The 57,671-nt window shown below is 41.6% G+C and carries 52 protein-coding genes, 6 tRNA genes, 1 other RNA gene and 2 pseudogenes (2 of these 61 only partly in view); 29 read left to right on the forward strand and 32 right to left on the reverse strand.

Annotated elements, in window-relative coordinates; translation table 11 throughout:
* On the forward strand, positions 1 to 652 hold the 3' end of the coding sequence (cysG, locus tag AC0T5Z_RS03645) for a siroheme synthase CysG (protein ID WP_291333813.1). It extends 722 nt beyond the left edge of the window; the window shows 652 of its 1,374 coding nt (coding positions 723-1,374); its start codon lies off the left edge, out of view; it ends in the stop codon at positions 650 to 652.
* 37 nt (positions 653 to 689) lie between these two features.
* On the forward strand, positions 690 to 1,169 hold the full coding sequence (locus AC0T5Z_RS03650) for a tRNA (cytidine(34)-2'-O)-methyltransferase (protein ID WP_291333811.1): 480 nt from the start codon (positions 690 to 692) through the stop codon (positions 1,167 to 1,169).
* A 192-nt stretch (positions 1,170 to 1,361) separates the two neighbouring features.
* Here AC0T5Z_RS03650 and AC0T5Z_RS03655 read toward each other — a convergent pair whose 3' ends face one another.
* The 6 genes from AC0T5Z_RS03655 to rpoD all read right to left on the reverse strand — a co-directional run bounded on the left by AC0T5Z_RS03655 (position 1,362) and on the right by rpoD (position 7,922).
* Complete coding sequence (locus AC0T5Z_RS03655) at positions 1,362 to 2,756, reverse strand: APC family permease (RefSeq protein WP_435337369.1); 1,395 nt, start codon at positions 2,754 to 2,756, stop codon at positions 1,362 to 1,364.
* A gap of 268 nt (positions 2,757 to 3,024) precedes the next feature.
* Positions 3,025 to 4,209, reverse strand: a complete 1,185-nt coding sequence (locus AC0T5Z_RS03660; RefSeq protein ID WP_435337370.1) for an iron-containing alcohol dehydrogenase — start codon at positions 4,207 to 4,209, stop codon at positions 3,025 to 3,027.
* A gap of 1 nt (position 4,210) precedes the next feature.
* On the reverse strand, positions 4,211 to 4,744 hold the full coding sequence (locus tag AC0T5Z_RS03665; protein WP_291333805.1) for a hypothetical protein: 534 nt from the start codon (positions 4,742 to 4,744) through the stop codon (positions 4,211 to 4,213).
* A 75-nt stretch (positions 4,745 to 4,819) separates the two neighbouring features.
* A complete protein-coding gene (gene lipB / locus AC0T5Z_RS03670; RefSeq protein ID WP_291333803.1) occupies positions 4,820 to 5,476 on the reverse strand; it encodes a lipoyl(octanoyl) transferase LipB in 657 nt (218 codons plus the stop codon).
* 152 nt (positions 5,477 to 5,628) lie between these two features.
* Positions 5,629 to 5,922, reverse strand: a complete 294-nt coding sequence (locus tag AC0T5Z_RS03675) for a YbeD family protein (RefSeq protein ID WP_291333801.1) — start codon at positions 5,920 to 5,922, stop codon at positions 5,629 to 5,631.
* 113 nt (positions 5,923 to 6,035) lie between these two features.
* Complete coding sequence (rpoD, locus tag AC0T5Z_RS03680) at positions 6,036 to 7,922, reverse strand: RNA polymerase sigma factor RpoD (RefSeq protein WP_291333799.1); 1,887 nt, start codon at positions 7,920 to 7,922, stop codon at positions 6,036 to 6,038.
* 373 nt (positions 7,923 to 8,295) lie between these two features.
* Between rpoD and AC0T5Z_RS03685 the strand changes: the two genes are divergently transcribed.
* Both AC0T5Z_RS03685 and AC0T5Z_RS03690 read left to right on the forward strand, forming a co-directional pair.
* A complete protein-coding gene (locus AC0T5Z_RS03685; RefSeq protein ID WP_004972246.1) occupies positions 8,296 to 8,505 on the forward strand; it encodes a PA3496 family putative envelope integrity protein in 210 nt (69 codons plus the stop codon).
* A gap of 68 nt (positions 8,506 to 8,573) precedes the next feature.
* The gene (locus AC0T5Z_RS03690) at positions 8,574 to 9,098 is read left to right on the forward strand and encodes a YecA/YgfB family protein (protein WP_291333796.1); all 525 of its coding nucleotides are present in this window, start codon (positions 8,574 to 8,576) and stop codon (positions 9,096 to 9,098) included.
* 144 nt (positions 9,099 to 9,242) lie between these two features.
* Here the strand turns inward: AC0T5Z_RS03690 and AC0T5Z_RS03695 are convergent, their stop codons facing one another.
* From AC0T5Z_RS03695 to trhO, 5 genes are all read right to left on the reverse strand, one after another.
* A complete protein-coding gene (locus tag AC0T5Z_RS03695) occupies positions 9,243 to 9,785 on the reverse strand; it encodes a hypothetical protein (protein ID WP_291333794.1) in 543 nt (180 codons plus the stop codon).
* Positions 9,786 to 10,007: 222 nt separating this feature from the next.
* The gene (locus tag AC0T5Z_RS03700; protein WP_291333792.1) at positions 10,008 to 10,424 is read right to left on the reverse strand and encodes an ABZJ_00895 family protein; all 417 of its coding nucleotides are present in this window, start codon (positions 10,422 to 10,424) and stop codon (positions 10,008 to 10,010) included.
* Between the two features lie 47 nt (positions 10,425 to 10,471).
* The gene (locus AC0T5Z_RS03705) at positions 10,472 to 11,086 is read right to left on the reverse strand and encodes a DedA family protein (protein ID WP_291333790.1); all 615 of its coding nucleotides are present in this window, start codon (positions 11,084 to 11,086) and stop codon (positions 10,472 to 10,474) included.
* 75 nt (positions 11,087 to 11,161) lie between these two features.
* On the reverse strand, positions 11,162 to 11,449 hold the full coding sequence (locus tag AC0T5Z_RS03710; protein ID WP_291333788.1) for a hypothetical protein: 288 nt from the start codon (positions 11,447 to 11,449) through the stop codon (positions 11,162 to 11,164).
* A gap of 336 nt (positions 11,450 to 11,785) precedes the next feature.
* Positions 11,786 to 12,718 (reverse strand): oxygen-dependent tRNA uridine(34) hydroxylase TrhO, encoded by a 933-nt coding sequence (gene trhO, locus AC0T5Z_RS03715; RefSeq protein ID WP_291333786.1) that lies wholly within the window; start codon positions 12,716 to 12,718, stop codon positions 11,786 to 11,788.
* Positions 12,719 to 12,937: 219 nt separating this feature from the next.
* Here trhO and AC0T5Z_RS03720 point away from each other — a divergent pair, with 219 nt between their 5' ends.
* Positions 12,938 to 13,423, forward strand: coding sequence for a DUF1289 domain-containing protein (locus AC0T5Z_RS03720; RefSeq protein ID WP_291333784.1), 486 nt, complete (start codon positions 12,938 to 12,940; stop codon positions 13,421 to 13,423).
* Between the two features lie 101 nt (positions 13,424 to 13,524).
* Here AC0T5Z_RS03720 and panD read toward each other — a convergent pair whose 3' ends face one another.
* The 11 genes from panD to AC0T5Z_RS03775 all read right to left on the reverse strand — a co-directional run bounded on the left by panD (position 13,525) and on the right by AC0T5Z_RS03775 (position 19,625).
* On the reverse strand, positions 13,525 to 13,905 hold the full coding sequence (panD, locus tag AC0T5Z_RS03725) for an aspartate 1-decarboxylase (RefSeq protein WP_291333782.1): 381 nt from the start codon (positions 13,903 to 13,905) through the stop codon (positions 13,525 to 13,527).
* Between the two features lie 146 nt (positions 13,906 to 14,051).
* Positions 14,052 to 14,633: an aminoacyl-tRNA hydrolase gene (gene pth / locus AC0T5Z_RS03730; protein WP_004972230.1), complete on the reverse strand. Its 582-nt coding sequence runs from the start codon at positions 14,631 to 14,633 to the stop codon at positions 14,052 to 14,054.
* 18 nt (positions 14,634 to 14,651) lie between these two features.
* The gene (rplY, locus tag AC0T5Z_RS03735; RefSeq protein ID WP_004972228.1) at positions 14,652 to 14,948 is read right to left on the reverse strand and encodes a 50S ribosomal protein L25; all 297 of its coding nucleotides are present in this window, start codon (positions 14,946 to 14,948) and stop codon (positions 14,652 to 14,654) included.
* A gap of 101 nt (positions 14,949 to 15,049) precedes the next feature.
* Complete coding sequence (locus tag AC0T5Z_RS03740) at positions 15,050 to 16,003, reverse strand: ribose-phosphate pyrophosphokinase (RefSeq protein WP_004972226.1); 954 nt, start codon at positions 16,001 to 16,003, stop codon at positions 15,050 to 15,052.
* Positions 16,004 to 16,039: 36 nt separating this feature from the next.
* A tRNA-Gln gene (locus AC0T5Z_RS03745) sits at positions 16,040 to 16,114 on the reverse strand.
* 93 nt (positions 16,115 to 16,207) lie between these two features.
* Positions 16,208 to 16,282: transfer RNA gene (locus tag AC0T5Z_RS03750), tRNA-Gln, on the reverse strand.
* A gap of 19 nt (positions 16,283 to 16,301) precedes the next feature.
* A tRNA-Gln gene (locus AC0T5Z_RS03755) sits at positions 16,302 to 16,376 on the reverse strand.
* Between the two features lie 27 nt (positions 16,377 to 16,403).
* Positions 16,404 to 16,478 (reverse strand) — tRNA-Gln (locus tag AC0T5Z_RS03760).
* On the reverse strand, positions 16,477 to 17,307 hold the full coding sequence (ispE, locus tag AC0T5Z_RS03765; protein WP_291334795.1) for a 4-(cytidine 5'-diphospho)-2-C-methyl-D-erythritol kinase: 831 nt from the start codon (positions 17,305 to 17,307) through the stop codon (positions 16,477 to 16,479). The genes AC0T5Z_RS03760 and ispE overlap by 2 nt, the downstream gene beginning before the upstream one ends.
* A 19-nt stretch (positions 17,308 to 17,326) precedes the next feature.
* Positions 17,327 to 17,905 carry a lipoprotein insertase outer membrane protein LolB gene (gene lolB / locus AC0T5Z_RS03770; protein ID WP_291334797.1) on the reverse strand — a complete coding sequence of 193 codons (579 nt, stop codon included), beginning with the start codon at positions 17,903 to 17,905 and terminating at the stop codon, positions 17,327 to 17,329.
* A gap of 7 nt (positions 17,906 to 17,912) precedes the next feature.
* The gene (locus AC0T5Z_RS03775) at positions 17,913 to 19,625 is read right to left on the reverse strand and encodes a tetratricopeptide repeat protein (protein ID WP_291334799.1); all 1,713 of its coding nucleotides are present in this window, start codon (positions 19,623 to 19,625) and stop codon (positions 17,913 to 17,915) included.
* 78 nt (positions 19,626 to 19,703) lie between these two features.
* On the opposite strand from AC0T5Z_RS03775, the gene hemA reads away from it, so the two are divergent.
* Positions 19,704 to 20,978, forward strand: a complete 1,275-nt coding sequence (hemA, locus tag AC0T5Z_RS03780; protein ID WP_291334801.1) for a glutamyl-tRNA reductase — start codon at positions 19,704 to 19,706, stop codon at positions 20,976 to 20,978.
* A 73-nt stretch (positions 20,979 to 21,051) separates the two neighbouring features.
* Here the strand turns inward: hemA and AC0T5Z_RS03785 are convergent, their stop codons facing one another.
* Complete coding sequence (locus AC0T5Z_RS03785; protein ID WP_435337648.1) at positions 21,052 to 23,022, reverse strand: DNA primase; 1,971 nt, start codon at positions 23,020 to 23,022, stop codon at positions 21,052 to 21,054.
* Positions 23,023 to 23,193: 171 nt separating this feature from the next.
* Entirely contained in the window at positions 23,194 to 24,174 is a 981-nt protein-coding gene (locus tag AC0T5Z_RS03790; protein WP_435337649.1) for an outer membrane protein assembly factor BamD, read from the reverse strand.
* A 71-nt stretch (positions 24,175 to 24,245) separates the two neighbouring features.
* Between AC0T5Z_RS03790 and rluD the strand changes: the two genes are divergently transcribed.
* The 3 genes from rluD to AC0T5Z_RS03805 all read left to right on the forward strand — a co-directional run bounded on the left by rluD (position 24,246) and on the right by AC0T5Z_RS03805 (position 26,722).
* A complete protein-coding gene (gene rluD / locus AC0T5Z_RS03795) occupies positions 24,246 to 25,298 on the forward strand; it encodes a 23S rRNA pseudouridine(1911/1915/1917) synthase RluD (RefSeq protein ID WP_435337650.1) in 1,053 nt (350 codons plus the stop codon).
* 71 nt (positions 25,299 to 25,369) lie between these two features.
* Positions 25,370 to 26,113 carry a peptidoglycan editing factor PgeF gene (pgeF, locus tag AC0T5Z_RS03800; protein ID WP_291334810.1) on the forward strand — a complete coding sequence of 248 codons (744 nt, stop codon included), beginning with the start codon at positions 25,370 to 25,372 and terminating at the stop codon, positions 26,111 to 26,113.
* Between the two features lie 39 nt (positions 26,114 to 26,152).
* Positions 26,153 to 26,722 carry a flavodoxin family protein gene (locus AC0T5Z_RS03805; RefSeq protein WP_435337651.1) on the forward strand — a complete coding sequence of 190 codons (570 nt, stop codon included), beginning with the start codon at positions 26,153 to 26,155 and terminating at the stop codon, positions 26,720 to 26,722.
* A gap of 79 nt (positions 26,723 to 26,801) precedes the next feature.
* Here the strand turns inward: AC0T5Z_RS03805 and smpB are convergent, their stop codons facing one another.
* A complete protein-coding gene (gene smpB / locus AC0T5Z_RS03810; protein WP_004972209.1) occupies positions 26,802 to 27,278 on the reverse strand; it encodes an SsrA-binding protein SmpB in 477 nt (158 codons plus the stop codon).
* 177 nt (positions 27,279 to 27,455) lie between these two features.
* On the opposite strand from smpB, the gene coaD reads away from it, so the two are divergent.
* The 4 genes from coaD to AC0T5Z_RS03830 all read left to right on the forward strand — a co-directional run bounded on the left by coaD (position 27,456) and on the right by AC0T5Z_RS03830 (position 28,767).
* Positions 27,456 to 27,947 (forward strand): pantetheine-phosphate adenylyltransferase, encoded by a 492-nt coding sequence (coaD, locus tag AC0T5Z_RS03815; RefSeq protein WP_435337652.1) that lies wholly within the window; start codon positions 27,456 to 27,458, stop codon positions 27,945 to 27,947.
* A gap of 1 nt (position 27,948) precedes the next feature.
* On the forward strand, positions 27,949 to 28,212 hold the full coding sequence (locus AC0T5Z_RS03820; RefSeq protein WP_435337653.1) for a YfhL family 4Fe-4S dicluster ferredoxin: 264 nt from the start codon (positions 27,949 to 27,951) through the stop codon (positions 28,210 to 28,212).
* A 27-nt stretch (positions 28,213 to 28,239) separates the two neighbouring features.
* An RNA gene (gene rnpB / locus AC0T5Z_RS03825) (RNase P RNA component class A) lies at positions 28,240 to 28,617 on the forward strand.
* Positions 28,618 to 28,690: 73 nt separating this feature from the next.
* Positions 28,691 to 28,767: transfer RNA gene (locus AC0T5Z_RS03830), tRNA-Met, on the forward strand.
* A gap of 37 nt (positions 28,768 to 28,804) precedes the next feature.
* Here the strand turns inward: AC0T5Z_RS03830 and AC0T5Z_RS03835 are convergent.
* The gene (locus tag AC0T5Z_RS03835) at positions 28,805 to 29,218 is read right to left on the reverse strand and encodes a hypothetical protein (RefSeq protein WP_435337654.1); all 414 of its coding nucleotides are present in this window, start codon (positions 29,216 to 29,218) and stop codon (positions 28,805 to 28,807) included.
* Positions 29,219 to 29,410: 192 nt separating this feature from the next.
* Between AC0T5Z_RS03835 and AC0T5Z_RS03840 the strand changes: the two genes are divergently transcribed.
* A tRNA-Met gene (locus tag AC0T5Z_RS03840) sits at positions 29,411 to 29,487 on the forward strand.
* 145 nt (positions 29,488 to 29,632) lie between these two features.
* On the opposite strand, the gene AC0T5Z_RS03845 is transcribed toward AC0T5Z_RS03840, so the two are convergent.
* The 3 genes from AC0T5Z_RS03845 to gltA form a co-directional block, all read right to left on the reverse strand.
* Positions 29,633 to 31,258, reverse strand: coding sequence for an NAD+ synthase (locus tag AC0T5Z_RS03845; protein WP_435337655.1), 1,626 nt, complete (start codon positions 31,256 to 31,258; stop codon positions 29,633 to 29,635).
* Positions 31,259 to 31,612: 354 nt separating this feature from the next.
* On the reverse strand, positions 31,613 to 32,128 hold the full coding sequence (locus AC0T5Z_RS03850) for a hypothetical protein (protein ID WP_435337656.1): 516 nt from the start codon (positions 32,126 to 32,128) through the stop codon (positions 31,613 to 31,615).
* A 190-nt stretch (positions 32,129 to 32,318) separates the two neighbouring features.
* The gene (gltA, locus tag AC0T5Z_RS03855) at positions 32,319 to 33,593 is read right to left on the reverse strand and encodes a citrate synthase (protein ID WP_096901013.1); all 1,275 of its coding nucleotides are present in this window, start codon (positions 33,591 to 33,593) and stop codon (positions 32,319 to 32,321) included.
* 1,184 nt (positions 33,594 to 34,777) lie between these two features.
* Between gltA and sdhC the strand changes: the two genes are divergently transcribed.
* The 13 genes from sdhC to pgaD all read left to right on the forward strand — a co-directional run bounded on the left by sdhC (position 34,778) and on the right by pgaD (position 53,194).
* On the forward strand, positions 34,778 to 35,176 hold the full coding sequence (sdhC, locus tag AC0T5Z_RS03860) for a succinate dehydrogenase, cytochrome b556 subunit (protein ID WP_435337605.1): 399 nt from the start codon (positions 34,778 to 34,780) through the stop codon (positions 35,174 to 35,176).
* Complete coding sequence (gene sdhD / locus AC0T5Z_RS03865) at positions 35,176 to 35,541, forward strand: succinate dehydrogenase, hydrophobic membrane anchor protein (protein ID WP_435337597.1); 366 nt, start codon at positions 35,176 to 35,178, stop codon at positions 35,539 to 35,541. Before sdhC ends, sdhD begins: the two co-directional genes overlap by 1 nt.
* Positions 35,542 to 35,553: 12 nt before the next feature.
* On the forward strand, positions 35,554 to 37,452 hold the full coding sequence (locus AC0T5Z_RS03870) for an FAD-binding protein (RefSeq protein ID WP_435337598.1): 1,899 nt from the start codon (positions 35,554 to 35,556) through the stop codon (positions 37,450 to 37,452).
* Between the two features lie 14 nt (positions 37,453 to 37,466).
* The gene (locus AC0T5Z_RS03875) at positions 37,467 to 38,177 is read left to right on the forward strand and encodes a succinate dehydrogenase iron-sulfur subunit (RefSeq protein WP_026438061.1); all 711 of its coding nucleotides are present in this window, start codon (positions 37,467 to 37,469) and stop codon (positions 38,175 to 38,177) included.
* An 884-nt stretch (positions 38,178 to 39,061) separates the two neighbouring features.
* Positions 39,062 to 41,884, forward strand: a complete 2,823-nt coding sequence (locus AC0T5Z_RS03880) for a 2-oxoglutarate dehydrogenase E1 component (protein WP_291334094.1) — start codon at positions 39,062 to 39,064, stop codon at positions 41,882 to 41,884.
* Positions 41,885 to 41,900: 16 nt separating this feature from the next.
* Positions 41,901 to 43,115: a 2-oxoglutarate dehydrogenase complex dihydrolipoyllysine-residue succinyltransferase gene (gene odhB, locus AC0T5Z_RS03885; RefSeq protein WP_435337599.1), complete on the forward strand. Its 1,215-nt coding sequence runs from the start codon at positions 41,901 to 41,903 to the stop codon at positions 43,113 to 43,115.
* Positions 43,116 to 43,175: 60 nt separating this feature from the next.
* Positions 43,176 to 44,609 carry a dihydrolipoyl dehydrogenase gene (gene lpdA, locus AC0T5Z_RS03890; protein WP_279739325.1) on the forward strand — a complete coding sequence of 478 codons (1,434 nt, stop codon included), beginning with the start codon at positions 43,176 to 43,178 and terminating at the stop codon, positions 44,607 to 44,609.
* A 174-nt stretch (positions 44,610 to 44,783) separates the two neighbouring features.
* Positions 44,784 to 45,950: an ADP-forming succinate--CoA ligase subunit beta gene (sucC, locus tag AC0T5Z_RS03895; protein ID WP_291334068.1), complete on the forward strand. Its 1,167-nt coding sequence runs from the start codon at positions 44,784 to 44,786 to the stop codon at positions 45,948 to 45,950.
* Positions 45,951 to 45,961: 11 nt separating this feature from the next.
* Positions 45,962 to 46,855: a succinate--CoA ligase subunit alpha gene (gene sucD / locus AC0T5Z_RS03900; RefSeq protein WP_291334070.1), complete on the forward strand. Its 894-nt coding sequence runs from the start codon at positions 45,962 to 45,964 to the stop codon at positions 46,853 to 46,855.
* A gap of 278 nt (positions 46,856 to 47,133) precedes the next feature.
* Positions 47,134 to 49,533 (forward strand): poly-beta-1,6 N-acetyl-D-glucosamine export porin PgaA, encoded by a 2,400-nt coding sequence (pgaA, locus tag AC0T5Z_RS03905; RefSeq protein ID WP_435337600.1) that lies wholly within the window; start codon positions 47,134 to 47,136, stop codon positions 49,531 to 49,533.
* Positions 49,533 to 51,395: a poly-beta-1,6-N-acetyl-D-glucosamine N-deacetylase PgaB gene (gene pgaB, locus AC0T5Z_RS03910; RefSeq protein ID WP_435337601.1), complete on the forward strand. Its 1,863-nt coding sequence runs from the start codon at positions 49,533 to 49,535 to the stop codon at positions 51,393 to 51,395. Before pgaA ends, pgaB (AC0T5Z_RS03910) begins: the two co-directional genes overlap by 1 nt.
* Positions 51,396 to 51,399: 4 nt before the next feature.
* The gene (pgaC, locus tag AC0T5Z_RS03915) at positions 51,400 to 52,668 is read left to right on the forward strand and encodes a poly-beta-1,6-N-acetyl-D-glucosamine synthase (RefSeq protein ID WP_435337602.1); all 1,269 of its coding nucleotides are present in this window, start codon (positions 51,400 to 51,402) and stop codon (positions 52,666 to 52,668) included.
* On the forward strand, positions 52,661 to 53,194 hold the full coding sequence (pgaD, locus tag AC0T5Z_RS03920; RefSeq protein ID WP_180043619.1) for a poly-beta-1,6-N-acetyl-D-glucosamine biosynthesis protein PgaD: 534 nt from the start codon (positions 52,661 to 52,663) through the stop codon (positions 53,192 to 53,194). Before pgaC ends, pgaD begins: the two co-directional genes overlap by 8 nt.
* Here pgaD and pgaB (AC0T5Z_RS03925) read toward each other — a convergent pair.
* Positions 53,154 to 54,410: a poly-beta-1,6-N-acetyl-D-glucosamine N-deacetylase PgaB gene (gene pgaB, locus AC0T5Z_RS03925; protein ID WP_435337603.1), complete on the reverse strand. Its 1,257-nt coding sequence runs from the start codon at positions 54,408 to 54,410 to the stop codon at positions 53,154 to 53,156. The genes pgaD and pgaB (AC0T5Z_RS03925) overlap by 41 nt on opposite strands.
* Positions 54,411 to 54,826: 416 nt before the next feature.
* Complete coding sequence (trpS, locus tag AC0T5Z_RS03930; RefSeq protein ID WP_435337604.1) at positions 54,827 to 55,840, reverse strand: tryptophan--tRNA ligase; 1,014 nt, start codon at positions 55,838 to 55,840, stop codon at positions 54,827 to 54,829.
* A gap of 209 nt (positions 55,841 to 56,049) precedes the next feature.
* Here trpS and AC0T5Z_RS03935 point away from each other — a divergent pair.
* A pseudogene (locus AC0T5Z_RS03935) lies at positions 56,050 to 56,286 on the forward strand (DUF808 family protein); the annotation flags it as partial.
* Positions 56,287 to 56,302: 16 nt separating this feature from the next.
* Here AC0T5Z_RS03935 and AC0T5Z_RS03940 read toward each other — a convergent pair.
* On the reverse strand, positions 56,303 to 57,331 hold the full coding sequence (locus AC0T5Z_RS03940) for an IS701 family transposase (protein WP_473786263.1): 1,029 nt from the start codon (positions 57,329 to 57,331) through the stop codon (positions 56,303 to 56,305).
* A gap of 55 nt (positions 57,332 to 57,386) precedes the next feature.
* On the opposite strand from AC0T5Z_RS03940, the pseudogene AC0T5Z_RS03945 reads away from it, so the two are divergent.
* Positions 57,387 to 57,671: pseudogene (locus AC0T5Z_RS03945) on the forward strand (DUF808 domain-containing protein) (its annotated part continues 405 nt past the right edge of the window); the annotation flags it as partial.

Genomic DNA, 57,671 nt, shown 5'->3' on the forward strand with positions numbered 1-57,671 from the left:
AGCCGATGTGGTGATTTATGACCGTTTGGTGTCTGCACCCATTTTGGAATTGTGCCGCCGTGATGCTGAAAAAGTTTATGTTGGAAAGGCGCGCTCTAACCATGCTGTGCCGCAAGAAGGTATTAATGCGTTATTGGTTAAATATGCACAAGCAGGTAAGCGAGTTTGCCGTTTAAAAGGTGGTGATCCTTTTATTTTTGGGCGTGGCGGTGAAGAAATTCAAGAGTTGTATGAAGCAGGTGTGTCATTTCAGGTCGTACCAGGCATTACTGCAGCGTCGGGCTGTGCGGCTTATGCGGGTATTCCACTGACCCACCGAGATTATGCGCAAAGTGTGCGTTTCTTGACTGGACATTTAAAAGAAGGTTCCCCTGAATTGCCGTGGTCAGAATTGGTGTATGAAAATCAGACTTTGGTGCTGTATATGGGCTTGGTTGGCTTGGAAAGCATTTGTGAAAAACTGATTGCGCATGGACAACGGGCGGATATGCCTGTCGCCTTAATTTCTAAAGGCACGACACCTGAACAAAAAGTGGTGGTGGGGACGTTGGCGAATATTGCCAGCAAAGTCGAACAGCACCAAATTCAGGCGCCTACCTTGACCATTATTGGTGAAGTGGTGAGTCTGCGTGAACAGTTACAATGGTTGTAGGGTGTATGATTGCGCCCTGACAAAGTGAGAGAAACAAGTGATTCATGTTGTTTTATATGAGCCTGAAATTCCAGCCAACACAGGCAATATCATTCGTTTATGTGCCAATACAGGTGCGCAATTACATTTGATTCAGCCATTAGGTTTTGAGTTGGATGATAAAAAGCTAAAACGTGCAGGTTTGGATTATCACGAATGGGCACGTATGCAAATTTGGGATAATCTTGAGCAATGTTTGGCTGATTTAGACAGCAAAGGCGTGGGTTTGGATGCGATTTATCCATTAACCACCAAAGGCACAGAAACACCGCATACTTCAGATTTAAACCGACCGGTTGCCTTGTTGATGGGGCCTGAAACACGCGGTTTGCCAGAAGCTGTACGCATGTTGTTTCCGCAACAGCACTGGATTCGTTTACCAATGGCAGAAAACTCACGCAGTTTAAACTTGTCCAATGCAACGGCTGTAATTGTGTATGAAGCATGGCGTCAGCAAGGTTTTAAAGTATTGCTCTAATTTGACATTCATTTATTAAATTGGGGCGATCTTCAGCATCAATAATCTTCCTTGATGGATAAAAAGCTGAGGCTAAATTGTACTCAGCTTTTTTGTTTTGGTTATTTTGCTGATTTAATGCTGCAACTCATTTCGGGCACAAGAAAAGGCGCATAAAGCGCCTGTTCTTAAAATTGAGATGCTATTTGTCTTTTAGCGATCATCAAACTCATTGTGCTGCGGAGCAGGGTGTTTAAAGCCTTTGGTTTTATAACCGAGGTATAAAACTCCAAACATCGCCCACCATAAGCCATACTTCAATGAAGTTTCATCGACTTCGAGCCATAAAGCAAAGACTGCAATAAAGCCGCATAATGGTACGATCACAAAATTGAGAATGTCTTTTAAGCCTTTGGTACGACCATCACGCAGTGCATAACGTGAAATTACAGATAAGTTCACGAAGCTGAATGCGGTGAGTGCACCAAAGCTGATCAATGAAATCACAAAATCTAGATCCATAAAACCAGCAGTTAAGGCTACAGCACCCACAATTAGAATGTTATATGAAGGCGTGTAGTTACGTGGGCTGATATGACCAAAGAGTTTTTTGTTGATCACGCCATCACGACCCATCACATACATTAAGCGTGATACACCTGCATGCGCTGAAATACCGGATGCCATCACCGTTACAATTGCAAAGGTCAGTACATAAGATTGGAACAGCGAGCCACCCACCAACAGTAAAATTTCTGGCTGAGTTTCTGCGATATTTTTAAAGTAGCTACCTGGTTCATTCGGGAAATAAATCTGCATGAAATAGGTGCTAACAATGAAAATTACGCCTGCAATTAGTGCAGTTAAGAAAATCGCTTTTGGTAAGGTTTTTTCAGTGTCTTTGGTTTCTTCTGCAAGTGAGCTGAGTGAGTCAAAGCCTGTAAATGAGAAGCAGAGTAGGGTTGCACCCGTAATTAATGCGCCTACCGAAGTTAACTCATTCCAAAATGGTTGCAAGCTCCATAACTGATAGCGTTGTTCGGCAGTGATTGGGCCATCGGCATTAAAACCAGCTTGTAATTTGGTGAACATCATCCAAGTAAAGACGCCAATCACCACCAGCTGGATTAACACAATCAAGCTGTTGAAGTTCGCCACAAAGCGCGCACCACGCAAGTTAACACCTGTCATAAATGCGGTGAGTACCACCACCCAAATCCAGTGATTCACTTCAGGGAATAAGGCTTCCAAATAAATCACTGCCAAGATGATGTTGACCATGGGTGAAAGTAAATAATCTAGCCAAGATGACCAACCCACCATAAAGCCGACATTGGGGTGAATGGATTTTTGAGCATAGGTATACGCCGACCCTGAAGATGGGTAACGACGAATCATGTGACCATAACTCAAAGACGTGAGCAAAATGGCAACCAGTGCAAAAATATAAGATGTGGGTACGTGAAAATGACTTTCTTCCGATACTAAACCGAAAGTGTCGAATAACGTCATCGGTTGAATGTAGGCTAAACCAATAATAATAATGTGCCAGAGTCCTAGCGTTTTTTGCAGTTTAGCTGCCGATTGAGTCCCAGAGATATTTGTCAACGGCGTTATCCTCTTAATCGTTGATCAAGGATCAGTCATGTTTGTTCAGGATTGTTTGAGACGAACAATCCCCCCTACATAAAAAAGTAAAAACGCGCCAATCTACTCTATAATGACGCGCTTTGTCAGTATCTTTGCTTTCTTTTTTAGCAGAAAAAAGGCCATATTGATGAAAAAACATCAGACGCAGCAGTCTACCAATGAAAAGCCCGATGTTTAGAAAAACATCAGGCTAGATTTTCGGTTATATTGGCCTATTTTGTAGGAATTACCAAGCCTTTTTTAAGATAGCTTTGAGTTCTTCTAAATTGGCCTCTTTCGGGTTGTAAATAATCGAACCATCGTTCAGGGCTTTTTCAGCCACTTCATCTAATTGCGCTTCGCTGACTTTACCCGTTTCTTGTAAAGTTCGTGGCAATTTGGTCAGTGCGTATAAACGGTCTCGAATGGCTAAGAGTGTCGAAATGGTTTTATCGGCACGTAAATGTGCAGGGGTTTGTGCGTAAATATCTGCGCCAGCCAACGGTAATAACAGCTCGGCAATTTTATCAGCATTGACGTCTTTGTTGTATTCCAACACGTATGGCAAGAATAAATTCATGCAGAGTCCATGTGGTAAATGTGCCACAGCACCCAACGCATGACCTAAGGAATGCACCAAACCCACCATAGAGTTTGAAAATGCAATGCCCGCCATGGTTGATGCTTGTGCTAATTCTAAACGACCTTGTTCATCACTTGGATTATCTAATACATTGAATAGGTTACTGCTGATTTTCTTAATTGCTGCTGTGGCATAAGCATCAGAAATTGGGTTTGCTGCCATGCAACTATAAGCTTCAATGGCGTGCGTCATGGCATCCATTGCTGTCATTGCTGTTAAATGTGGTGGCAAGGTTTGCGTCATACGTGGGTCTAAAATGGCTGCATGTGGCATTAAGTAATATGATGCAAACGGCATTTTGACATTCTTTTCGGTGTCAGATACCACCGCAACCATTGTGACTTCTGAACCTGTGCCTGATGTAGTTGGAATCACAAAAAATGGTTTTAGCGGACGTGGTAAGTTATGTGCACCTGAATATTGCAACAAGTCTTCACCGCCTTCACTGACTAAAATATTGGTGGCTTTAGAGGTGTCAATGACTGAGCCGCCACCCACAGCGATAATGGAATCACAGTTGTTTTCACGGTACAGCTCAGCAGCACGACGTACTGTTGCCACACTTGAATCTTGCGGAACATCGTCAAAAATATAGCCAATTACGGCATCGGTAGATTCAAAAGCAGCTTCAATCGGTGCAAGCAAATTGTTGGAACGCACGCCTTTGTCAGTAATGATCATTGGGCGCTGAGAGCCTAAGGTTGCCAATTCAAACGGGATGTGTTCAAGTGCTGCATGACCTGCAATGACTTTGACTGGGCAAAAAAATTCGTAATAAGGCTTCGTCATGTTATGCACTCCGTTTGAAATAAGATTGGGCAACTTTTAAATAAATATTGGCTGCACTTGATAGTTTTTCTTTTAAGCTGAGTTCAGTCGGGTATTGTTTTACCGCCAATTCTGCTACTAGCTTAGGCAAGATGAGCGCTTCCATTTTATTCAGACAACGTACCAAGCGAATTGCATAAGACACATCGCCATCGGCAATCATGCGGTCATGCGCAAAGGCCTGTGCGGTACTTTCCTGAAAGGAAAAAACCAAATAAGCATGGTTTAAATGTTTGAAGGTAATGGTTAAATCTGGTTTTTGTGCTGTATTCTGCAGCAATTCCAGTTGATGATCTGCAGTGACTTTGGCAACAAAGGCTGGACCATTCGGAAAGACTTTCATAGACAACACAAAGTTGCTGGGAAATTTGGCAACTTCTTGTTTAATTTCTTCATCGACCTGACTTGCCATGACTAAACCTCTGCCAATCACATCCATCATGAGTTTGACATAGGCCAGTTGCAAAGCGGGTTTCACAGATTTAGTTGAAATCACGCGCTGAATCCCTGTGTTATAAATCATTATTTAGAGTAAATACTCTATTTTATTTCTTATTGAAAAGAAAGCCATTTATACGTGAATGACTTGAACGTCATTAAAGTAACCGCTGTTTTGTAAAGTTTCAATGATATCTGCGCAGAAGTTTTCAAAATGTGGATAGTCATTGACTAAATCCATCACACGTACCATCTCTAAACCTGCATAGCCGCAAGGGTTAATACTTTGAAAACCTGTTAAATCACAATCAATATTAAGAGCAAAACCGTGATAACTGCGACCTTTACGAATTTTAAAACCGAGCGAGCCAATTTTTCGTTCATTGACATATACACCAGGTGCATCTGCTTTGGCATAGGCTTTAATACCGTATTTTTTAAGCAGCTCAATCATCAAGTTTTCGGCATATGATACCAAAGTACGGACATTCCAGCCCAAACGGTTCAGGTCAAACATGAAATAGGCGACCAATTGACCCGGGCCATGCCATGTCACTTGACCACCGCGATCAGTCTGTACTACAGGAATATCTGTCGCCATTAAAATATGTTCGGCTTTGCCTGCTTGCCCTTGGGTGAGTACATTCGGATGTTGCAAAATCCAGAGTTGGTCAGGGCTGTCACCATCACGTTGTTCAGTCCAGTGTTTCATTTCTTGAAAACGTGCTTCATAGTCAGTCAGGTCATGATATTGACGAATAATTAGGTTTGGCCGTTGTGTATTATCCACAGTGATGCAGTCCTATCCATAAAAGCAAGAAATTGATTTTATTATACGAAAATGTAGCAGCTGTAGGGGATTTGTGGATTGAATAAGATTTTGGCAGCATAAAAACAAATAACACGCCCGAAAGCGTGTTAATTGAAAATCAATCTACAAAATTACAATGCAGTTTTAATTAGTGGGCAAGCCGCCAAATCTGCATAAATCGCATGCACTTGTTCCAATTCTTCAAAACGTAATTGCGCTGTGATTGAATGATACTTGCCTGTGCGTGATGGGGTAATGCTGATGCTTTGTGCATCAAACTCAGGAAAGTGTTTCACTAAAATTTCAACCACAGCAATACGTAGTTCATCACCTGCCTCACCAATGAGTTTAATTGGGTAATCCATTGGAAACACCCAAAGATGTTCTTGCAGTTCACGAGATGGGGTGCGGTTGAATAACGTCATAAGCGTATGTCTCTATCTCTATATCAAACGCCTGCATAGGGCAGGCGTTTTAGGTCTTGTTGAATAAATGAGGCTGTATTGTAAAATTTCAATAGCTCATTTATGCAACAATCTTAGTCATTTTCCAAGAACGAACGTAAGTGTTCAGAACGAGAAGGGTGACGAAGTTTACGTAAAGCTTTGGCTTCAATCTGACGGATACGTTCACGGGTCACATCAAACTGCTTACCCACTTCTTCCAAAGTATGATCGGTTGGCATATCAATACCAAAACGCATTTTCAGAACTTTGGCTTCACGTTCAGTCAAGTTTTCAAGCACCTCACGGGTCGCTTCTTTTAAGCCTTCAGAGGTTGCCGCATCGACTGGTGAAGTGATGTTGCTGTCCTCAATGAAGTCACCCAAATGTGAATCTTCATCATCACCAATTGGCGTTTCCATAGAAATCGGCTCTTTGGCAATTTTCAGCACTTTACGAACTTTAACTTCGTCCATTTCCAAGCGTTCACCTAATTCTTCAGGAGTCGGTTCACGACCCATTTCCTGAAGCAATTGACGCGATACACGGTTGATCTTGTTAATGGTTTCGATCATGTGCACTGGAATACGAATAGTACGCGCTTGGTCGGCAATAGAACGGGTAATTGCCTGACGAATCCACCATGTCGCATAAGTTGAGAACTTATAACCACGACGGTATTCGAACTTGTCTACCGCTTTCATCAAGCCGATGTTACCTTCTTGAATCAAGTCTAGGAATTGCAAACCACGGTTGGTGTATTTTTTCGCAATCGAAATCACCAGACGCAAGTTGGCTTCAACCATTTCTTTTTTCGCACGGCGGGCTTTGGCTTCGCCTACTGCCATACGCTTAGAAATGTCTTTGATGCCTTTAACATCTAAGCCTAGCTCCTTTTCAATATCGGCAATTTTTTGTTGGAACGCCAAAATATCTGGACGTACTTTTTCCAAATAGCCTTTTTGGTCGGCAGGTGCTTTGGCAATGTGCTCATCTAACCAAGCAAAGTTAGATTCCTGACCTGGGAATGAGGTACGGAATACAGTACGATCCATACGACCACGACGCACCGCATAACGCATCACTTCACGTTCAGCAGTACGAATTTGTTCATGTGTACCACGAATCATTTCCGAAATAATATCGAATAAACGTGGCGTAAATTTAAACATCATGAATACAGTCGCTAAAGCTTCTAAAGCTTCTTGAGCTTCAGCACTTTCACGACCATGTTTTTCAATGGCTGCAATTTTTGCAAGATAAGCCTGTTCCAACTCACCAAAACGCATTTTTGCAATTTCTGGGTCTGGACCTGAATCTGCTTCAGATTCTTCTTCGGCTTCAGCTTCCTCTTCCTCATCGTCATCATCAAGTTTGACGTCTTTGGTCGGTTTTTTGCTGGTATCTTCTTCTTTGTCTAAATCGGCTTCGTCTTCTAAAACTTCTGGAATTTCTTCATCGGTTTCAGGGTCTAAATAACCCGATAAAATATCGGCAAGGCGGCGTTCACCCGCTTCATAATCTTTATATTCTTGCAGTACCACTTGCACTGCGTTTGGCCAGTAGGCAATCGAGTGAAGTACATCGCGAATCCCTTCTTCAATACGTTTCGCAATGCTAATTTCACCTTCACGCGTTAACAGCTCAACCGTGCCCATTTCACGCATATACATACGCACAGGGTCTGTGGTGCGACCAGGCTCATTTTCTACAGAGGCAAGTACCGCTGCAGCTTCTTCTTCAGCAACTTCGTCGGCAGCTTCCGCATTTTCCTCGAACATTGCATCATCAGATTCAGGCGCACGTTCATGCACAGGAATACCGACGTCTTGAAGCATTTGAATAATGTCTTCAATCTGTTCGCTTTCCGTGATTGAGTCCGGGAGATGATCGTTAACCTCAGCGTAAGTTAGGTAACCTTGCTCTTTGCCTCGGCTAATCAGAGCCGCTACTTGCGAAGTAGGGGAATTCATATCGCTCATCTTTGCTTACTCTTCGTTGAATCTGTGGCAGTGAAAAACCGTGCATGATAGCACAATTCGCTTTAAATAGGGTTGGAATTGATCAATCAAGCATGATTTTAAAATGATGTTTGAATGAAGAATGTGATTGGAATATGGGGCTTCATTACTGTTTTTCAAGTCAATTTCCTTTTTGCCCGCAAAATATTTTTATGATTGGGGCCAATCCTGAATAATGATACTAACTTGCTAATATATACACAAATTTTAAAGTATGTTGCAATGTGCGTATGTTGCAGTTTTTTGAAAAAAATAAATAAAACTTGACAATATTTATAAAGGCAGATAAATAGCGGCTAGACCCTTCACATTTTTTCATTCTGAGGTAGTTTTAGTGTCTTCTACAGATTTTGAACTAGATGATAACTACGGTGATGATGATGTTAATTTCGATGAGGCATCAAACAAAATAAGCGCGAAAGAATCTTTAGAAAAGCGCCGTTTGATTGATGATTTACTCGCACAACGTCGTTTGGAACGTGAGCTCAAAGATTTTGATTATGATTTTGACGATGACGACGATTTTGACGACGAAGACGACTAAAATCAGGTTCTGCATCACCCGCTGAAAATGCTATGCTACATCCCTAAATTGACACCTATGGATTTGAAATGACTGCTTTAGATTTAGACCTGTTAAGTGAATATCTAGATGGTGACCAAAACGAATATGGTCTAGACTTCGCTGCAACACATGGTTTCTTGTGTGCCATTGCAGTTGGACCTCAATTTGACCCATGGTTAAATGAATTATTTGAAGGCAATCAAAACAAAGTACCTGCCGAAATTATCGCGCAAATTAAGGCATGGCTAGAAAGTATTCGCCAAAGTTTAGCCAATGAAGAAGGCATTGAATTTCCATTTGAAATTGAAGAAGCGGAAGTTGATTCTAGCTTAGGTGACTGGAGTGTTGGTTTTGTAGATGCGATGTTCTTGAACGAAGAAGCGTGGTTCACCCCTGAATTTGAAGAACAATTGGTTGATTTAACTTTGCCAATGATGGTGTTTAGTGGCATTGATGAAGAAGACCCGCAAATGGAGTCTTTCCGTCGCAATGGTCAGTTAATGGACGAGATTGCAGAAGAAATTCCAGAAAATCTGAATGAATTGTATTTGATGTATCACACACCTAAATAAGCTGCCGAATCTATTGGTTAGATTCATGTTTGTGTATATTTGAAAGCGTGAATAGCTAAAAAAGCACTGCTAAATGCAGTGCTTTTTTGTGGCTAGGATGAATACATCAATGATGTATGTTTCAACTTAGTTGAACTACGCCAATTAGCGTGTAGCACGATCCCAGGCATCTTTTACCGCAAATTTTGCTTGTTCCCAAGTTAAACGAGAACTGCCTTTAATTTGTTCCCATTTGCTTTTTAAATCGGGTTCGACATCTTCAAAGCGGGTATGTGCATCATAATGTGGGCGGTTTTCATAACCAACACGGTAGGCATTTTGGTAGTCACGGTCATATTCTAAATCTGGGTAATGACTGCGTGTTTCTGCATAATAGACAGTATTGAGACTATTGGCACGCCAGTACGCTTCTTCTTCGGTAGGGTTTACTACTTCTGCAGCGCCTTTACCAGCCAATCCACCAACAACGGCACCTACAGCACCGCCAACAACAGCACCTACAGGGCCGCCTAATGCACCAACAGTTGCTCCTGTTGCAGCTCCACCAACTGCGCCTAGACCTGTACCAACAGGGTGGGCACCCGGCTCACCTGTAATCGGGTCGGCATTTAAACGATCACGTTCTTCTTTGGATAAATTTTTAACCACATCACGGTCAATCTGTTCATTGCGTTTAAAATCTGACATGCGAATCACCTTTTCTAGTTGTATGAGTTATTGCTGTGTTTTCATAATCGCTATGAATGAACTAAGCTTAGGCGATGAAAATGTAGCCTTATACCCCATTCACAAGGTGTTTCAGTTACAGCGCATGTCTGAAGTAAGTTTATGTATGATGCTGCGCGTAGTTGTAGTTTTTAGGTGTGTGCTGTTGGTTTTGGGTGTCTAATACAACAATTCAGTAAAATTTTATAAGAATTTCTTATGGTAGTAACGGTTTGCGTACCAGTTGTAAGCAATATGAAATACAGCACCATGAATGGCAATCAGGCACAGCATGATCACGGCAGCCAAAGCCAATCCTGCTTTATCTGCTGCTTTTAAAATTTCTTCTGCATTTGGGTTCATGAGTACCAAGAAAAACACAAAGAAACTACCAATAATAATCGCGACAGCACTTGAGCCCCAGACCAGTTGAATTTTTTCATCACTGCTCGGTAAGCGTTGTTCTTTTTTGACAAAATGGCCTGCACTAATGAATGCTGCGGCAATTAATGCAGGGAGCAGGGTTATACCACCTAATTTTAGACCAAAAATTAATACGGTAATGAGTAACACCAGCGCAATACTGTAAACCGCAGCAAAAAATAATAAATATGGTTTCATGTCTGATTTCCCCAAAAAATTGATTCAATTGAATAGCAACGCGAGCATTAACCACGCATTTTACGTTTATGCCTAAGGTATAAAAGAATGACAATGACCAAGAGGACCAATCCAATAATGACATGACTGACCTTACTGAAAATTTGCTGCATCAATTGTTGGTTTTCACCAAAATAATAACCCACACAGGCTAAAAAAGTGGTCCAAATGATTGTACCTAAACCACTATAAAACATAAATTTCCAAAATGGCATGTGGCTCATGCCTGCAGGAATACTGATTAGAGAACGAATAGCAGGAATCATGCGCCCAAAAAATACAATCCGATGTCCGTATTGTTCAAACCAGTGCAAGGAATTTCGGACATCTTGTTCTTTAATCCATAGATATTTACCGTAGCGACTCACCCAGTGGTAAATACTTTCATGTTTGCAACGATAACCCACCCAATATAACAGTGCCGCCGCAACCAATGAGCCGATACAGCCCGCAATAATGACACCCAGTAGCAGTAATTGCCCTTGCGATGCAGAGTAGCCTGCAGAAGGCATAATAATTTCAGAGGGAACGGGTGGAAAAACATTATCTAGAAACATCAACAGGGCAATACCAAGATAGCCCAATTGTTCCATAATCGAAATAATCCATTCAGTTAAGTTCATGCAAGTCGTGCTTTGGAAAAGTGCTTCAATCCTAAACAGTATTGGTCAAACAGTAAAGTCTTGCGCAATGTAGATTTAATCAAGCTCTGCATGGGTCAGGGTGTGGATATATACACGTCTTAAGCTATACGCCACGAGGATAGGGATGACACAGAGCAGGGCGTAATTCAAGAAATGCGCTTGCAGATGGTAGCCCACAAATGCCGCAATAATACCGCCTAAAATTGCACCGAAAGCCACAATAAAAGTATGTGATTCTTGTTCCAAACAATCTTGGTTTGTTGCACTATGCGCAACAGCCACTGCTTTTACAGGTGTAAAACGTAGTGTGTGCATTGAAGTTGAAATTTTTGTTTTAGACATAGCGGCACTCCAGGTTGCGGCATATAAATTTAGGAATACATAACGATCCTTGAATTTTGGGGCATGGAAGATGTTGAGTGTATTCTGAACTTCTGCACCAATATAGCCACGGATTTTGTGGCTTGTTTTGATTGAATGCTATCACTCAATCTTGGGATATTACGCAATGCTTAGTAAACAAGCGTTGTATTTTTATGTTCTATGTAATCTTGCGTGAAGCGTGAGTCGGCATAAAAAAAGTCCGCATACTAGATGAGGACTTTTTAAGATGATCGGTTGATACAACATCAATATGGCTTTGATTAGACCTTGTTGATGTGTATGAGCCTGAATGGATTACAGACGTTTACGTTTAGCTGCGGCAATTTGTGATTGGCGCATACGGAAACCTTCTTTTTGTTTCTCACTGGTTTTATCAATACAGTACACGCAAGATACACCGTGTTCATAGCTTGGTAGTGCAACTTCTTCAGGCAGTAATGGCCAACCGCAAGCATGACATTTGGTGTTTTGACCTTCTTGCATACCATGAGTTACCGCAGTACGCCCATCAAATACGAAACATTCACCTTCCCATAAGCTTTCATCGGTTGGTGTTTCTTCTAAGTATCTAAGCACGCCACCTTTTAAGTGATAAACCTCGGTAAAACCTTCTTGCAGTAATAAAGATGTCGATTTCTCACAGCGAATCCCGCCTGTGCAGAACATCGCAATTTTTTTATCTTTGTGCTGTTCTAGGTTTTGCTTCACATATTCTGGAAATTCACGGAAAGTTTCGGTTTTCGGGTCAATTGCACCCTTAAACGTTCCTGCTTTGTATTCATAGTCATTACGAGTATCAATCAGAATGACATCGTCACGAGCAATCAGTTCATTCCATTCTTTAGGGTCTAGGTAGTGACCGACTAAATCACGTGGTTTTACGTCTACGCCCAAAGTCACAATTTCTTTTTTCAGTTTAATTTTCATTTTACGGAATGGTTTTTCAGAGCTGAGCGACTCTTTGTATTCCATTGCGGTAAAGCCTTCATCTAATAGAAATTTGTGAAGTTGATCAATGGCAGAACGGTCACCCGCCACAGTTCCATTAATGCCTTCACCTGCCACAATAAGAGTACCGCAAAGGTTGATTGAATTTACCAAATTTAATAAGCGTTGTTGAAGATCGGCGGGATCTGCAACTTCTTTGAATTGATAAAGTGCGGCAACAACCCAAGTCGTGGTCGCTGGCTGTTCTACAGGTGCAAGCTGTTCTACAGTAGCGTTCATGGAGTACTCCAATAGATGAATGACAAAAATTTAAGGCGCATATTCTAACCTGCTTAGTATGAATATGCGAGAAAACCGAGCACAGAACATGGTTTTTTAAAGGGCAACACAGCATTTTAAAAATGGAGCAGAACGGGGTATGATGCCACTCGTTTCAAAGAAGAATCATGTGTTCAGATTGATAAGCCAACAGGTGTTGTTAAATATTGGAGTATTGTGTTGAGTAAGGAGCGTCAAATTGCCACTTTAACCCCGTGTGCAGGTCGTTGTTCTACGGTGTTTGGTGATGCTGTCTGTCGAGGTTGTCGTCGCTTTAACCATGAAGTGATTCAATGGAACAGCTATACGCCTGAACAACACACTGCCGTTTGGCGTCGCTTAGATGCACAGCTCGATCAGATTTTAGTGCCTATGCTGCCTTTTGCTGACTTGCGTCATGTTGAAGGGTTTATACGGTCTAAGCGTGTGCGTTTACGTGATGATGCTTCAAAAGGGCGTAAGCTATACCACGCACTGAAAATTTGTGAAAAAAATCGACATTTTACCGATGAAAGTGGTTTGGGTATTCACTACAAAGAAGTGCGGCCTTTGTGGCAGGAATTTGAGCGTCGCGTGTTGGCACTTGCAACCGCAAGTTATGACTTTGCATTCTTACGTGCCGATGGCATCAGCCATAGCTTATTGCATAATTTGCAGGATGACTAATTTGTAATTCTTGTTATGGGTCTGTAAAGAGTAGATAGACTTTGATTGAGCCATAAAAAACTCGCAAAATCTGCGAGTTTTTTATTTTGTACAATAATGGCTTAAGCCACTTGTACAGGAATACAGTTTGCAGTGTGGCTCACGGTATTGTCTGGGTTTGCATAGACTAAACGTGGTTCGTGTGCATTGGCTTCTGCTTCAGTAAAGTCACCAAAGGTTGCAATAATAATAATATCGCCTACATTGGCTTGATGTGCAGCACCACCATTGACTGAAATGATGCCGGAGTTATCTTCACCACGAATTGCATAAGTTGTGAAGCGCTTACCATTGGTCACGTTCCATACGTGGATTTCTTCATATTCACGAATGCCAGCCAAATCCATGAGTGTTCCGTCAATTGCACATGAACCTTCGTAGTGAAGTTCTGCATGAGTCACAAAAGCACGGTGGATTTTGCATTTTAATAAACGAGATAGCATGGTGAGCGTCTCCTTAGTGGACCTAAGATTTTATCTTATGGTTGAATTCAAACACTGCTGAATGGATGTCAGTTCCGAGCAGAAAACGCATTTTGCTCTGAAAATAGCGACATGGCAAGTGTGATTGTTCAACAATTGTGGATTCATCAGTTCGGTTTATAGGCATTGATTTGATTCATGGCTTGTTGTACTTCGCCATTGACCAGTAACTTGATACGACCTAATGCATGTGCAAGTGCATCATCCATTAAAGTTTGCTCGCTACTTGGTGCTTTGCTCAGTACATGACCAGACACGCGTTCTTTTGAACCCGGATGCCCAATACCAATGCGTAATCGATGGAAATTTGGACCTGTGTGCGGCACGATGTCACGTAAACCATTATGTCCACCATGACCACCGCCAGTTTTTAGGCGAATGATCCCTGGGTTCATATCCAGTTCATCATGAGCAATCAGCATTGCCTCAGGTGCAATTTGATAGAATTTGGCGAAGGGAACAACACTTTGACCAGAACGGTTCATAAAGGTTGTGGGTAATAACAGACGAACGTCTTGACCTTCGATATTACCACGTCCGCTGATCCCATGAAATTTAGGATCGGCTTTTAGTGTAATGCCATATTGATCTGCAAGGCGCTCTACAAACCAAAAGCCTGCATTATGGCGGGTTTGGGCATACTCTTTACCAGGGTTACCCAAACCAACAATCAGTGAAATATTAGCCACTAATTACACCACGAACACTTATGCGCGTTTGAAGTCAGCGTGCATTGGTGTGTTTTTAGCAGGGTGACGTTGTAACGCTTGGATTTTCACGTTTTCAACTTTGTCACCTACTTTGATTTCTACAACTTCTTCAAAGAAAGCATTGCTTTCTAATGCTTTTACAAGCTCACGAAGTTCTAAAGTGATTGTTACTGGCTCAGCGTCGCCACCATAAATGATAGCTGGAACTAATGCAGCGTGACGAAGGCGGCGGCTCGCACCTTTCCCTTGATTAGCTGCTTCACGCGCTTGAGCGTTTAATACGAAGTTTGCCATGATAGACATCCTTATTTTGAGTTTAAATAAACCAGATCTGCGACCAATCTAGTGATAGAAAACCCTGCCAAATGGCAGGGCTTTGAAAATTCAGCGCACCATTATAGATAAGAATCGAACATTGCGCTAATAGATTCTTCGTTGTTAATACGACGAATTGTTTCTGCAACCATACTTGCTACAGATACTTGGCGAATTTTACCAAGTGCTTGAGCTTCTTCTGAAAGAGGAATGGTGTCGGTAACAACCAGTTCATCAATCACAGAATTTTTCAGGTTTTCAATTGCTTTGCCTGAAAGTACAGGGTGGGTTGCATAAGCAACAACACGACGTGCACCAAAAGTTTTCAGTGCATCAGCGGCTTTACATAATGTACCCGCAGTATCTACCATGTCATCTACAATGACACAGTCACGATCTTTTACATCACCAATCAAATGCATCACTTGTGATTCATTCGCTTTTTGACGACGTTTATCGATAATTGCAAGATCGATATCACCCATTTGTTTTGCAACAGCGCGTGCACGAACCACACCACCAACGTCTGGTGAAACCACCATGAGGTTGTCATGTGACTGTTGACGCAGGTCAGCCAATAGCGCAGGCGTACCGTAAATGTTGTCTACAGGGATGTCGAAGAAACCTTGAATTTGGTCTGCGTGCAAGTCAATCATCACCACACGGTCAATACCCACAGTCGTTAGCATATCTGCAACCACTTTGGCTGTAATTGGAACACGTGTAGAACGAGGACGACGGTCTTGGCGGGCATAACCGAAGTAAGGAATAACGGCAGTAATACGACCAGCACTTGCACGACGCAAAGCATCAGCCATCACCAAGATTTCCATGAGGTTGTCATTGGTTGGCGCACAAGTAGGTTGTACGATAAATACGTCTTTACCACGGACATTCTCGGTAATCTCTACAGCAATCTCACCATCAGAGAAGGTAGAAACTGATGCAGCACCTAAAGGAATGTGCAAGTGGCTTACGACTTTTTGAGCGAATTGTGGATGCGCGGTTCCACTAAAAACGACAAGATTGGGCATGAAGCACCCTTGGCGGTTGGTGTGTGTAGGAATAGATGGCAGGGGTAGCTGGATTCGAACCAACGGATGCCGATATCAAAAACCGGTGCCTTACCACTTGGCGATACCCCTAATGCGGCAGAACTTTAATATTTTTACTGCATTCTGTCAAGGTAAATTAACAGGATAGCGATAATATTGGGGGTTCTGTCTAATGCGAGAAAATGGCAGGGGTAGCTGGATTCGAACCAACGGATGCCGATATCAAAAACCGGTGCCTTACCACTTGGCGATACCCCTAGATTTGATCACTGTAAGATGGCAGGGGTAGCTGGATTCGAACCAACGGATGCCGATATCAAAAACCGGTGCCTTACCACTTGGCGATACCCCTAATACAGTAATCTACAGGTGAGAGAGATGGCAGGGGTAGCTGGATTCGAACCAACGGATGCCGATATCAAAAACCGGTGCCTTACCACTTGGCGATACCCCTATTGTACTGTGAAATGTCGTAATGGAGATTCATTTAAGCTATTCACAACGTACGCAGTACATGGTGAGTGGGCCAAAATGTCGTCTACATTCATTTCTGCAGTCACTTCAGTAAAGACACAAGCACCTGTACCTGTAAGCTTTGCTTGACCAAACTGGTCTAAATAACGCATTGCTTCATCCACTTCGCAGTATAAACTTCGCGCCACAGGCTCAAAATTATTTCCAAAGTCAGATGGCTTTATCTGATAGCCGCAGAATTTAGTGGGCTTCGTGTTTCTTGTCAATATTTTTTGTGAAAAAAGTAGTTGAGTGCTGATAAAACAGTCAGGTTTTAACACAATATATTGTTTTGGGGCTAAGTCTATGAATGTTAACTGTTCACCAATCCCTTCCGCCCATGCATTGCGACCATGCACAAAGATCGGTACATCTGATCCGAGCTGTAAACCCAGTTCTGCCAGTTTTTGAGTATCGAGGCTACATTGCCACAGTTGATTGACCACAATTAAGGTGGTTGCGGCATTGGATGAACCTCCACCAAGCCCCGCACCCATGGGAATGTGCTTCTCAATTGCTATATTTAAACCTGTAGTTTGTTTCGCGTAAGGCTTTAAAATTTGCGTGGCTTTGTAAATCAGGTTTTGCTCTAAATCGACACTATTTAAACCGTGAATTTGAATGCTTTGAGTATCATTGACTTCAAATTCTAACCAGTCATATAAATCAATCAGTTGAAAAATAGTCTGCAATTCATGGTAGCCGTTGTCACGACGCCCAGTAATGTGCAAAAACAGATTTAATTTGGCAGGTGAGGGTACACGAATCATGGCTAAACTTGGCAAGTGATTAACGATTTTGGATGAGCATTGTAATACGGTTTTCTTGCCCTGATTCAAGTCCCTGTTTCAAAATCAGGCGGTTTGGCAAACTGGCACTGTCGTTATAGCTCAAGTCGACTGTCCAGCCGTCTTCAATAAATTGCGTAGGGCGCTGTTGCGGGTCTTTTTGAATTTGAGCATCTATGGTTGCAGGGCGGGCTTGTACCCAGTCGATTAAATGGGTAATAGGCGCTTGCCAGCCTGTGGCACGTTCCAATAATTCTTCAGGACTTTCTGCATAAATCAAACCTGTTTTGGCGCTGTTCAGAGTAACTTGCCCAGGTTGTCCGCTAATTTGGGTTTTACCGACACCTAAAATGCCACTCAGTTCAATGTCAAACTGCTGTTGCTGCTGTACCCACGTAAAAAAGGCACTGCCAGACTGCTGCGGGGTGCGCACGCCAATTTTGCCTTGCAGGTTAAATTGATTTTCTGCTTCAACTTGCTGTGAAGCATTGACTGGTTTTTGTACGAAAGGCTGACAACCTGTCATCACAAGGCTACTGGTGGCAAAAAGGGTTAATCCTAACTTTGAAAATAAACGCATAAATCATTTAACTCTTTTTAACTGGCTGCGGTAACAATAGCGAATTTAATTGTTGCAATTGCGGATCATTCGGATGATTTTGTTGTAATTGTTGTAACACTTGACTGAATTTTTGAATATCACCTTGCATATACAACGATTTTGCATAGCGTGAACCAATCGCGGCACTATGACTCAGTGCGTAGGCTTTTTCCAACGCTTGTGCCGAAGCGGTATAGTCATTTTGTAAATAGCTGACGTAACCTAAGGTATCTAAAATAGAGGCCTGTTCAGGGGCAAACTCAAGTGCTTGTTCCACATAGCGACGCGCTTCGTCTAAACGGCGATTTTGCAGCGCAAGGGTATAGGCGTAAGCATTTAAATAGGTTGGGCTGTTCGGCTCAATTTCCAGTAACTTATTGAGCAGTTGATCTAGTTTATCTTTTTCTTGATGTGCATCGAGTAGTAAGACTTCCGAATAGATCAGCTCAGGATCATCGGGTAGGTTTTTGATGGCTTCATCTAGCAAACGCAGCGCTGCTTTTTTATTATCCATACGTTTTAAAATATCGGCCTGTGCCTGATATAAAAAACTGGCATGCTGAGGATAATTGACCCGTTCCTGCGTTAAAAAGCGTAGTGCATCGTTCAGTTTATCTTGCTGGGCAAAAATACTGATCATATTGCGACGTGAAACCGTATAAAGGCTACCATCTACCAAACGATAATAGGCTTTGGCTGTTTCATAGTGCTGTTTACGTTCTGCATTGACTGCTAAATAATAATAAGCTTCATTTTGATATTGCGCAGAATAGCGTAGCTCGACCAAGTATTTTTCAGCTTTTTCGTATTGCTTTAAGTCAATACTGGTTAAACCCGCAAGAAACAAAGCTTCGTCTTCATCTGGCCATTTTTTTAAAATCGCTTCGAGTTTGCTTAGCGCCTGTGTCGCTTCATTCTTTTTGACTAGATATTTGGCTTCGGCTAAACGGACTTCAAAATTATTTTTGTGTTTACGGCTAGATTTGGCATACCAAGCTGCCGTTTCTTCTTCGTTGCCGAGTGCCCTCAACAAATTGGCTTTCATTAAAATATAGCCAGTGACTTTCGGGCGTTTGCGTAATGCTTGGTTAATGGTATCGAGCGCGGCTTGGTATTGTTCATTTTGCGCTTTTAAACCTGCAATCAATACCAAAATCGATGGATTGTCTTTGGCTTTGCTTGTGCGCAGGGCTTGAATTAGAAACTCTCGGTCTTCTACAGATTCAGGAGAAATTCCCGCCAAAATTTGTTCCAAGTCGGCTGTGGCATCAATATTTAGAATTTTATCTAAGGTTTCTGCGGCTAAGTCGTATTCATGTGCTTTTAGCGCAATGTGCGCTAAATAAAACAGCGCAGGCACATCGGACGGTTCTTGTACCACCCAATGTGTTGCAATATCTAGTGCGGCATGTAGGTCGTTTTGTTCAATGGCAATATTCAGGGCGCGTTGCTTGATAGAGGTCGAGTTGTTCTTAATTGCCAAGACCGTGTAGTTGTGTAATGCCGTTGGAATATCACCATAAGCCAAGGCAAACTCGGCCACCATGGTTTGTGTTACCGCATTATAATTTGAATTTGCATGATAAATTTCTTCAGATGCTCTAAGATGAGCAACTGAAGCCATGCTACCGACCAGTAAGAATGTGGTAGAATATTGCTTAATTGTCGCGCCGTATGGTCGGCTATTTGTTTGACGCAATTTTTCTTGATCCAAGTAATGCTTTTTATGACACCGTTATTGCACAATAGCATAAATTTAGCGAAATGATGATCTGATATGTCTTTCTTTGCATTGGGTGTCAACCATCAAACCGCCTCTGTAGAGTTGCGTGAGCAAATTGCATTTAACCCAGAAAAGTTAAGTGCCTTACTTGCTGAGCAAAGCCAACATCCCGAACTGAATGATTTGGTGGTGGTGTCTACCTGTAACCGTACCGAAGTCTACGCCATGTCTGAACATCCAGAACAAGTGTTGGATTGGCTTGCACACGTCAATGGTATCGATGTACAGCAATTGAGTCGTCATGTATATCGTTATGAGAATGCACAGGCGGTGTCGCATTTAATGCGTGTAGCCAGTGGGCTAGATTCTCTCATGTTGGGTGAGCCGCAAATTTTAGGTCAGGTCAAAACTGCGTTGGCGTTAGCTAAGGACTCACATACAGTTTCGCAACAACTGAACCGAATTTTTGAATATGCTTTTTATGCTGCCAAACGGGTACGTTCAGAAACTGCCGTAGGTAGCCATGCCGTGTCGATGGGTTATGCTGTCGCGCAACTTGCGTTACAAGTATTTAGCCACCCTGAAAAACTGACGGTGATGGTGGTGGCTGCAGGTGAAATGAATAGCCTTGTGGCAAAGCATTTAGCAGAAATGGGCGTCGCTAAAATTATAATTTGTAACCGTACTCGTGCCCGTGCCGAAACATTGGCGCAGGAAATTGCGCATCGGGTAGAAGTAGAAATTATTGAATTTGATCAGCTTGCGGCTAATTTACACCGTGCCGATGTGATTTCAAGTTGTACGGGAAGTTTGCATCAGGTGATTACTTATCCTGAGGTGAAAGCTGCTTTAAAAAAGCGCCGATATCAGCAAATGTTATTGGTCGATTTGGCCGTACCACGTGATATAGATCCTAAAATAGAAAACTTGGATGGCGTGTATTTGTACGGGGTCGATGACCTGCAAAGTGTGATTGATGAAAACTTGGCACAGCGTCGTCAAGCGGCTGTGGAAGCAGAAGTCATGGTCAATCAGCTTGTGACTGAGTTGGTAACCCATCAAAAAGTTCAGCAAGCGGGTGCAACCATTCATGCTTACCGTGAACATGGCGAAAGCTTGCGTCAGGAAGAGTTAAATTTGGCGATGGCGCGTATTGCTAAAGGTGAAGATGCTGTTCAGGTTATGCAGGAATTTTCTTATCGTTTAACCCAAAAATTGCTACATCCAACTTCTATTTTATTGCGTGAAGCAGCCAAAGGTGATGAGCCTGAATGTTTTGAGTTTATGCAGGAAAATCTGGCAGCGACAATCAAAAGTCGTCGTAAATAAGCAAAATCATCGTCATTCACAAAAATTGATCGAGTTTGGTCGATATAAAACTCACTCAATAAGACCAAATTGTTTATTCCTCTAGCAAAGTTAGCGATCTTTTTTTATCAATTTCATAAATTTGATGTTTCAAACGCTTCATTTCTTCAATGCTGCTGAATTTTCTGGAACGAATTTTTTGTTGTAAACAGTCGTATTGCAATTTAGTTGAAAAATCTTGAGCCAATTTATCAACATGCTCGGGAGATGTTGTGTAATCACTGACATTGGCTTGTTGTAATATACGCTGTAATTCATAGTGATATGCCGAGCATGCACCTAAAATATAATATTTAGCTTGTTCAGGATCATCGGGTAGATCATCAAAAATAGTATTTAAAATATTTAAGATTTGATGCAATAGGTGATCACTTGGAATCAGTGCACGTAACGGTTCAAAGTGAATATACAAATATGGATGATTGATTAGAATCGCAATCACATATTCCTCAGCATCGATTTTGGTGCTAAAACTCAAAGAGGCATCGTTATTGGTTTGTGCCTGCCATTTACGGTTAAAGCCTAATTTTTCGCGGAAAAACTGTTGCAGCAAATAGCGATAAGAACCCGTTTTGGGCAAAAATTCGGTCAATTGCCGCAGTTCGCCCATGACCTGACTTTTTCCTTCAGGGGTACTGATATTATGGTTTTGGGTGAGATGTGCAAAAACAAAATCTGACAGCAAAGGCGCTTGATCTAATAAACGTCGGAAATTTTCGATGCCTTCACGACGAATAAGGGAGTCAGGGTCGTGTTCATTGGGCAAAACAAAGAATTTCAGTTCACGTCCATCATTGAGTAAAGGCAATGCAATCTCTAGTGTGCGACGTGCGGCTTTTTGACCTGCGGTATCGCCATCAAAAGCGATGGTAATGCGGTTATTTTGGCGGAATAGAATATTTAAATGATCGGTATTGCTTGCTGTACCGAGTGTCGCTACAGCACCATAAATGCCGTATTGCTGCAAGGCAATCACATCCATATAGCCTTCAACCATTAAATAGTCTTGGGCTTTCAGTTTGCGTCCTTCATATAAACCATAGAGCAGTTGGTTTTTATGAAACACTTCCGAGTCGGGCGAGTTGATGTATTTGGGTTTGATTTCATCATTGAGTGCACGGCCACCAAAGCCAACCACACGACCTTTGCTGTCACGGATTGGAAAAATCACCCGATCACGCAATAAATCGAAGTCACGTCCTTTGTCACTGGTACGAATCAAGCCCAGAAGTTTTAAACCTGCAATATCTTGTGGGAAGGCTTTTTCTAAATGCTGCCAATCTTCAGGTGCATAGCCCAAACGCCAGAATTGCAGGGTCTGTGCGGTTAAGCCACGTTTTTGAAAATATTGTTGTGCGGCAGGATTGTGCGGCAATTGCTGCTCATAATATTGTGCTACATTTTCCAACAAGTCGTATAAGTTGCCTTCCTGTGCAGGTGTTTCTTGCGTGGTGCTCCATTGTTCAAAACTCGCAAACGGGTCGGCACTGTTTTGAAATTCCGAGTTCTGAAATTCCGAATTTGCGTATTCTACACTTTGAAATTCGGCAAAAGGATCAAAGTCGATGCCTGTAGCATCCAAAGCCTGCTCGTTTGTTGCAGCTTGAGTCGTAGAAGTTTCGTTTTGGTCTTTTGCTGTTGGTTTAGGCAGAGCTATCGGTGTTGGCTTTTTGGCTTCGCGTTTATAAGAAAGTTTTTTATTGTCTTGCTGATCTTTCGGGAGTTCGATGCCTGTTTGACTGGCCAAGTCTTTCATGACATCTATAAAATTGCGGTTATCAATATCCATTAAAAAACGGATGGCGTTACCGTTTGCCTGGCAGCCAAAGCAATGATAATACTGCTTGTCACGATAGACGTGAAAAGATGGGGATTTTTCCTGATGGAACGGGCAGCAGCCCGAATAGGTACGACCAGTTTTTTTTAATTTCACGCGCTGACCAATCAGATCGACAATATCGGTGCGATCTAAAATTTGATCAATCGTGTGCTGTGGAATGGCCATACGGTTTTGTCTTTTCTCTCTAGAGTTGGTTGAAATGCGCTTTCGTGAAACAGAATCTAGTTCTTTTGTAGCTGTTTCTGCTGTTTGAAACAAGCCCTAGTAAAACAAAAGGCAAGTATCATAACTTGCCTTTGGTATTTTTCAAGATTGTTCAATCAGCTTGAGCTTATTTTATTCAGCACTGTCGTTTTCAGACTTAGGACGATCTAACAAACCAAAACTTAAACGGTTGGTTAAGCTGCGTGATGGTGCTGCTTGTGTGTTGGCCTCAGATTGTTGTGCTTCGGTGCTGTTTTTCGCTTCACGTCCGAAAATACCTAAAGTTGCACGATTAATCCAGCTGGCATCATGGCGGGCAGCACGTAAATTCACGCTACCATCTGCTTTGACCAAGTTTGGATAGTTCAGCTTCAACACATCAATATATTGCTGAGCCGTAGCTTGATCGCCCAATTTGCCATAACCGTAGGCCACGGTTGCCAATGCTTCAGGAATTTGCGGCGTTTGTGGATAGTGTTCAATTACCCACAATGAACGCTCAACTGCAGCGACCCATGCTTTACGTTTAATGTTATAACGTGCCGCATTCATTTCGGCTTCAGCCAGTTCCTGACCAATAAACTGCATACGCTGTGCCGCATCTACCGCATAAGTGCTCGATGGATAGCGACGGATAAAATCAACAAAGTTTTGATAAGCCACTTTTAAATAGCTGACATCACGGTGCGATTGCTTGAGTGAGGTATAGCGCAACAAACCATCATAGTTTTGTTCCATATTCGCCACGCCACGTACATAGTAGGCATAATCGGCTTTAGGATGCTGCGGGTTCATGCGGATAAAACGATCTGCAACTGCAATTGCACCTTCATAATCTTTTTGCTGGAATTTTGCATACAATAATTCAAGCTGCGCCTGCTGCGCATAATCGCCTGTTGGGTAATATGTTTCTAAAGCTTCAAGATACTTAACGGCATCGGTGTATTGACCACGATCCAGTGCTTTTTCTGCTTTTTCAATATAAACCTGTTCGCTAGATTGCGGACCAGTATCGACCACTTCTTTTTTTGGATTGCTGCTACAGCCCACAATTGCAGACGCAACGCCGAGTGAAAGAGCAAGCATTGTTATTTTATAACGTGGTAGCGACATAAAAATTCCTCTGTTAATACGGGCAATGAGCTACAATTGCGCTATTAAACCACTTTTGTCTGAATGAGCAAATGAGTCAAGCACAATCTACCCATTCCAATTTACCTGAAACTGAGTTCAATTTACTTGAAGATGCTGAGGATGCAGATAACCATACTTCAGACTCAACTGCAACACGTTTATCGTTGCAATTTCAATTGGATGACAGCCATTTAGGACTACGCATCGACCAAGTAGCAGCCATCATTTGGAGTGAATTTTCACGTGAAAAGCTAAAACAGTGGCTCAAAGACGGTCATTTGTTGGTAAATGGTAACACGGCTAAACCCAAATATAAGTGTGAAGGTGATGAGCTTCTCACATTAGAAGTCGAGCTTGAAGCGCAAACCCGCAGTCTGCCTGAAGATATTCCACTGAATATTATTTATGAAGATGATGACATCATTGTGATTAATAAACCTGTGGGCATGGTGGTGCATCCAGGGGCGGGCAATAGCTCTGGGACTTTGGTGAATGCCTTGCTACATCATTATCCAAAATCTGCTGAGTTGACTCGTGCAGGTTTGGTGCATCGTATTGATAAAGATACGTCGGGTTTATTGGTCGTTGCCAAAAATCTGGAAGCACAGTTTGCTCTGACCAAGCAACTGGCAAAAAAGTCAGTCTATCGTTTATACGACTTGGTGGTGTATGGCAACATGATTGCGGGTGGCACAGTAGATGAACCGATTAAACGCCATCCTGTAGATCGGGTGAAAATGGCTGTCTTGCCGGGCGGCAAAGACGCAGTCACACATTACAATGTTAAAGAGCGCTTTCAGCATTTTACACGTGTTCAGGCGCGTTTGGAAACTGGGCGAACTCATCAAATTCGTGTGCATCTAAGTTATATTGGTTATGGTTTGGTCGGAGATCCTGTTTATTCGCCACGTGTACGTGTGCCTGCAGGTGCATCGGTATTATTGAACGATACGTTGCGTAACTTTAAACGTCAGGCCTTGCATGCGGTCAAACTAGGCTTGGTGCATCCACGTACTCAAGAAGAAATGATGTTTGAAGCGCCGTGGCCTGAAGACTTTAAACAATTGGTAGATGTGTTACGTAGTGAAAATGCTGCCTATTAATTGTTGTATGGATAGCATCAACAAGATCAACTCAGATACAGCAACGCCAGAAAACGACTAAGGATAGATGTATGCAATTCGTTCAAGGATTACCTAGAGGTGTGTATGTTGGGCAAACCCGCATACAACATGCACAGGCTTTACAAACAGACTGTGCAGATCTATCTGGTTTTAATCTGGCACTGCATGTGCAGGACGATGCGTGGCGTGTGCAGCAGCATCGTATGAGTTTGCTGGAGGAGTTTGCTAAATATGGGGTCGATAAAATGACGTGGATGACACAAACACATAGCGTGTTGTGTCAGACCATTAACGCACAAATCACCTTTGAAGCCTTAGAGGGCGATGGTTTGGTCACTCAGCGTAAAGCACATGCTTTAATGATGATGACTGCAGATTGTTTGCCTGTGGTTTTGGGTAATGCTGAAGGCACTGAAGTTGCTAACCTGCATGCAGGCTGGCGTGGGCTTGCCAATGGTATTATCGAAAATACCATTGCCGAAATGCAAAGCGCTCCAACATGGGCGTGGTTGGGTGCCGCTATCACTCAGCCGTGCTTTGAAGTTGGGGAAGAGGTGAAACAGGCGTTTTGCGATAAATATCCTGAATTAGACACAGCTTTTATTGCAGGGCAGCAACAAGGTAAATACTTTGCCGACTTGTATGCAATCGCGCGTTTTATTTTGCAGCAGTATGCTGTTACAACCGTCTTGGGTGGTGATCAGTGCTCCTATCAACAAGCCGATGATTACTATTCTTACCGTCGTCAAGCACATACAGGGCGTATGGCAACATTCGTGTTTATGCAGGCTTAGTGTTAAACTTGACTTAATTATTTGGTTTTAAACATTCTTATGTCAGTGACTCATTTAACATCTTCTTGCGCTGCTATTCGTGTGGTGGTGGTTTATCACAGTCCTTATGGTCACACTGCTAAGGTGGCACAGCATATTGCGCAAGGTGCTGCGCAGATGGATGCTCAGGTGACTTTGATGGATGTGGCTGAAATTGAATGGGATAGCCTAGATCAAGCCGATATTATTGTTATGGGCTGTCCAACTTATATGGGCAGTATTACCTCGGCTTTAAAACAGTTTATGGAGCAATCGTCTAAGCGTTGGTTGGCTAGAACTTGGCAGGGCAAACTGGCGGCAGGATTTACCAATGGCGGTGGTTTAAGCGGCGATAAACTGGCAGTGCTGCAACAAATTAATTTATTTGCGATGCAGCATGGCATGTTGTGGTCAGGCTTACCGTTTATGCCTACAGGGCGTAGTTCACACGATATTAACCGCATGTCGAGCTTTTTGGGTTTAATGACGCAGTCTGATAATGCCAGTGTTGAGGTTACACCCCCTGAGGGTGACTTGGAAACTGCGGTCAAATTTGGCAAATATTTGGTTGAATTAAAACTTAAATTCTAAGCTTTTGTAGTTTTGTAACTTCCATAAAAAATGCTCGACATTAACAGCGAGCATTTTTTTATGGGCGGAATGTGCAAAATTATTTATGCATCAAACGTGCTTTATCACGCTGCCAATCACGGTCTTTTTCAGAAGCACGTTTATCGTGCAATTGTTTACCTTTCACCAAAGCAATTTCAAGTTTCGCCAAAGGACCTTTCCAATAACATGCTAAAGGTACGCAAGAATAACCCTTTTGATTGACTGCACCCATCAACTTTTCAATTTCACGTCGTGACAGTAATAGTTTGCGGGTGCGGGTTGCTTCAGGCACTACATGCGTTGAAGCCGACAAAAGGGGTTGAATTTGTGCGCCAAATAAAAAAGCTTCATTATCACGAAACAGGATATAACTTTCAGTAATGGTCATACGTCCTGCGCGCAAAGATTTGACTTCCCAACCTTGCAAAGAAAGTCCTGCTTCAAATTTTTCTTCAATAAAATAATCGTGGCGTGCACGTTTATTCTGTGCAATTGTTCCGCCCGTATTTTTTTTAACTACAGTTAGCTTCGCCATAATCAATTACTTCCAAACTTATGACTATTGTGCCTCAAACCAAGGCTTGCTGACAAATCAAAATCATCACAACTGCTGGCTAAACTGCTTTGATATTTCAAATTTGGTAGACTTTATTCACTAAAATATTTTCTATTTGTTAAACTAACTTTGACAAAACCAACTAGAGCATAATGGATGTCTAAATCTCGCGTAATTTATCCGGGCACCTTTGACCCGATTACCAATGGTCATATTGACTTGGTGACACGTGCTGCAAAAATGTTTGATGAAGTCGTGGTCGCAATTGCCATTGGACATCATAAAAATCCAATTTTTACTTTGGAAGAACGTGTGGAATTGGCACAGGCATCTTTAAAGCATTTGCCTAATGTTGAATTTGTCGGCTTTGATGGTTTATTGGTTAATTTTTTCCGTGAGCAAAATGCGACTGCAGTTTTGCGTGGTTTGCGCGCTGTTTCAGATTTTGAGTATGAATTTCAGTTGGCAAATATGAACCGTCAGCTGGATAGCAATTTTGAAGCTGTATTTTTAACCCCATCAGAGCAATATTCGTTTATTTCATCCACGCTGGTGCGTGAAATTGCGCGTTTAAAAGGAGATGTGACCAAGTTTGTACCGCAAATCGTCGTCGAAGCCTTTGAACGCAAACATCAACAAGGTTGGTAGCGTGTCTTTATATATTACCGATGAATGCATTAACTGCGATGTCTGTGAACCTGTGTGCCCGAATGAGGCCATTTTCATGGGTGAGCTGATTTATGAAATCAATCCGGCGCTGTGTACCGAATGTGTCGGGCATCATGACAAACCGCAGTGCCAGTTATTCTGCCCGGTGGACTGTATTCCTCATGATCCTAACCATGTTGAAACACAGGAGCAATTGCTAGAAAAGTATCAAAAACTGATTGATCAAAAAAGCACGAGCAATTAGTGCATTTATTTGTTAAGATGCGCCCTCGAAGTGAACCAGACGATCGCTGCTGTGGAGGTCTCCGTGACTGAAGCAGGGGAGGAAAGTCCGGGCTTCAAAGGGCAGGGTGCCAGGTAACGCCTGGGCGGCGTGAGCCGACGGAAAGTGCAGCAGAGAGTAGACCGCCTTCGTGTGGTTTCTTTTTCGGAAGAAATTGAAGGTAAGGGTGAAAGGGTGCGGTAAGAGCGCACCGCATGGCTGGTAACAGTTCATGGCATGGTAAACCCCACCAGAAGCAAGACCAAATAGGAATCCTGAGGTACGGCCCGTACTGGATTCGGGTAGGTCGCTTGAGCGTATGAGTGATTGTACGCCTAGAGGAATGATCGTTCTCGACAGAACCCGGCTTATCGGTTCACTTCACCAAATTTTAGGCATTTGATGTGTGATAAGGCTTGACGTTGCCTAGATTACAGCAGATAATGCGCGCACAGTTTTTGGCTATGTAGCTCAGTTGGTTAGAGCACCGCACTCATAATGCGGGGGTCACAGGTTCAAGTCCCGTCATAGCCACCATTTTCAGACCACGTTCACTAACGTGGTCTTTTTTTGTTTAAAATTTATTTGTGCAATCTATTTGAGTTGTATCTAGTTGAATCTGCATTTGTAGGTTTTGCATCTGTTGCCAATTGGCTTGTTGATCAGAGTGAGCAAAAATTTTGGCATCGACCTGATTTAATTTTTTTAGCGAAATTTGTTGCGATGCGCAATAACGCCCCACAGCGCGTTCATAAGCTAGCTGTTGCTGCGCTACAGCATTCAGTTGATGCGCCGTTAAAATCTTTTGCTGTTCTTTGGCATAAGCAACCAAAACACGTCGGTCTGCGATGCTATAACTCATTTTAGAATTGATAAATTGCGCAACATCACGCCGTACGCCGTTGTAATCTACAAAAACAGGTGAAACCAAAGCGCAGGAACTTAAGCCAACAACAAGGCTACTCAGTATTATAGACTTCAAGATCATGGTTGAATTTATTCTCTTTTTCTGTGTGACTTGATATAGATTTTGATGCAAATATTTAAGAATCTCCGTAAGAAAATAGTAATTTGATTAAAATTAAACAAATTACATTGTTTTTGCTTAAACTGTGAGCGTTTGTAAATGAAAATACTTGACGATGCAGAGCTAAGTTTAGATAATGCGCACACAGTTTACGGCTATGTAGCTCAGTTGGTTAGAGCACCGCACTCATAATGCGGGGGTCACAGGTTCAAGTCCCGTCATAGCCACCATTTTTATAGACCAAGCTCTCAGCTTGGTCTTTTTTTATGCCAAAATTTTAAGTTGCTTTTAATGCAGCATTGGTTTTATAGCGGGTATAAAAAACCAAGCCGTAGCTTGGTTTTTTTATATATTTGTTTAAGCAATGTTTTAGCGTTAAATGCCTGCTTTCCAACCATTGACGAGCGGATAGCGACGTTCACGACCAAAAGCACGCGAGCTAATCCGTGGGCCTAATGCACCTTGGCGACGTTTGTATTCATTCCGATCAACCAATTGAATGACTTTCTCGACCATTGCACGTTCAAAGCCTTTGCTAATGATGTCTTCTTGGCTTTGATCTTCTTCAATATACGCATACAAAATCGCATCGAGTACTTCGTATGGTGGTAAAGAATCTTGGTCTTTTTGGTCAGGACGCAATTCAGCTGAAGGTGGGCGAGTAATCACACGTTCTGGAATAACAGGGGCGTCAGCAATACTGTTACGGTATTTTGCCAGTTCAAATACAATGGTTTTATACACGTCTTTGAGTACGGCATAACCACCGACCATATCGCCGTATAAGGTGCAATAGCCAACAGCCAGTTCAGATTTGTTGCCTGTAGACAGGACTAAGTTACCAAATTTGTTGGAAAGCCCCATCAAAATCGTACCGCGTGCACGGGCTTGTAAGTTTTCCTCAGTTGTGTCACTTGGGCTATTACCAAAGAACGGATACAGGGTTTGCATGAAGCTATTTACTACAGGGTGAATTTCCGCAATACCGAAGGTTACGCCTAAGGTTTTGGCTTGCTCTGCCGCATCTTCAACACTGATTTGCGCTGTATAAGTATATGGCATCATCACTGCTTGTACCTTGTCTGCGCCAATGGCATCGACTGCAATTGCAAGTGTAAGTGCTGAGTCAATACCACCCGATAAACCTAAAATAACCCCAGGGAAGCCTGAACGTTGAACATAGTCACGTGTAGCTAAAACCAAGCCTTGGTAAATTTCTGCCAATGTATCTAAAGCGGGGCTAATCTCTGCAGTTTTAAAGTGTTTCTGAGCAGCGTCATATTCAGCATAGAATACACCTTCCTGATACGTCGGTGCTTGTAGTGCAACATCGCCCGCTTGGTTGATCACGAAGCTAGTGCCATCGAAGATTAAATCATCTTGACCGCCAACTTGGTTTACATATACCAGATTGAGATGTAATTGCTTAGCTAGCTCGGTCATGGTCTGTATACGATGCTGCGGTTTACCCACTTCATAAGGCGAAGCGTTCAAGACCAATGCAGTTTCTACATTCAACTGTGCCAATTGCTGTACAGTTGGCAAAGACCATAAATCCTCACAAATTAAAACGCCAAACTTGTGACCAAGGTATTCAAATACTAAGTGTTGATGACCTTCGTCAAAATAACGCTTCTCATCAAATACGGCATAATTCGGTAAATTTTGTTTGTTATAAATACCAAGAATATTACCATCTTTCATGACGGCTGCCGAGTTAAAGCGCTGACCATCTTCAGTTTCATTGACAAAGCCGAAAACTAAAACAATATCTTTAATTTCACGTAATTGTTCAAATGCTTGTTTCGTGCGTTGACTCAAGCTTGGGCGCAGTAATAAATCTTCAGCAGGGTAGCCCAAAATTGAAAGTTCAGGAAAAATAATCAGATCTGCGTGTTGTTTTTTCGCTTCATTTGCCTGTTCAAGCATTTTTTGCGCATTTGCATCGAGATTGCCAATGTGTGGAGAGAACTGTGCAAGGGCAATTTTAAAAGATTTCATTTAAATTAAGTCCTATTCCTATAGGTTTAAAATACACATAAACGACTGATTATTATTGTTATAAAAATTTCAGCGCAGTGTATTGTGGATTAAACGACTGCCGAAAGGCACAAATAAAAACCATTTATTATCTAACAGATAAAGATCTTATTTTGCGGTGCAAAAATAGAGACTTTTGCTATTTTATCGTAATTTAGAATAGATGCTAGCATCGAATACACTTTATTCTTGTATGCTGCAGAATATCATTGAAATGTGACAGATTTTTTGTGCTATTTATTTGAAATTATTATATTTTAAGATTAGGTTTGTTTGTAGTTTTAAGTCCGATCGCTCAAGTTAAAGAATATTCAGTTAAGCAATTGGTTTTGGTGGATTCAGAATAATATTGTCAATTTTTTTCAGGAAAATATCTTTAGCGATGTCACCTTGTTGTTCGATGTTGTAGGCAAAAAAAGGCTTGTTTGTAGTCAATTGATAGCGATATGGATTGTACTTTTTAAAACTTAAATAATATGCTGTTTGTAAGAGTGCGCCATGTAGCAACACATTGATTTTTTGTTGATATTGTAAGACATGCGCCATTTCGTGAATAAAAATGGCTTGATAGCCTAAATGTGCCTGAGCGTAGTCTGAACGGTAATGCAAATTGCGCACATGAATATCACCACAGGGCGCCATAAATATATGTTGTGGTTGCCAAGGTAAATAGGGGTGATTCATGACTCTGACTTTACTGTAGTCAATTAAATGACCGAACACAGACTGGCAGAGTTGTATTTCTGCAGGTGTTAAGTAGCGATATTTAAACTGCGCAAGTTTTAAAAAACGCATGAGCAGACTTAAAAATAAGAAATGCAGTTGCAGCATGTAAATTGATCATGAAAGGCTAACATCAAAAATATAGCGTAAATTGGCTTGCGACCCAATCTAATTGTCTTGTTTAAGTTAAACAACTAAGGCTTTGTATTCTAGTGTGGGAAATATTCAAAAATAAGAAAACCACCCGAAGGTGGTTTTTTGAGTCGTACTTGTTTTACAAGGTACAACGCAAACCGAATTAACGGTTGATGTCGCGTTGAGTGTAACCTGTATAAAGCTGACGTGGACGACCAATTTTGTAAGGACCGCTGTGCATTTCTAACCAGTGGCTGATCCAGCCAACAGTACGTGCAAGAGCGAAAATTACAGTAAACATTTCTGTTGGGATACCAATCGCTTTCAGGATGATACCTGAGTAGAAGTCTACGTTAGGGTATAAGTTACGCTTGATGAAGTATTCATCAGATAACGCAATACGCTCAAGTTCCATCGCAAGTGCAAGTTGTGGATCGTTGATACCTAAGTCGTTAAGAACCTCGTCACAAGTTTGCTTCATTACTGTTGCACGTGGGTCGAAGTTTTTATAAACGCGGTGACCGAAGCCCATCAGTTTAACTTCTTTAGTCTTCACTTTTTCCATGAAGTCTGCAACGTTTTCTACAGAGCCGATTTCGTCAAGCATCTTAAGAACAGCTTCGTTCGCACCACCGTGAGCAGGACCCCAAAGTGCAGAAATACCTGCAGAGATACATGCGTATGGGTTAGCGCCAGTAGAACCCGCTAAACGTACAGTTGAAGTAGACGCGTTTTGTTCGTGGTCAGCATGAAGCGTGAAAATACGATCCATTGCGCGTGCATGAACAGGGTTAACTTTGTAATCGCGGTCTGCTGGTGTAGCAAACATCATGTACAAGAAGTTTTCTGCGTAGCTTAAGTCGTTACGTGGGTAAACAAATGGTTGACCAACTGTGTACTTGTAGCTCCAAGCCGCTAAAGTAGGAATCTTAGCGATTAAACGAATCGCTGTGATTTCACGGTGATTAACATCTTCGATGTCTAAGTTATTGTGATAGAACGCAGATAACGCACCAACTACACCTACCATGATTGCCATAGGGTGAGCATCACGACGGAAACCGTTATAGAAACGTTTGACTTGGTCGTGAACCATAGTGTGGTTGCGAACTTTAGCATCAAAATCAGCTTTTTGTTCTGCAGTTGGTAGCTCGCCATTTAATAGTAAGTAGCAAGTTTCTAAGTAGTCAGCTTTAGTCGCTAATTGGTCAATCGGGTAACCGCGGTGTAAAAGAATACCTTTGTTACCATCAATAAACGTAATTTTAGACTCGCACGACGCTGTTGCCATAAAACCAGGATCAAAAGTAAAGTGACCTGCCGCCAACACATCCTTAACGTCAATTACATCTGGGCCTAATGTGCCGCTGTAAATTGGTAATTCAATTTCTTTTCCATCAAGCTGTAATACGGCTTTTTTGCCAGTTGCTTCAGACATTCAATAGATCTCCTGTCCTGGTGAATGTTGATCTGACTCGAAGTATCAATCTTTTAATGCGCAAGTCAGACGGATTAAAAATTAGCTCTAAGATTAGAGAGTACTGAAATTTTGTCAATTATACTTATGGATTAAGCAGACGACTGTTCATAAAAAAAGTCGCAAAAATTCCAATAAAAAAATCAATAAAATCACAGCACAGCCGCCGTATCATAAGTCAAAATTTGTCAGATGTGCAGAAAAAAATCATCAACACGGATTAATTGTAAGCAATTTTTATTTCTGATTTTAGTGGGCTATTTCTGTGGCGGGATTCTGTCTGATACTTAAATCTATCTAATTTTCATAACTTACACGTTTTTACATGCGCATTAGGGCGGGTTGATTCGTTGTAATTGGCAGTGCGTCTGTTATTTAAATTCGATATTGATTGATTAAAAAATGACTAGTTAAACTTCTAAAAAAGCCGTAACACATCCTATTTAGATTAGGAAATGATGAAATTTATTGTGAATAAAGCGTAGTTTGTTGTCCATACAGATGTGAAAATACTTGATAAGTTATTCATTCGCAAAGTGATTATTATTTTAAATGATTTTTTAGCTAAGGTATTTCAAGTAAATAGACTTCTTGCGTTAGTCAAAATTTAAACAGCCTAAAGCTACATTTAATAAGGTTTTAGCCAGTTCAAAAATTAGGTAAACGATACTTTCGCAAGAGATCTAATATAAATTGATGTCTGTGTCTAGATTAAAGTGCTGGTGCAATTGTTGTAAATTGCAACAAGTAGGGATGTGTATACCTACATAATGCTGCATACTTAAAATTATATACATATGTAAAAACCTAAATCACATCAGAAAAAAGACTAAATTTATCTTTAGTCTAAATATTCTAAATATACTTACTGCGCTACCACGAATGTATACTTTCATAATTAATTTAAAAAACATGGTCTTATGTTTTTGTGTGGTTATTAATTGCGAGAGGTTTGTCTTTGTAATTGTTAATGATTCTTATTTAAAGGTTTTTTAGCCAAAAAGCTGAGTAGAGTTGTTTGTATTTTGACAGTTGACGTTTTATAATTCAGTGTCGTTTTATGGTTAGGCATGTATTTGCCTGACAATGCTAGCTTTCCTTCGAATTTATTCCAACAAACTCCGGATGGAGTTTTTACTTACAGGATGCCCGCTGTGAAAAGCAACAGACCTGTCAATTTGTCCATGGGTCAAGTTTTAGAAGTAAACTTAAAATCGCCCGTGGCTATTGCATCAATTCTACACCGTCTTTCTGGTGTCATCGTATTTTTACTCGTACCGGTACTTTTATGGTTGTTAGACAAATCATTGTCTTCACCTGAAGGTTTTGCTCAAGTTCAAGAAATTTTTAACGGTTTCTTTGTGCGCTTTATCGTATGGGTATTTGTAGCCGGCTTAATCTATCACTTCATTGCTGGTGTTAAGCACTTACTTGCTGACCTTGGTTTTGCAGAAGAGCTGCAAAGTGGTCGCATTGCAGCTACTATTTCATTGATCTTGTCTGCTATCGGTATTATTGCAGCATTTGTATGGATTGTAATCTAATGAAAAGTGCTACAGGTTTAACGGGTTCAGGTTCTCGCGATTGGTTTATCCAGCGTATTAGTGCTGTTATTCTTGCTGTTTATACCGTAGTGGTATTTGGTTGGATTCTTCTTAACGGTGGATTTAACTTTGAACAGTGGTACGGCTTTATGATGACATTACCAATGAAGATTATGTCTTTGTTGGCAGTCTTATCTCTTGTTGCACATGCTTGGATTGGTATGTGGCAAGTATTCACTGACTATGTGACTACTCGTCAAATGGGTCCTTCAGCTTCAGGTTTACGCCTAGTGCTGACTTCAGCAGTGATTGTTGCTGTTTTTGCATACGCAATCTGGGCAATCCAGATTTTCTGGGCGAATTGATAGGAAGATATCATGGGCGCGATTAACCCTAAAGAAGATTATACAAATATTCCACACCAATTCTTTGACGCAGTCATCGTTGGTGGTGGTGGTTCAGGTATGCGTGCATCTTATCAACTTGCTCAAGCGGGTTTGAAAGTTGCGGTATTAACCAAAGTATTCCCTACACGTTCACACACTGTTGCAGCGCAGGGTGGTATTGGTGCATCTCTTGGTAACATGCAAGAAGATAACTGGCACTACCACTTTTATGACACGGTAAAAGGTTCTGACTGGTTGGGCGATCAAGACGCGATTGAATTTATGACGCGTGAAGCGCCACAAGTGGTTTATGAATTAGAACACTTGGGTATGCCATTTGACCGTAACGCAGACGGTACAATTTACCAACGTCCATTCGGTGGTCACTCTGCAAACTACGGTGAAAAAGCTGTGCCACGTGCGTGTGCTGCAGCTGACCGTACTGGTCACGCACTTCTTCATACGCTTTATCAAAGCAACGTGAAGATGGGTACTCAATTCTTCGTAGAATGGATCGCTCTTGATTTGATTCGTAACGAAGCTGGTGATGTACTAGGTGTAACCGCAATTGACCAAGAAACAGGTAAAATTGCAGTATTCCAAGCGAAAGCGACATTGTTTGCCACAGGTGGTGCAGGTCGTGTTTACCGTGCATCTACAAACGCGTATATCAACACAGGTGACGGTCTTGGTATGGCTGCGCGTGCGGGTATTCCATTGCAAGATATGGAATTCTGGCAGTTCCACCCAACAGGTGTTGCGGGCGCGGGCGTATTGTTAACGGAAGGTTGTCGTGGTGAGGGTGGTATCCTTCGTAACGATTCAGGCGAACCGTTCATGGAGCGTTATGCACCAACTTTGAAAGACTTGGCGCCACGTGACTTCGTATCACGTTCTATGGACCAAGAAATTAAAGAAGGTCGTGGTTGTGGTCCAAATAAAGACTACATCTTGCTTGATATGACGCACTTAGGTGCAGATACAATCATGAAGCGTCTTCCATCTGTATTTGAGATTGGTAAGAAATTCGCGAACGTTGATTGTACTAAAGAGCCAATTCCTGTTGTACCTACAATCCATTACCAGATGGGTGGTATTCCAACCAATATTCATGGTCAAGTGGTTGTTCCAGAAAGCCGTGAAACTCAAGAGTTGGTTGCGAACTACAACGCAGAAACTGATACATATACAACTAATGCGGGCGACCGTGATTTTGCTAAACCAGTAAAAGGTTTCTATGCAATTGGTGAGTGTTCATGTGTGTCTGTACACGGTGCTAACCGTTTAGGTACAAACTCATTGCTTGACTTGGTTGTATTTGGTAAAGCTGCTGGTCAACACATCATCGAGTATGTGACTAAGCAACACGATGGTGAGTACGAACCACTTCCAACAACTGTTCTTGAAAACACTTTGAATCGTATTCGTAAACTTGACGAATCAACTTCAGGTGAAAACGCTCAAGAAGTTGCTGATGCAATTCGTAACATCGTTCAAGACCACGCAGGTGTATTCCGTACTTCAGCATTGCTTGATGAAGGTGTGAAACAAATTCTTGCGCTTGAACCACGTGTTCGTAACATTCATTTGAAAGATAAATCTAAAGTGTTCAACACTGCACGTGTAGAAGCATTAGAAGTTGAAAACTTGTATGAAGTTGCTAAAGCGACACTGATCTCAGCTGCTGCCCGTAAAGAATGTCGTGGTGCGCATACTGTTGTAGACTTTGAGTTACCACCAGATCACCCAACTTATTCTTATGGTCGTCGTGATGATGAGTGGATGAAGCATACTTTATGGTTCTCTACAGATAACCGTCTTGAGTACAAACCAGTACGTTACAAGCCGCTTACTGTAGCTGCTATTCCACCTAAACCACGTACATTCTAATTAGGAGAAGTAAGATGAGTAGAGGTACTCGTACATTTAATATCTACCGCTACGATCCTGATAAGGATAAAGCACCGTACATGCAAACTTTTAAACTTGAATTGACTGATAAGCATCGTATGTTGCTTGATGCACTTCTTGAGTTGAAAGTACAAGATGAATCTTTGACTTTCCGTCGTTCATGTCGGGAAGGTATTTGTGGTTCTGATGGTGTAAACATCAATGGTAAAAACGGTTTAGCATGTCTTTGGAACCTAAACGATTTACCAGAAGTGATTACTATTCGCCCACTTCCAGGTCTTCCTGTAATTAAAGACTTAGTTGTTGATATGAATCAGTTCTATGATCAGTACAATAAGATTCATCCGTTCTTGATCAACAACCAACCTGCACCGCCAAAAGAGCGTTTACAATCTCAAGAAGATCGTGAACATCTTGATGGTTTGTATGAATGTATTCTTTGTGCATGTTGTTCTACATCTTGCCCATCATTCTGGTGGAACCCGGACAAGTTTTTGGGTCCTTCAGCATTGTTGAATGCATACCGTTTCATTATCGATTCGCGTGATACTGCAACTCAAGAGCGTTTGGCTCGTCTTGACGACCCATTCTCTTTGTTCCGTTGTAAAGGTATCATGAACTGTGTATCTGTATGCCCTAAAGGCTTGAACCCAACTAAAGCAATCGGTCATATCCGTAATATGCTTTTAGATATGGCTGGCTAATAGACTGCGTGATCTCAGTTGAGAAAAGCACACCTAAGGGTGTGCTTTTTTTGTGCTACAATTACTGTAAAAGTCGTGTGATACGTAACTTGTTTTTGATGGGTGCGAAAATGAAAAATATTGCATACAAAATTGTGGTTAAAAAATGAGTATTCGATATTTTTAAGTATAGCTGTTGGATAAATAGACAAAAACGGCATTTAGCCGACTAAAGTTGCACACAATTGTAATCCAGTGCTGCTATTTTGTTGTAATGCATGGGTAAATGCCAAGATTAGCTGCAATATTTATTTATAGATGTTATCATATAACGTGTAAGTGAGAGGGCAGATTGAGAGATGTGCTCTCTTTTCTTTTATCTAAAATAGTGGTGTTGGACTTTGGTCTAAATTGCATCTGTTTTTTAAATAAAGCACCATATGTTAGATGAAAATAGAATCAATGTATTTCGCCAATTTATAGGAGGTATGTGTCAAAAAAATCAATTGCATTTCTGAGATCATGTTACGATTAATAAATGAATACATTTGAAAAATGTTGAATTTTTGTACATTTTATCAACATTTTAAGTGCAAATGATGTGTTATTAAATCAGGACTATCGCAGAAAAGTCGTATTAGAAAAGCTAAGACTGAGCACTTATTTTTTCTAAAACGATTTTGCAAAAAATTGCTCGGCTTAGGTCGAGTATATATGTGAGTGATGATGCCAGTGAGGGCGTTATGATTCATAAATGACATTGGGTTTTCCTAATGTAGTGATAACGCCTCATGACTTATGTCGATTGGGGACTAATGTCATGTTACCAATTTGACATTATCAATCATGGGTTTGCTTAAAAAGCATCCTGGAAAATGTTTTTGCAATAGGAAATGGGTCCACAAATGCAAGAAGTTGCTGACGCACTGCGTCTTGACACTGAACTTTCCGCTGATAGTGCAGCGTATATTGAAGAACTTTACGAGCATTATTTAACGTCACCGGAATCAGTCGGTGCTGATTGGCGCGAATATTTCGATAAATTCCCGAAGGGTGATCAACCACACAGTAATGTACGTGAGCAATTCCTTTTATTAGGTCGTAATTCTAATCGCGTTCAAGCCATTGTTCAGAGTTCAGTGAGTTCTGAACATGAACAACGTCAAATTGGCGTGTTGCAACTGATTGCTGCTTACCGTAACCGTGGTCACCAAAAAGCAAAATTAGATCCACTAGGTTTGGCAAAACGTGAAGACGTGCCTGATCTTGACCTTGCTGCGCATGGCTTAACTAAGTCCGATTTAGATACTGTTTTCCGTACAGGTAATTTAGAAATTGGTAAATCTGAAGCCACATTGGGCGAAATGGTTGATGCCATGGAGGCGATCTACTGCGGTTCAATTGGTTCAGAATACATGCACATTGTTGATACCAAAGAAAAACGCTGGATTCAACAACGCTTAGAACGTGCGCGTGGTAAGTTTGCATTTACTGCAGATCAAAAGAAACACGTTCTTGAGCGCTTAACAGCAGCTGAAGGTCTAGAAAAATTTTTAGGCAATAAATACGTTGGTGCAAAACGATTTGGTGTAGAGGGCGGTGAATCATTTATCCCGATGGTCAATGAAATCATTCAACGTGCGGGTACTGTTGGATGTAAAGAAGTCGTGATTGGGATGCCACACCGTGGTCGTTTGAACCTACTTGTGAACATCATGGGTAAAAACCCAGCAGACTTGTTTGGTGAGTTCGAAGGTAAGAGCTTGCACAAAAAAGGTTCTGGGGACGTAAAATATCACCAAGGTTTCTCATCGAACGTGATGACTCCGGGTGGTGAAGTGCACTTGGCACTTGCGTTTAACCCATCGCACTTAGAAATTGTTGGACCTGTGGTTGAGGGTTCTGTACGTGCACGTCAAGTACGTCGTAAAGACATTGGTGGTGATGATGTATTGCCATTAATCGTACACGGTGATGCAGCATTTGCAGGTCAAGGTGTTAACCAAGAAACCTTCCAAATGTCACAAACTCGCGGTTATACCGTAGGTGGTACAGTTCACATTGTGATTAACAACCAAGTTGGTTTCACAACATCTGACCCACGTGACGCACGTTCTACTGAATACTGTACTGACATTGCAAAAATGATTCAGGCGCCAATTTTCCATGTGAATGGCGATGATCCTGAAGCGGTGATTTTTGTATCTCAATTGGCACACGATTTCCGTCATACATTCCGTAAAGACGTTGTAATTGATTTGTTCTGCTACCGTCGTCGTGGTCACAACGAAGCGGATGAGCCAGCAGCAACTCAGCCAATGATGTATCAAGTGATCAACAAAAAGCCTACTACACGTACTTTGTATGCTGACCAATTGGTGCAAGAAGGTGTGTTGGATCGCGCAGCAGCAGATCAAATGATCGAAGATTACCGTACAGATTTAGAAGCGGGTAATCACGTTGCGAATGCATTGGTGCTTGAGCCAAATACCAAAATGTTTGTAGATTGGTCGCCATACTTGGGTCACGACTATACAGACGATTGGGATACAACTTTCCCAATCGAGCGTTTGAAAGAACTTGGTCAAACCATGCGTAAACTTCCAGAAGGTTTCGTGCTGCAGCGCCAAGTTGCTAAAGTGATTGATGATCGCTTGAAAATGCAAACAGGTGAAATGCCACTAAACTGGGGTGCAGCTGAAACTTTGGCATACGCAACTTTGTTGGATGAGGGTTACCTTGTGCGTTTGACTGGTGAAGACGTTGGTCGTGGTACTTTCTCACACCGTCATGCAAAACTGCATAACCAAGTCGATGGTAAAACTTATATTCCACTTTGCCACATTAAAGAGAACCAACCACGTGTTGCAATCTATGACTCTTTATTGTCTGAAATGGCAGTATTGGCATTTGAATATGGTTATGCGACAACGCTTCCAAAGAGCTTGATTATTTGGGAAGCACAATTTGGTGACTTCGCAAACTGTGCTCAAGTGGTAATCGACCAGTTCATTTCATCTGGCGAAACCAAGTGGGAGCGTGTGTGTGGTTTAACAATGCTTCTTCCTCACGGTTATGAAGGTCAAGGTCCTGAGCATTCATCTGCACGTTTAGAGCGTTTCTTACAGCTTTGTGCGGAAGAGAACATGCAAGTGATGACACCAACAACACCTGCACAGATTTTCCACGCTTTACGTCGTCAGGCAATTCGTCCAATCCGTAAGCCAATGATCATCATGTCGCCGAAGTCTTTACTTCGTCACAAGTTAGCCGTGTCTAACCTTGATGAGCTTGCAACTGGTACATTCCAGACTGTGATTGATGAAATTGACAACATCAACAAAGCAGACGTGACTCGTTTGGTATTGTGTGGTGGTAAAGTGTATTACGACTTGCTTGAAAAGCGTCGTGAATTAGAATTGAACAATACTGCAATTGTTCGTATTGAACAGTTGTATCCATACCCAGAACAACGTCTTGCAGAAGTTCTTGCTTCTTATCCAAACGTAAAAGAGCTTGTTTGGACTCAAGAAGAACCGAAGAACCAAGGTGCTTGGTTATTCATCGCGCCACGCTTATATGATGACGTAATGAAAACTGGTAAACAGATTCGCATTAGTTATGCGGGTCGTGAAGCATCTGCAGCACCAGCGTGTGGTTCACCATATTTGCATGCAAAACAACAAGCTCAGCTCATTAATGACGCGCTTGCGATCGTAGCTGAATAACAGGAGATTCGAAATAATGGCAACCGAAATTAAAGCACCGGTATTTCCAGAGTCAGTTGCAGACGGTACGATTGCAACTTGGCACAAACAGCCAGGTGAAGCAGTTTCACGTGATGAAGTGATCTGTGATATTGAAACCGATAAAGTTGTTTTGGAAGTAGTCGCTCCTGCGGATGGCACCATCGCTGCAATTATTAAAAATGAAGGCGATACTGTTCTTTCAGACGAAGTAATTGCTCAATTTGAAGCTGGTGCTGTATCTGGCGCTACTCAAACTCAAGCTGTTCAGTCTGAAGGTCAAGTAGAGCAAGCTGCAGCGAAAACTGAAGCGGGCGCTGCGCCAGTTGTTGAGCGTGCACAACCTGTTGCTGACCAAGCACCGGCAGTACGTAAAGCATTGACTGAAACAGGTATCAATGCTGCAGACGTATCTGGTACAGGTCGTGGTGGTCGTATCACTAAAGAAGATGTTGCAAATCATCAAGCTAAACCTGCTGCTGCAGCTGCGCCATTAAGCGTTGCGGTAGGCGAGCGTATCGAGAAACGTGTTCCTATGACGCGTTTACGTAAGCGCGTGGCAGAGCGTTTACTTGCAGCGACTCAAGAAACTGCAATGTTGACAACATTCAATGAAGTGAACATGAAGCCAATCATGGAAATGCGTGCACAATACAAAGACGCATTTGAAAAACGTCATGGTGCACGTTTAGGCTTTATGTCTTTCTTCGTGAAAGCTGCAACTGAAGCATTGAAACGCTACCCAGCAGTAAACGCTTCTATTGATGGCGAAGACATCGTGTATCACGGTTACTACGATATCGGTGTTGCAGTTTCTTCTGACCGTGGTTTAGTGGTTCCTGTATTACGTGATACAGACCGCATGAACTATGCTGAAGTAGAAAATGGTATTCGTGACTATGCTTACAAAGCACGTGACGGTAAGCTTGGTATTGAAGATATGACTGGCGGTACATTCACCATTACTAACGGTGGTACTTTCGGTTCATTGTTATCTACACCAATTCTAAACACGCCACAAACTGCAATCTTGGGCATGCACAAAATCCAAGAGCGTCCTATGGCGGTAAATGGTCAAGTTGAAATCTTGCCAATGATGTACTTAGCGCTTTCTTATGACCACCGTTTAATTGATGGTAAAGAAGCTGTAGGTTTCCTTGTAACAATCAAAGAATTGTTAGAAGAGCCAGCTAAACTCATCCTTGACCTTTAATTCTAAAGAATAAATCAGTGGGCTCGGAGCGATCCTCTAAGCCCATTTTTGGAGATAAAAATGTCTCAACAATTTGATCTTGTTGTTATTGGCGGTGGCCCAGGTGGTTATGAAGCGGCAATTCGTGCGGCTCAACTTGGCTTTAAAGTTGCGTGTATCGAAAAACGTATTCACAAAGGTAAACCATCTTTGGGTGGTACATGCTTAAACGTGGGTTGTATCCCATCTAAAGCATTACTAGATTCTTCACATCGTTATGAAGATACTGTTAAGCATTTAGATGACCACGGTATTACAACGGGTGAAGTTGCTTTCGATTTGTCTAAAATGCTAGCGCGTAAAGACAAAGTCGTTGAGCAATTGACTGGTGGTGTTGCGCAATTACTTAAAGGTAATGGCATCGAATGGTTACAAGGTACTGGTAAACTACTTGCTGGTAAAAAAGTTGAATTCGTTTCTCATGAAGGCGAAACTCAGGTTTTAGAGCCTAAATATGTGATTCTTGCGACTGGTTCGGTTCCTGTAAGTATTCCTGTTGCTCCTGTAGATCAAGACATTATTGTTGATTCTACTGGTGCATTAGAATTCCCTGAAGTGCCTAAGCGTTTAGGTGTGATTGGTGCAGGCGTAATTGGTCTTGAACTTGGTTCAGTATGGCGTCGTTTAGGTGCAGAAGTTGTTGTATTTGAAGCAATGGATGCATTCTTACCAATGGCTGACAAAGCTTTGGCGAAAGACTACCAAAAACTCTTGACTAAGCAAGGCATGGATATCCGTATCGGTGCGAAAGTTTCAGGTACTGATGTTAATGGTCGTGAAGTGACTGTTAAATATACCCAAGGCGGTGAAGACAAAGAACAAACTTTCGATAAATTGATCGTTTGTGTAGGTCGTCGTGCTTATGCTGAAGGTTTATTGGCAGATGATTGCGGTATTAAACTGACTGAACGTGGCTTAGTTGAAGTAAACGATTGGTGTGCAACTTCTGTTGAAGGTGTATATGCAATTGGTGACTTGGTACGTGGTCCAATGCTTGCACACAAAGCAATGGAAGAAGGCGTAATGGCTGTTGAGCGTATTCACGGTCATGCTGCACAAGTTAACTACGACACAATCATCTCAGTCATCTACACACACCCTGAAGCGGCGTGGGTTGGTTTAACTGAAGAGCAAGCCAAAGAAAAAGGCCACGAAGTGAAAACTGGTCAATTCGGTTTCGCGGTAAATGGTCGTGCTTTAGCTGCAGGCGAAGGTGCTGGTTTTGTGAAGTTTGTTGCAGATGCAAAAACAGATCGTTTATTGGGTATGCACGTGATTGGACCTGCTGCGTCTGATATCGTTCACCAAGGTATGATTGCACTTGAGTTTGTATCTTCAGTTGAAGATTTACAATTAATGACATTTGGTCACCCAACCTTCTCTGAAGTGGTGCATGAAGCCGCTTTAGCTGTAGATGGGCGTGCGATTCACGCGATTCAGCGTAAACGTAAATAACACTAAAAAGAGCGGCTTAGGCCGCTCTTTTTACATTTGATGGTTGTATTTATGGGAATAATCATCTAAAAGTAAAGAGCATAGGAAAAACACCACACAAGGAAAGCAATATTAAAACTTCGGTTTGATATTGATGGTGATAACTGAATAAAAGAAGTAGTAAAAGGTTAGTCAATGAATCTACATGAGTATCAAGCAAAAGCGCTATTAAAAAAATATGGTATGCCAGTGCAAGAAGGCATTTTGGCCACTACAGCCGTAGAAGCCGTGCAAGCTTTCGAGCAACTCGGCGGTAAATTTGCGGTGATGAAAGCTCAGGTACATGCAGGTGGTCGCGGTAAAGCGGGCGGCGTGAAGGTCGTAAAATCTGCACAAGAAGCAGCAGATTATGCTAACCAAATTCTTGGAACACGCTTGGTCACCTATCAAACCGATGCCTATGGTCAGCCTGTAAACAGTATTTTAGTGGCTGAAGATGTTTATCCTGTAGAGCGTGAACTGTATTTGGGTGCAGTGGTGGATCGTTCTAGCCGTCGCGTCACTTTTATGGCATCTACCGAAGGTGGTGTGGATATTGAGAAAGTGGCGGAAGAAACCCCAGAAAAAATTATTAAAGTAGAAGTTGATCCTTTAGTGGGTTTGTTGCCATTTCAGGCACGTGAAGTGGCCTTTGCATTAAAACTTAAAGATAGTCAAATCACGCAGTTTGTGAAGATTATGACAGCGGCTTATCAGGCATTTATCGATAATGATTTTGCCTTATTTGAAATTAATCCATTGTCTGTACGTGAAAATGGCGACATTTTATGTGTGGATGCCAAAGTCGGTATTGATTCTAATGCGCTGTATCGTTTGCCTGAAGTCTTGGCACTGCGCGATAAAACACAAGAAAATGAACGTGAATTGCGTGCATCCGAATTTGACCTGAACTATGTTGCTTTAGAAGGCAATATCGGTTGTATGGTGAATGGCGCAGGTCTAGCAATGGCGACTATGGATATTATTAAACTCTATGGCGGTCAGCCTGCAAACTTCTTAGATGTAGGTGGTGGTGCAACCAAAGAACGCGTGATTGAAGCCTTTAAAATTATTTTGGCAGATCACTCGGTTAAAGGCGTACTGATTAATATTTTTGGTGGAATTGTACGTTGTGACATGATTGCGGAAGCAATTATTGCAGCGGTTCAGGAAGTAAATGTGACGGTACCTGTGGTGGTTCGCCTAGAAGGGAACAACTCAGAACTCGGTGCAAAATTACTAGATGAATCAGGCTTAAAACTTATTTCTGCTAATGGCTTATCTGATGCCGCAGAAAAAATTGTTGCTGCAGTGAAAGCTTAAGGAGAATCAGGATGAGCGTATTAATTAATAAAAACACCAAAGTATTGGTACAAGGTTTCACTGGTAAAAATGGTACTTTTCACTCAGCACAAGCACTTGATTATGGAACCAAAGTGGTGGGTGGGGTAACGCCAGGAAAAGGTGGTCAAACTCACTTGGAATTACCCGTATTTAATACCATGAAAGAAGCAGTACGTGAAACAGGTGCAGATGCATCGGTGATTTATGTACCTGCACCGTTTGTTTTAGATTCGATTGTAGAAGCAGTTGATTCTGGCGTGGGTTTGATTGTGGTGATTACAGAAGGTGTACCCACCATCGACATGCTTAAAGCTAAGCGTTATTTAGAAACCAATGGCAATGGTACACGTTTGGTGGGTCCAAACTGCCCAGGTGTGATTACACCAGGTGAATGCAAAATTGGCATCATGCCAGGGCATATTCATCAACCAGGACGAATTGGCATTATTTCACGCTCAGGTACTTTGACCTATGAAGCTGTGGCACAAACCACCAAGTTGGGCTTAGGACAATCGACTTGTATCGGGATTGGTGGCGACCCAATTCCAGGTATGAACCAAATTGATGCTTTAAAATTATTCCAAGACGACCCAGACACCGATGCGATTATTATGATTGGTGAAATTGGTGGTACGGCAGAAGAAGAAGCGGCGGAATATATACAGTCGAATGTCAATAAACCTGTGGTGGGATATATTGCTGGAGTGACAGCACCTAAAGGTAAGCGTATGGGACATGCGGGTGCAATTATTTCAGGCGGTAAAGGCACTGCGGAAGAAAAATTTGCAGCTTTTGAACGTGCTGGAATTGCTTATACGCGTAGCCCTGCAGAATTGGGTTCTACTATGTGGCAAGTATTAAAAGATCAAGGTTTGCTTAAATAAGTCAAATCTTGAAGAGCTTGATTTTATTCAGCACTCAATCCCCAATATTGGGGATTTTTTATGCTGAAAAATTAGCCAGAATTGAGAGATAAAGTATATAATATGTGTTGATTCGGTATAAATTATGTAAGTGTCTTGCATTTTGTCCAAAGTGTTGCTATCAAAGATAGGCATAATATTGCGAAATATTTCACATTAATTACATTTTATGTGCGGAGTAGCGCGTGTTAACAAGAAGAAAGAAATTTTCAATCTATTATGTGTCTGCATTATCTTGCATGTCACTGTTTCCAACGGTTTATGCACAAGAGAGTGTGGATCAACTGCGTGAACAAAGCGTTGTTGCAATACGTTCAGGGCAAATTGATGCTGGCTTTCAGCAACTTGAGTCCTTGCTGCAGCAATATCCACAAAATCAAAAGCTTTTAGCAGATTATATTGTGATAGCTTATAGTCACAATAAAATTGGTCTGCATCAGTTGCCATATTTGAACGCTATTCAGGCAGCGCAATTTCCTGAATATGGACAAGTCAGCGCGATTAAAACTTTGCGTGATTTAAAACAATATCCCGCTGCTTTAGCATTGGTGCAACAATTTCAACAGGTGAAACCTGCTGACTCTTGGCAAGTTTGGCGTGCAGTATTGCATGTTGAATCAGGTCAAATTGAACAAGCACGTCAAGATGTAAAAAGCATCCATGCAGCGACGCTAAGTGCAGATTATTTAGCACAATTGTCTTATGTTTATAGACTATTAGAAATGCCTGTAGAGGCGCTAAAAGCTGCTGAGGCATCTTTAGCACAGCAGGTGACAGGCAATGCGCAGGAACAATATGTATTGGCTCTATTGTTGAATGCAGATCAGGCACGTGCTGAAGCCTATATGCAAACCCATCATTTAGATCAGCCAAACTTGATTTTTGCGGCAAAATTACAAGACTTTTCACAAAGAATTCTCGATGCGGTGCAATTTTATAAATCTGCCAGTTATCGGAATGAAGGTGAGTATGCTTTTCGGCTTTTAGATTCAGTTCTAGCCGACATGCAAGCTTATATCCCTCAGTTGACAGATCAGCCCGATTTGCAACGTCGCTTTTATTATGAATATCTCTATGCTTTAAACCAGCGTAATCGTGCAAAAGATGTGATTGCAACTTTGCCTCAGGTCGATGTGCAACCGCTAGATATGCCTGCTTATGTACGTCATGCCATTGCCGATGCATATTTGAAACTGCAACAACCTGCTAAGGCTGAACCGCTGTATTTGAGTTTGTTTAAAGAAAAGAATTATGTCGATTATTCGGTATACGCAGGTTTGTATTATGCCTATATCGAGCAGGAAAAATTTAAACAGGCCAATCAGCTGATTCAAGAGATGGATAAAACGCTGCCGACCTTTAGTTATAGTGATGCCAAAGGTGTAGAGCGAACCACACATTCAGATCGCTTGGAATATTTGAGTTTGAAAGGTTTGAATTATGCCTATCGAAATCAACATGCCAAGGCCGAGCAGTATTTTCAAAATTTGGTTGAACACGCACCGAGCAATGTCGCTTTCCAAAATAATTTAGCACTCATTCAACGTTGGCGTGAAAAACCTTTAGATGCCGAACATACGGTATCTCAATGGAACGGCATGACGCCAATTAGCCAAACCACGCAAATCAATCAGATGCAAAATGCACAGACTTTGGGTGATATTGAGCGTTGGCGTGCTATCAATCAGTATTTATATCAAACTGTACCTGATGATACTGCGGTGCAACGTAGCCGCAAAGAGTTGAATGATCGGGAACATTTTTCGATTCAGCATTCAAGTACTTGGTCGGAAAGTAAGTCTGATCAACAACTTTTAAATCAGCTTAAAGGCAGCAATGAACAGAATCATTGGACGCGTCTTAATAGTCCGTGGATGAATGATCATTATCGTCTGTTTGCCGATCATACTTACCGCTGGTCAAAATACCAAGAAGGGAAAATAGATGATCAGCGGGTCGGTTTAGGTTTAGAGTGGAACAAGCAACGTAAAGCAGCCAGTATTTTGTTGTCCAATAGCGTAGACGATAGCCGTTTTGGCGTTGAACTCGATTGGACGCATGCCTTAAATGATCATTGGCAATATCGTCTTAATTTCAATACGCAGGCAGATATTCCCTTACAAGCCATTCGGGATGGTTACGAGGGCGAATCTTATTTGGTTGGTTTGAACTGGCAACAAAATGAATCACGCAAAGCGGGCTTGCAATACCAATTGACAGATATTGATGATGGCAATACACGCCACGAAACGTCGGCATTTTTTAGCCAGCGAATTTATTCAGCTCCGCATCATTTAACCACAGCAACCGTTGCAGGTTATTACGGTCAAAACGATAACATTGCGACCAATTATTTTAACCCTGAACGCAGCCACAGCCTTGAATTACGCTTAGCGCACGATTGGATGACGTGGCGTAATTATGAGCGTCATTTGAATCAGCGTTTTGAAGCGACTGTCGGTACCTATCAACAAAAAGGTTATTCAAATGATCCGATTTATAACTTTTTTTATGGACATGAATGGCAACTTTCCAGAACTTGGAAGTTGAATTATGGAGTGGGGTGGGGAGTACATCCTTACGATGGTGAGGATGAAGAAAAAACCTATGCAGTTTTAGGTTTTGAGGGACGCTTCTAATGAAAAAACAAATCAGTATTTTAAGTGCAATGTGTCTGGCATTGCTCAGTGGTGGCGCAGCTTCGGCATTTGCTAATAGTGCAACACAGCCTCAGCCCGATGCAACTGACACAGCTGCAACCAATATAGACAACCCACAAGCTTATTCGTTTGTCACCCTGACTTTTCACGATGTCCGTGATGATGTCAAAAAAAGAGGTGATCGTGATGTGTATGCGGTGAGCACTAAAAATTTTGCCCAATTTTTAGCGTGGATTAAGACAAATGGCTGGCAGCCAATTCGTTTAGAAGATGTATGGCAAGCGCGTCAGTTTAAAAAACCGTTGCCTGAAAAAGCCGTATTAATTACGGTAGATGATGGTGCGCTCAGCAGCTATACCAAAATTTTTCCATTGCTCAAGTTGTACCAAGTGCCTGCGGTTTTTGCCATTCCAACCAGTTGGATTAACGGTAATACCCAAGCTGCCTATGAAGCTTATGGTTCTGGGAACTTAATGAATTGGGATCAGATGCGTGAAATTCAGCGTTCGGGTTTGGTCGAGTTTGTATCGCACAGTGACAACTTGCACTATGGTATTTTGTCGAATCCGCAACAAAATAAGCAGCCTGCAGCAATTGCACGTTTGTATGATGAAAAAACCAAAAGCTATGAAAGCGATGCAGCGTATAAGCAACGTATTTTGACAGATTTAAAACGCTCTAAACAGGTGTTGGAAAAAGAATTAGGTGTAGAAAGCCGTGCTATTTTCTGGCCTTACGGTGCAGCGAGTAAAGAAACCGAAGATATTGCAGTTCAAGCTGGTTTTCCAATGTCATTCAGCTTAGGTAGTGTTTTGACCCTCGCTGATGCGGAAAAGACCTATCAACGCGCCTTGATTATGGATAACCCAACGCCAGAAGTGATTCATGAAGGCATGCGTGAATTTTTAACTTATACCCGTGCGCCGTATAAGCAACGCAAAAGTATTTTACGTTATGACTTGGCCGATATGGCTGCTGTAAGTTATGACCAAGCCGATCAAAAACTGGGGCAGCTTTTAAATCAGGTCAATGCACTTAAAACCAATACCTTGTTATTAAAAGTGGTAGCAGACAGCAATGCCGATGGTAAGGTGGATGTTGCGTATTTTCCAAACCGCCAACTGAAAATGCAGCAGGATTTACTCAACCGTACCGTGTGGCAAGCACGCACACGGGTTGGGCATCGCGTATATGCCGAGTTACCGCTCAGTTTGCAAACCCAACAGGGCTATAGCTTGGCAGACTTCACTACAGATTTGGTGAAAAATAATAGCTCGATTGAAGGTTTAATGTTAGATACAGGCTCTAGTCTGAATTGTGCTTTGGCGCAAGAGAAATGGACAGCAGAATGCCAAGCCGCTGTGCAGCAGATTATCGACATTAAAAACCAGACTAAAAAAGCGGCTAAATATTACACCAATATCAGTAACAACTACCAAACAGCTTTAAAAGTAGATGGTAACCAAACCTCATTTAAAGGCTTAAAACAAGTGGTTCAGCTGATTCCAGATCATGCCGATTTTATCTATATCAGCATTGATCCTGTTCAAGCTGCATCGCATTTTTCAGACCTCAAACATGCAATTGCGCATTTGAATGAACAAGAAAGACAGCATTTGATGGTGACTTTTGAAGTGAATCCTCAAGCGACTGCGCATCAATGGCAGCATTATCAAAATGCTTATGCTGCGCTCAGACAGTTGTCTATACAGAAATTAGGAGTAGAAAATTACCATTTGAATATGGGAGAGCAGGTTCATCAACACCTTTATGCGCCGCTCAGTTTAAACGAAAGCCCTTTGGAATATCGCGACCTATTCCAGACCAGAACAGGACGTTGATATTATGATGAACTTTGCACAATTTGATCTGAGTGATTTATATTTTGGCTTTGCATTTTTCTATCCGCTGTTTATGGCGTGGTTATGGATTGCAGGCGGAATCTGGTTTTATTTTAAGCGCGAATATCGTCAAAATGATTTGCCTGAACCTAGTCAGGAAGGCTGTAGTATCATTATTCCTTGTTTTAATGAAGAAGAACACGTCCGTGCGACTATTCGTTACGCCATGCAGACGCAATATCCACTATTTGAAGTGATTGCAGTCAATGATGGTAGTAGCGATAGAACAGCCGAAATTTTAGATGAACTGGCAGCACAATATCCAAAACTTCGTGTAGTCCATTTGGCTGAAAATCAGGGCAAAGCCTATGCCTTGCGGGCAGGAACGATGGTCAGCCAATATGAGTTTTTGGTGTGTATTGATGGTGATGCCTTACTGCATCCGCATGCAGTATTCTGGATGATGCACCAATTGACCAGTTATCCGCGTGTGGGGGCTGTGACAGGAAATCCACGTATTATTAACCGTTCTAGTATTTTAGGTAAGTTACAAGTTGGTGAGTTTTCATCAATTATTGGTCTAATTAAACGTGCTCAACGTACCTATGGACGTATTTTTACTGTGTCGGGCGTGATCGCAGGTTTTCGTAAAACCGCTTTAGACCGCATTGGCTATTGGCGCGATGACATGATCACTGAAGATATTGATGTATCTTGGCGTTTGCAGTTTGACCACTGGGATTTGCAATACGTGCCGAAAGCTTTGTGCTACATCTATATGCCCGAAACCTTTAAAGGTTTGTGGAAGCAGCGTCTGCGCTGGTCGCAAGGTGGGGTAGAAGTCCTGTTTGCCTATGTGCGTAAGATGTTCAAATGGCGTTTGCGCCGTATGTGGCCGATTGCGATTGAAGCCATAATCAGTATTACTTGGGCATACGTAATTTTCGGGATATTCCTGTTATATCTGTATGGCTTATTTTTTCCTGTACCAACAGAATGGTACATCCAGACTATTTTTCCACAGTGGTATGGTGTAGTTTTGGGTGTGACTTGTTTGATTCAGTTCTTTGTCAGCCTCTGTATTGACCATCAATACGATAAAAGCCGTACATTCAGAACCTACTTTTGGGTCATTTGGTATCCATTATTTTTCTGGATTTTAATGATGCTGACGACAGTGGTGGCATTGCCTAAAACCATTCTGAAAAAGAATAAACGTGCGCGTTGGGTCAGCCCAGACCGTGGTTTTAGAGGAGAAGATGAACATGCCTAAATATGAAATGATTCAGGATGAATCTCAGCTCGAAATTCCTCAATATATTGATGAGCCAAAATATGTGCGCAATAAAAGTGCGGGCTATGGTCTATTCTTTTTAGGATGGCTGGTCTGGATTTGGCTGTTCTTGCCGCTGATTACCTTGCTGTTGTGGTGGTATGAAGGTTATACCGTTTATCACCACTTAATTATTGGCAATGGCCCAGATGGCCCGATCAGTTTGTTGCATATTGCTTTAGCCATCGACATTTTTATTCTGTTCTTGTTGGTGTGGGCAAGTTACAACTGGATTCGCTTTCGTAATAAAGAGCGTCGTCATGCACCGATCCCTGTGACTGCGGAACACATGGCGAAAAGTTTTGCTTTACAAGTTACAGATATTGAAACTTTAAAACAGGCTAAAAATGTGACTTTGCATTATGACGAAGACGGTGTTTTGCAACAGTACGCCATCAACCAAACTTTGCCAGTAGCGTCTGTCGCTACTGGGCTGAATCAGGTTCAGCCTCAAGCTGAAAACTAAGCTGCATGGGTTTGACTTGTGGATGCTGTGCAACAAAGTCATCAGGATAATAACCAATATGTTTCACACCATGCTGCTCTAAAAGTTGGATGCTGTGCTGCAATTCTTGAGTTGAAATTTTCTGCTGGTTGCGCCAATTGACCGTTTGTAATTCAAAAATAGTACGATCCAAATTTGGGTCGTATTTTTTTGCATGCTGAATTAAATCCAAATAGAATTTTTTATGGTTTTTGGCTTGCTCCATATAGGGCATGGCCATGATGGCATTGTAGTCATAATAACGATAGGTACTTGGCATGGACTGTGCAAACCATTGTTCACTTTGGGGTTGCGTGACCACGGGTGCATACATATTGCGCGCCACCAATAAATTGGGTTGGTATTGTTTGAGTACTTGAGTAATACCTGCTGCCAATTGATCTAAATAAGCAGTTTTATATTTGGCTAAGCGTGCCTGTTTGGGATGTCTGAGGTCTTTAAAAATACGATGTGAAAACCCCCATTGCTGATAATATTTACGTGCCAAAGCCGAAGAATCTTCATAATCTGACAAGGTCACATCATCATGGTACAACACACCATCGACAGGATTGTGTTGAATGAAATCACGGTAAATATCCACAATAATTTCTAGGTTTTTCTGTTCAAAAGGTGAGAGGCGAATATAGCCTTTTTGTTCGTCTTGACGATGTTGCACATAATTGAATTGCTGATTTTTCGGCAATTCCCACGCCAAAACGGGCAACCATGCATAAACATGCTGCACCTGTGTATTTTGACGAATTTGCTGAAGTAACTGTGGAAATAAGTTGTCACGTACTGGCACATAACGGTTTTCGAAATATACTTGATCTGCAGAGCCGTTGGCATCTGGGTCGGCAAATGCCTGTAAAAAAATCGTATTCGGTCGAATGTTTTGAATGCGTTGAATCAAGGCTTGAATATTACGTTGTTGCTGGGCTTTGTCTGTATCGAAAACATAATCTAAATCAATATGCATAATCCGCATTTGCGCAATAGGCTTATTGTGCTTTGTTTTTTGTTGAGTCTGTTGCGTGGTGGGTTGTTCCAAGTTTTTTATAACGTTTTCAATAGGATGTTGAGCAATCACAGGCAAACTTTGAGCATGTACAGCCATAGGCAGGGTTAGGATGAATAGTCCAATTTGACATACTCGGTTCAAGGCTTGGCTAATTTTTTTTGGAAATACAAACATAAGACTTTCATCAGCACCACACAATAGATTTACTCTAATCACAATAGCGGATAGTTCAAGTAGTTTTTTGCATATCGGGAAAGGATTTTGTATTGTTGAACAAGCTGTATAAACAGCTGATTCCAATAAAAAAATACGCAATGATTGGGGTGATCATTGCGTATGAAAAACGAATCTGCTTTCACAGCTTCGATAACGGAGAAATGTTATGAAATTAGGATCGCTCCTAAAGCATGTAAGTATACTAAACTGAGAATGAATACTATTCCGCAGTATTCAGGTTACGTGATGTTAAATCACGTAAGTAATAAGTGTTTTTTGTGAATCGCGTCATCTTATCTTGATTTTTCAACCAAATTTAAAGTCTCTTATTCATGTGAATAAGAGACTTTAAAATATTTATATCTACAAAATACTTAGAAGCGGAACACACCTAAGCCAGCTTTTACTTCATCTAAAGTTTGCTGAGTAATGTTGCGGCATTTGTCTGTACCTGTTTTCAAAATATCCATAATGTAATCAGGGTCTTTGGCAAGTTCGATACGACGCTCACGGATCGGGCCAATCAATTCTTTTAAAATGCCTTCTAAACGCTTTTTCACCGTACCATCACCCAAACCACCACGACGATAATGCGATTTTAGTTCTTCAAGTTCTTCTTTGTTGGTATCGAAGGCGTCTAAATAAGTAAATACCACGTTGCCTTCAACCTGACCCGGGTCTTCAATGCGCAGGTGATTTGGGTCGGTGTACATTGCATTGACGGCTTTTTTTATGTCTTTGTCTGTGGCATCTAAAACAATGGTATTGCCCAGTGATTTTGACATTTTGGCTTTACCATCAAAACCAGGTAAACGTCCTACATTTGACAACAACGCCTGACATTCAGGCAACAAGTCATGACCAATTTGACGGTTCACACGACGCACGATTTCATTGGTCTGCTCAATCATTGGAATTTGGTCTTCACCCACAGGGACAACCGTTGCTTTAAATGCAGTAATGTCAGCCGCTTGTGCCACAGGGTAACACAAAAAACCTGCGGGAATATCACGCTCAAAACCACGCATCTGAATTTCAGATTTAATGGTTGGATTTCGCTCCAAACGCGCCACAGTCACGAAGTTTAAATACAACATGGTGAGTTCGTTTAACGCAGGCAGGCAAGACTGCACGCAAATGGTGGTTTTTGTTGGATCAATGCCCACCGCTAAATAATCTGTTGCTACCTCAATAATATTACGACGCACTTTTTCAAAGTTATCGGCATTGTCAGTTAAGGCTTGAGCATCGGCAAGTAACAGATGTTGATGATGTGAGTCTTGTAAACCTACACGTGAACGTAAAGAACCTACAAAGTGACCTAAATGTAATTGTCCAGTTGGACGATCGCCTGTCAAAATCACAGGACGATTATCTTGATTACTCATTTTTTATTCCAAGTCGTATCTACGACATCTATGTACCGATGAATTGCTACATTGTAAGGCATAATATTTTTCAATGTCACTTCCTTAAGTGGATTGAATAGCATTTGCTGTAAAAAATCTTTTGCTATAAAAAATTAATGAAGTAAATACAGAATCTATGTACATTCAGTTTTAAAATAACTTGAAAATTGCATAAGGATAACAACGCAATGGCGAGCAGCTTATTACTTTTATTAGATGACATTGCAACTGTTTTAGATGATGTGGCGGTTATGAGCAAAATGGCTGCCAAAAAAACTGCAGGGGTTTTGGGTGATGATTTGGCACTGAATGCACAGCAAGTCAGTGGGGTGCGTGCAGAACGTGAGTTGCCTGTGGTATGGCGTGTGGCCAAAGGTTCATTCATCAATAAACTGATTTTAGTACCATTGGCATTATTAATTAGTTAGGACTTACGCACTATTATTTATAGATTTTCTGTGGCAGCAGATGATTCTTATCGAGAATAAATTCATCAATAAAGTTCTTGATAATTGGTTTAAATAATTTCTTCTGCCAACGATATACATTTTCAAAGATCCGCTCAAACTGGTTCTTTTGTATCTCAACATAGGCCATCAAGGCTGAAAAAATATGATTCAAAATCAGTTTAGATCGTCTTACTTGAAACTTTTCAATATGACAAACCTGTTTAATCACTCGGTGATATTGTTCTATTTTCCAATGACTTGAATGTAATTCATGAAAACCATCAAAGGACAATAAATCATCTTCATCTTGATGCACAATATAAAACCTCTGCTGTTCTTTTAACTGAGTCTTAAATAATTGTACAAAGCCAAAATCTTTGAGCCAGACCACTTGACCCTGATGGAAATCTGGCAATAAACGCAGTTGAAACCATTGTCCTTTTTCTGGGGAAACCTTACGGTTACAGTCGATACCAAACATAAATCGAATACCATATTTTCTTATGGTTTTTAGATTTCCAGTCGATGAATACCAACTATCACCTGTAATAAATTGAATCTTTGCACCCCAACTGAGTACTTCACTTAACATATCCATAAAGTAATCATTCTTGGTTTTACTTTCAGATTTGTCATAAATTCGGAAATTAATTGGAATATTTTGACCATTTTGATCTGTCGCATACAAGGTAATGAGATTAATACCCTTGACGGATCGGTGGTGTTTGCCTGACCAAAAATAGCTAACTAAGTCCATATGTTGACTATATGGTTTATCTAAAACAGTATCATCAATACTGACTATAAGTTTATTATTATCAATATGTTGAATTGCTTCTTGATATAGGTCGTGAGGTGTGTAGTCTTCACGCTCTAGAAAGCGATTTACACTATCATGCGAGATATTATAAGTCTCGGCAAGTTGTGTGCAGCTAATAGAGTTCGGTTCTGTCATGAGAAAGCCCATATAAATGGGTAGAGTACAAGTTGCTGTAGAAGCATTTTTAATTCGTCTGATCACAGATACTTTATAAGGTATTTTAATACTTTTTTGAATCCGTCAATGCGTAAGTCCTATTAGTGTAGTTGCACCGTGGTTAATCAATCCTTTATTGGTGATTGGTGGGTTGTTCTTAAGCTATGAAGGTGTGGAAAAAATCATGCACACCTTACAGCACAAAAAAGCCCAAACGTCTAAAGAAGCACAATTAGAATTAATTCAAACCGAGCAAGACCTTGCGACTTATGAAACTGAAAAAATTAAAGGTGCAGTGCGTACTGACTTTATTTTATCGGCGGAAATTGTAGTGATTTCATTGGGTACAGTAGCAGCCGCAAGTTTCTTAACCAAAGTCACCGTA

It is taken from the genome of Acinetobacter pengchengensis (assembly GCF_982235305.1).

What these genes read in the sequence shown, in the direction of transcription:
- AC0T5Z_RS03660 (WP_435337370.1), bottom strand. Translation starts at nt 4,209, where the DNA reads ATGACGAAGCCTTATTACGAATTTTTTTGCCCAGTCAAAGTCATTGCA.
- AC0T5Z_RS03675 (WP_291333801.1), bottom strand. Translation starts at nt 5,922, where the DNA reads ATGACGTTATTCAACCGCACCCCATCTCGTGAACTGCAAGAACATCTT.
- rpoD (WP_291333799.1), bottom strand. Translation starts at nt 7,922, where the DNA reads ATGAGCGATATGAATTCCCCTACTTCGCAAGTAGCGGCTCTGATTAGC.
- AC0T5Z_RS03690 (WP_291333796.1), top strand. Translation starts at nt 8,574, where the DNA reads ATGACTGCTTTAGATTTAGACCTGTTAAGTGAATATCTAGATGGTGAC.
- AC0T5Z_RS03695 (WP_291333794.1), bottom strand. Translation starts at nt 9,785, where the DNA reads ATGTCAGATTTTAAACGCAATGAACAGATTGACCGTGATGTGGTTAAA.
- AC0T5Z_RS03700 (WP_291333792.1), bottom strand. Translation starts at nt 10,424, where the DNA reads ATGAAACCATATTTATTATTTTTTGCTGCGGTTTACAGTATTGCGCTG.
- AC0T5Z_RS03705 (WP_291333790.1), bottom strand. Translation starts at nt 11,086, where the DNA reads ATGAACTTAACTGAATGGATTATTTCGATTATGGAACAATTGGGCTAT.
- AC0T5Z_RS03710 (WP_291333788.1), bottom strand. Translation starts at nt 11,449, where the DNA reads ATGTCTAAAACAAAAATTTCAACTTCAATGCACACACTACGTTTTACA.
- trhO (WP_291333786.1), bottom strand. Translation starts at nt 12,718, where the DNA reads ATGAACGCTACTGTAGAACAGCTTGCACCTGTAGAACAGCCAGCGACC.
- panD (WP_291333782.1), bottom strand. Translation starts at nt 13,905, where the DNA reads ATGCTATCTCGTTTATTAAAATGCAAAATCCACCGTGCTTTTGTGACT.
- rplY (WP_004972228.1), bottom strand. Translation starts at nt 14,948, where the DNA reads ATGGCAAACTTCGTATTAAACGCTCAAGCGCGTGAAGCAGCTAATCAA.
- AC0T5Z_RS03740 (WP_004972226.1), bottom strand. Translation starts at nt 16,003, where the DNA reads ATGCCCAATCTTGTCGTTTTTAGTGGAACCGCGCATCCACAATTCGCT.
- ispE (WP_291334795.1), bottom strand. Translation starts at nt 17,307, where the DNA reads ATGATTCGTGTACCCTCACCTGCCAAATTAAATCTGTTTTTGCACATT.
- lolB (WP_291334797.1), bottom strand. Translation starts at nt 17,905, where the DNA reads ATGCGTTTATTTTCAAAGTTAGGATTAACCCTTTTTGCCACCAGTAGC.
- hemA (WP_291334801.1), top strand. Translation starts at nt 19,704, where the DNA reads ATGTCTTTCTTTGCATTGGGTGTCAACCATCAAACCGCCTCTGTAGAG.
- AC0T5Z_RS03785 (WP_435337648.1), bottom strand. Translation starts at nt 23,022, where the DNA reads ATGGCCATTCCACAGCACACGATTGATCAAATTTTAGATCGCACCGAT.
- AC0T5Z_RS03790 (WP_435337649.1), bottom strand. Translation starts at nt 24,174, where the DNA reads ATGTCGCTACCACGTTATAAAATAACAATGCTTGCTCTTTCACTCGGC.
- rluD (WP_435337650.1), top strand. Translation starts at nt 24,246, where the DNA reads ATGAGTCAAGCACAATCTACCCATTCCAATTTACCTGAAACTGAGTTC.
- pgeF (WP_291334810.1), top strand. Translation starts at nt 25,370, where the DNA reads ATGCAATTCGTTCAAGGATTACCTAGAGGTGTGTATGTTGGGCAAACC.
- AC0T5Z_RS03805 (WP_435337651.1), top strand. Translation starts at nt 26,153, where the DNA reads ATGTCAGTGACTCATTTAACATCTTCTTGCGCTGCTATTCGTGTGGTG.
- smpB (WP_004972209.1), bottom strand. Translation starts at nt 27,278, where the DNA reads ATGGCGAAGCTAACTGTAGTTAAAAAAAATACGGGCGGAACAATTGCA.
- coaD (WP_435337652.1), top strand. Translation starts at nt 27,456, where the DNA reads ATGTCTAAATCTCGCGTAATTTATCCGGGCACCTTTGACCCGATTACC.
- AC0T5Z_RS03835 (WP_435337654.1), bottom strand. Translation starts at nt 29,218, where the DNA reads ATGATCTTGAAGTCTATAATACTGAGTAGCCTTGTTGTTGGCTTAAGT.
- AC0T5Z_RS03845 (WP_435337655.1), bottom strand. Translation starts at nt 31,258, where the DNA reads ATGAAATCTTTTAAAATTGCCCTTGCACAGTTCTCTCCACACATTGGC.
- AC0T5Z_RS03850 (WP_435337656.1), bottom strand. Translation starts at nt 32,128, where the DNA reads ATGCTGCAACTGCATTTCTTATTTTTAAGTCTGCTCATGCGTTTTTTA.
- gltA (WP_096901013.1), bottom strand. Translation starts at nt 33,593, where the DNA reads ATGTCTGAAGCAACTGGCAAAAAAGCCGTATTACAGCTTGATGGAAAA.
- sdhC (WP_435337605.1), top strand. Translation starts at nt 34,778, where the DNA reads ATGCCCGCTGTGAAAAGCAACAGACCTGTCAATTTGTCCATGGGTCAA.
- sdhD (WP_435337597.1), top strand. Translation starts at nt 35,176, where the DNA reads ATGAAAAGTGCTACAGGTTTAACGGGTTCAGGTTCTCGCGATTGGTTT.
- AC0T5Z_RS03870 (WP_435337598.1), top strand. Translation starts at nt 35,554, where the DNA reads ATGGGCGCGATTAACCCTAAAGAAGATTATACAAATATTCCACACCAA.
- AC0T5Z_RS03875 (WP_026438061.1), top strand. Translation starts at nt 37,467, where the DNA reads ATGAGTAGAGGTACTCGTACATTTAATATCTACCGCTACGATCCTGAT.
- AC0T5Z_RS03880 (WP_291334094.1), top strand. Translation starts at nt 39,062, where the DNA reads ATGCAAGAAGTTGCTGACGCACTGCGTCTTGACACTGAACTTTCCGCT.
- odhB (WP_435337599.1), top strand. Translation starts at nt 41,901, where the DNA reads ATGGCAACCGAAATTAAAGCACCGGTATTTCCAGAGTCAGTTGCAGAC.
- lpdA (WP_279739325.1), top strand. Translation starts at nt 43,176, where the DNA reads ATGTCTCAACAATTTGATCTTGTTGTTATTGGCGGTGGCCCAGGTGGT.
- sucC (WP_291334068.1), top strand. Translation starts at nt 44,784, where the DNA reads ATGAATCTACATGAGTATCAAGCAAAAGCGCTATTAAAAAAATATGGT.
- sucD (WP_291334070.1), top strand. Translation starts at nt 45,962, where the DNA reads ATGAGCGTATTAATTAATAAAAACACCAAAGTATTGGTACAAGGTTTC.
- pgaA (WP_435337600.1), top strand. Translation starts at nt 47,134, where the DNA reads ATGTCACTGTTTCCAACGGTTTATGCACAAGAGAGTGTGGATCAACTG.
- pgaB (WP_435337601.1), top strand. Translation starts at nt 49,533, where the DNA reads ATGAAAAAACAAATCAGTATTTTAAGTGCAATGTGTCTGGCATTGCTC.
- pgaC (WP_435337602.1), top strand. Translation starts at nt 51,400, where the DNA reads ATGATGAACTTTGCACAATTTGATCTGAGTGATTTATATTTTGGCTTT.
- pgaD (WP_180043619.1), top strand. Translation starts at nt 52,661, where the DNA reads ATGCCTAAATATGAAATGATTCAGGATGAATCTCAGCTCGAAATTCCT.
- pgaB (WP_435337603.1), bottom strand. Translation starts at nt 54,410, where the DNA reads ATGTTTGTATTTCCAAAAAAAATTAGCCAAGCCTTGAACCGAGTATGT.
- trpS (WP_435337604.1), bottom strand. Translation starts at nt 55,840, where the DNA reads ATGAGTAATCAAGATAATCGTCCTGTGATTTTGACAGGCGATCGTCCA.